Genomic DNA, 57,671 nt, shown 5'->3' with positions numbered 1-57,671 from the left:
TTTCACGTCCAATTGTAAAACACAGTTTTTTAATCAAAGATAGCAAAGATATTCCTGAGACTATCAAAAAAGCGTTTTATATTGCCTCTACAGGTCGGCCTGGTCCTGTTGTTATTGATTTACCTAAAGACATTGTTAATCCTGCCAACAAATATAATTATCATTATCCAAAATCTATTGCTATGCGCTCTTACAACCCAACCATACATGGACATAAAGGGCAAATAAAAAAAGCGCTGACCATTTTATTAACTGCTAAAAAGCCTGTTTTGTGTATCGGTGGTGGAGTAATTGCGGCAAATGCCAGTGATGCAATTAAAACGTTTGCTGAAAAATTAAATTTGCCAGTGACTTCAACATTAATGGGGATTAGTGCCTTTCCAGGTACTAATAAACATTATCTTGGTATGGTTGGTATGCATGGTGTTTATGAAGCCAATATGGCTATGCATAATGCTGATGTTATTTTAGCTATAGGGGCAAGATTTGATGATAGAACAACAAATAATGTTGAAAAATATTGCCCAAAAGCTAATATTATTCATATTGATATCGACCCAACGTCAATATCAAAAACGATTATGGCAAGTATCCCTGTTGTGGGTGATGCTAAAATGGTGGTTGAAACAATGTTATTTCAAATTGATGAGCTAAATGTAGAGCGTGATTTAGATGCATTAGTTGATTGGTGGAAGCAAATAGAACATTGGCGATCTCGTCATTGTCTTGTATATAATCACGAAGGTGATCGTATTAAGCCGCAAGAAGCAATTGAAATTTTATATAAATTGACAAAAGGTGATGCTTTTATCACTACCGATGTTGGTCAGCATCAGATGTTTACTGCACTTTACTATCCTTTTGATAAACCCCGTCAATTTATTACTTCCGGAGGGCTTGGTACCATGGGTTTTGGTTTACCGGCGGCTCTTGGTGTTAAATTAGCTTTTCCTAAAAAGTGTGTAGTATGTGTGACTGGTGACGGTAGTATTCAAATGAATATTCAAGAGCTTTCAACTGCATTGCAATATGATTTGCCTGTTATTGTTTTAAATCTTAATAATCGATTTTTAGGAATGGTAAAACAGTGGCAAGATATGATTTATGCTGGTCGTCACTCCTGTTCCTATATGGAATCATTGCCTGATTTTGCTAAAATTGCAGAAGCTTATGGTCATGTAGGTATGGTTATTGCTAAGCGTGAGGAGCTCGAATTAAAACTTAAACACGCATTGGCAATTAAAGATCGATTAGTTTTTGTTGATGTTATGACCGATGCTACCGAACATGTTTACCCTATGCAAGTTCGAGGTGGAGCAATGAATGAAATGTGGCTTAGTAAAACGGAGAGAACTTAATGCGATATATTTTATCAATTCTTACAGAAAATGAACCAGGTGCATTATCTAGAATTATTGGTTTGTTCTCGCAACGTGGTTTTAATATTGAAACAATTACAACAGCACAGACAGAAGATCCTACCATGCACCGCATGACAATACAAACTAGTGGTGATGAACACGTCCTTGAGCAGATCCAAAAGCAGCTACATAAACTAGTTAATGTTTACCGAGTGCATGATTTAACCGAAGGACCACATGTTGAGCGTGAAATAATGCTTGTTAAAGTTGCAGCGAAAGGAGCTGATGCTCGTGATGAAGTTAAACGTTGCGCTGATATTTTTAGAGGATCAATTGTGGATGTAACGGCAACACATTACATCGTACAATTATCGGGGACTAGCGAAAAACTAGACTCATTTTTAGCCTCAATTCGTGAAACGTGCAATATAGTTGAAATTGTTCGTTCTGGCATTATCGGTTTATCGCGCAGTTAGAAAACAGTAAATCCTTAATTTTCGTGGTTAAGAAATTAAGATTCAATTTTTTCAGTTAGTTATTATACAATAGGGTTTATAAGGAATAAGTTACAATGCAGATGTTGGTGGTCGTCTTAATTCAATTTATTGTTTCATTTATTTTTTATCCAATAAAAAAATATAGAAGCACTAAGTATAAAAAAAAGCTAATGGCAGGTAGTTCGGTTAACAACTTCAAACCTATTAGAATAGTGACTAAAGACGAAATAAATAGTGTAGAAACATATTTAACGATGACTAGTCAGAAATCTTCAGGGGTAAAAAAGTTATCATTAGTTTCTAAAGATGTGATGTTAATATCCGGTAATTGTTTAAAACAAAATGAATTTTCACATCCCGAAGACACTTTTTCCTATAAAATCGATAATATTGATGTTATATTTCCTTTTAAAATGGACCGTTACCTTAGTGATTTTAACGAAGTTGAAATTGTGCTTACCCAAAATTACGCTATCGCCGTTAAGTTAAATGGTCATAAAATAGATTCAGCATTTAAAGCTATCTATTTGGCAGAACAAAAATATGATAAACAAAGTTCAATGTATTGGTTGAGCAGCACTTCAAAATATCCAGAAGGTGAAAACTTAGATGAAAATATTAAACACACTGTAAGTCCAAATCCTAAACTGAGTAAAAAATTTGGTTACGAAATTTTATCAGTTCGAAAAGAAACACTTCAAGAATCAGCTTGCCGTAATAAATCAAATAAAGGGATAGTCACGGTATTTTTTGGTATTTTTGCAATCAGCTATTTTAATGGTTTTTGGCAAACAAAAGAATTGCACGATCTGTTTTGGTTTGGGGTGAATTTTCTGGCTGCTATTTATTTTTATTACCGTAAACCAAAATCTAAAACAAAAGTGCAATTTATTAATCAAATAAGAGGAAAAATAAATCATAAAATTGCCAAATCACAAAAGATTATAGTTGGCCGTAATTTAGAGTTAAGCTATCCTAAAAATTGGCAATCATTTATTCCTGAAAGTAGTGTTTTTAATATTGAAATGGATGTTGATATAAACAATAAAAAAATTGTTCGCTATGGTTATGCTATGTCGGTTGGTAAAGAGGTTGAACAGTTTGGTCCACCAAGATTTTGGGGGCGTAATTTATGGTTTTTTTTGATAGGAACGTTCTTTATTTATGTTGTCTATACTCAAACACATGTGAGTGATAATATCTCATTTGCTTATCATCAATTTAATCATGATTCACAACGTTGGTTTTTTGATGATGCATCAAAATTGTTAGATAGCAATATCAAGCCTGGTGATTTATTGTATTTAAACTTGAACGGGGAGTCATGGTCATGTGATAGGCCTGTTAAAGATGATGCTGATATATGCAAAAAAGCATTAATTCACAGTCTAACAACAGGTACATCTTTTCATTTGGCAATATCTAATGGATATTTTCATCAGACCGATGGCAAAGATGAAGCAAATTTACAATCGAGTAAGGCTGTAGATGCAAAAGCTGACAAAAAGTTTTATGCAGATCTTGGTCTGCTCAAAATTTCGGGATTCGTTTCAAAGGTTGATTATGACAGTAATCACACCATTGCAGCATTAACCATAAATACGCAAAGTTTATATCAAACGAATATAAGCGAAAATCTATTGCCAATGTGTTTAAGCCTACTGTTATTTGGGGTTTTAACTTCCACAACCATTTTTAACGGTTTCATGTTGTTGTTGAAACTAATTCAGAATCGACTTCGTAACAATAAAATTAAAAATTTATACGCTAATCGTATAATTTAGAATGATTTTCACGATTATTGATAATATTTAATCGTGAAAGTTGATTAGCTAAACTCGTTATAAGTTTGGCTAATATGCTTGTTGAAAACATTGGTTAAAAATAATTATTCAATTGTGAGCAAGGATGGATTCTGTTATACTATTTTCCCGTCTGATTCATCGTATATTGCATTGGTTTTTATCATTTAGCTTTAGTGCAATATTATTCTATTAAATAAATAATGGTCTGGTATTAATGGTCACGAATTATATCTTTGTTACAGGCGGTGTCGTTTCTTCTTTGGGTAAAGGCATTGCCGCAGCATCACTTGCTGCAATTTTAGAAGCCCGCAATTTAAAAGTCACCATGCTTAAACTTGATCCTTATATTAATGTTGATCCAGGTACAATGAGCCCGACTCAACATGGTGAGGTTTTCGTGACAGAAGACGGTGCCGAAACCGATCTTGATTTGGGGCATTATGAGCGTTTTATTCGCACTAAAATGACGCGAAAAAACAACTTTACTACTGGTCGCATCTATTCTGATGTGTTACGTAAAGAGCGCCGTGGAGATTATTTAGGGGCAACAGTGCAGGTTATTCCTCATATCACAAATGCAATTAAGTCGCGTGTGATTGATGGTGCTAAAGGTTTTGATGTTGCGATTGTTGAAATCGGCGGCACGGTGGGCGATATTGAGTCACTGCCATTTTTAGAAGCAATTCGCCAATTAGCCGTTGATGTGGGGCGTGAACATACGTTGTTTATGCATTTAACATTGGTTCCTTATTTAGGATCTGCTGGCGAAGTTAAAACCAAGCCGACGCAGCATTCAGTAAAAGAATTATTATCAATTGGTATTCAACCCGATGTGTTAATTTGCCGTTCTGATCGCATCATTCCTGCTAATGAGCGAGCCAAAATCGCCCTATTTTGTAATGTGCCTGAGCGTGCGGTTATTTCGCTTAAAGATGTTGATTCAATTTATAAGATTCCTGCATTATTAAAATCACAAAATTTAGATTCCTTTGTTTGTAAACGTTTCAATCTTGATTGTAAAGAAGCTGACCTTTCTGAGTGGGAGCAAGTTATTTATGAAGAAGCAAATCCAGTTGGCGAAGTGACCATTGGTATGGTGGGTAAATATATTGCCTTACCAGATGCCTATAAATCAGTTAATGAAGCGTTAAAACATGGTGGATTAAAAAATCGTTTAACGGTGCATATCCGTTATATTGATTCAGAAGATCTTGAATCACGCGGTACCGATTTACTACAAGGTTTAGATGCTATTTTAATTCCAGGTGGATTTGGTTATCGTGGTGTTGAAGGCAAAATTATGGCAGCTCGCTATGCACGGGAAAACAAAATTCCATATTTAGGTATTTGCCTTGGTTTACAAGTAGCTATGATCGAATACGCACGTAATGTTGCTGGTATTAAAGATGCCAATTCAACTGAATTCGTTAAAGATTGTGCTAATCCTATTATCGCTTTAATCACTGAATGGAGTGATGAATCAGGTAATGTGGTTCAACGTAATGAGAATAGTGATTTAGGTGGAACTATGCGCTTAGGCTCACAAATTTGTCATCTAGAACCAAACTCATTAGTATATGGTATGTATAAAAACGAATCTATTGCTGAACGCCACCGTCATCGCTATGAAGTAAATAATAATTTATTACCAGAAGTTGTTAAAGCTGGTTTGAAAGTAACAGGGCTTTCAACAGATAGAAAACTTGTTGAAATTATTGAAATTCGAGAACACCCTTGGTTTGTTGCTTGTCAGTTCCACCCGGAATTTACCTCGACACCACGAGATGGACACCCATTATTCAGTAGTTTTATAAAAGCTGCCAAAGTTTATCAAGAGCAGCAACAAAAATAGTTTTGAATTAACATTAGTAAAATATCTGTCATATAGAGGAAAATAACATGGCAAAAATCGTTAAAGTACATGGTCGTGAAGTGATCGACTCTCGTGGTAATCCAACAGTTGAAGCTGAAGTTCATTTAGAAGGTGGTTTTGTTGGTCTTGCAATTGTACCATCTGGTGCATCAACAGGTTCACGTGAGGCGTTAGAACTTCGCGATGGTGACAAATCTCGCTTTTTAGGTAAAGGTGTTCTAAAAGCTGTTGAAAATGTTAATGGTCCAATTGCAAAAGCTGTAGTAGGTAAAGATGCATTGAATCAAGCTACTATCGATCAAATTATGCTTGACTTAGACGGAACTGATTTTAAATCTAATTTAGGTGCTAACTCAATTCTTGCTGTATCTTTAGCAACGGCTAAGGCCGCAGCGGCTGCTAAAGGAGTTCCACTTTATCAACATATTGCTGACCTTAACGGCACTCCAGGTCAATACTCAATGCCATTACCAATGATGAATATCATCAATGGTGGTGAGCATGCTGATAACAACATCGACTTACAAGAATTTATGATTCAACCTGTTGGTGCTAAAACAGTACGTGAGGCAATCCGTATGGGTTCAGAAGTATTTCACAATTTAGCAAAAGTTTTACATGCTAAGGGTATGAATACTGCAGTAGGTGATGAAGGGGGATTTGCGCCTAACTTAGGGTCAAATGCGGAAGCATTAGCATGCATTAAAGAAGCAGTAGAAAAAGCAGGTTATGTTTTAGGTAAAGACATCACTTTAGCAATGGACTGTGCTGCATCTGAATTCTATAACAAAGAAACGGGCAAATATGTATTGAAAGGTGAAGGCAACAAAGAATTCACTGCTCAAGAATTTACTCATTACTTGGAAGGTTTAACTAGTGAATATCCAATCGTATCAATCGAGGACGGTTTAGATGAAAGTGATTGGGAAGGTTGGGCTTATCAAACTAAAGCATTAGGTCACAAAATCCAATTAGTAGGTGACGATCTATTTGTAACTAATACTAAAATCTTCAAACAAGGTATTGAAAAAGGTATTGCCAACTCTATCTTAGTTAAAGTAAATCAAATCGGTACATTAACTGAGTCTATCGCTGCGGTTAAAATGGCGAAAGATGCAGGTTATACAGCGGTTATTTCTCATCGTAGTGGTGAAACCGAAGATTCTACAATCGCTGATTTAGCGGTAGGTTTAGCTGCGGGGCAAATTAAAACTGGTTCAATGAGCCGTTCTGATCGTGTAGCTAAATACAATCAATTAATTCGTATTGAAGAAGCTTTAGGTTCAAAAGCACCATTTAACGGGCTAAAAGAAGTTAAAGGTCAATAATTATTTTGCAGTTTGATCTATCGTTTAATAAAAACGGTGACTTGTTCGCCGTTTTTTATTTTCATCAACTTTTTTAACAATATATAGAAATAGTTGCGCTGATTTATATTGTGTTATACTCTTTGCACCTTGTATTCATGACTTATTTTTAATATATAATTGGTATTTCTTAATTTAGTCATCGCATTAATGTTTTCAATTAACTAGCTCAATTTAAATTTTTTCCTTATGAATAATATTACGAATATGTCTAAGCCAAAAAGTAAATGGCAATTATTTAACTGGCTTTGTACAGGTAAACTACCGTTAAATGAACTGTGGCTTAAAGCGACCTATCGTTATAAGTTTTTTTTAAGAACCTTATTTTTAAAAACAATTACACTTAAATGGCTCGATAAATTAAGGAAGTATCCTTTACTTGGGTATTACTTTTCATGCCAGACTAATTTGCCATGTAAGTTACAACGTCCATATTTGTCATCTTGTCTAACGCAAAAAGAACGTTTTGCTGCATTATCTTACCATTACGATTTTTTATCGCAGCACCCAGATAGTATGACAAAAGCATTTTATAATCCAGATTCACCTTATGTGCTAGCTAATTTAATAGTAAAGAATGATGTTAATATACAAATAGCCATTCAAGCGCGAAATAAATTTGCACGAGAAGGTGAAATAAGTCTTTATTTTTTTGATAATGAAGGTGTTGATTTGGCAACATTAACCTTTTGTATCATTGAATATCAACAAAAAACGACTCTGTTTATTGCAGGCTTACAAGGTAGTGGATATGCCGATGCAAGATCGCGTGTACAAAAAGCAACTAAAAACTGTTATGGATTATTTCCTAAGCGAGTGTTGATTGAAGCTGTATCAGTTATTGTTCATTATTTCCATTTAGAGCAAATTGTAGCCGTTGGAAATCAAACTCATATTTACAATAACTGGCGTTATAACAGTCGTCAGGAACAAATCTTATCTGATTATGATAGTTTTTGGTTAAGCATTGATGGTAAAAAAAATACCAAAGGTTTATTTATTTTACCAAACAAAATAGAACGAAAATCGATAGAAGAAATTGCTAGTAAAAAGCGTTCTGAGTATCGTAATCGTTATGCTTTGCTAGATCAAATGGCAAATGATATAGAAACACAATTAGCCTCTTTAACATAATTTAATATAAAGAGTATAGTAGTATTAAAAAGGAAAAGATAAATTGTAAGTTAGGAGATAAAGCATGTATTTTGGTATCCTTATTGCTCTGATTCCAATGTGTATAGGTTATTTGTTTAAATTCAAAAGCCAGAAATGGATAGATACGATTAACCAAACATTAAGTTGGATGATTTATTTAATGTTATTTATTATGGGCGCCGAACTTGCCCATATGGATAATCTAACTACTAATTTGCAAATTATTTTATGTTATGCCTGTGTTATTTTTGTTTGCTCGTTTGGCGGTAATTTTATTTTTTTAATTATCTTTGACTATTTTTTTACTTCCAAGACCAATAGCTTAACTCAAACTTATACATCACCTTTTAAGATGATTTTTGAATCATTACGTGTTTTTATTGCATTAATTATCGGATTTATTTGTGGATTATTGCCATTATTTATTTGGCAATATGCTGAAAATATAACTCAGGTTATACTGGTTTTTTTATTATTTTTAGTCGGAATTCAATTACGCAGTAATAATATTTCAATTAAGCATATTTTAATTAATAAAATAGGGGTGATAGCGACTATCTTGGTCGTTATGAGTGTTTTTTTAGGAGGAATAATTGCATCATTTATTTTAAACTTGCCTGTTCGCGTTGGTCTTGCAATGTCATCGGGATTTGGTTGGTATTCGTTATCGGGTATTTTAATGACAGAAGCGCATGGTGCTATTATTGGGAGTGCCACATTTTTAAATGATATTCTACGTGAAGTATCTGCAATATTATTAATTCCTATATTGATTAAACGTTATAAATTGACTGCACTTGGTTTGTGTGGGGCTACTTCAATGGATTTTACTTTGCCAATGTTACAAAAAGGAGCTGGTGTTATTATTGTTCCTTCAGCAATGGTTCAGGGTTTTTTGCTAACTTTGTTAATGCCAATTTTTATGGGACTGTTTAACTATGGATAACAAAATATAATTAAAAGTAATTTATTAATAAATCGATAACTATTCCTTTATATTACAATAACATTCTGTTTTCGATTTCTAAAACAGAATCTATAATATCTTAAGCTCTAGTTTATCATTATATAAGCGCTATAAAATTGCTCTTATAATAAAATTTTTAATCACATGAACTTACCGTCATATAACCAGCCTAAAATAGCTTATATTCAAAATTGGCATAGTTATTGCTATATGATACACTGCAGTAATCTAAATAGTTTGAGTGAATTATGATTACTAGAACGATTGATTATTGTGCTATAGGTCAGCGTCTACGTGCGTACCGAATCGCAGCCTCTTTGAAGGCTGAAGATGTCGCAGAAAGTCTTAAAATTTCAAGAGCAGCAGTATATCGGTTAGAAAAAGGTGAGATCGTTAAAATTGACACTCTAGAGCGCTTAGCTTTCTTACTCGACACGTCTTTTGCTAGTTTACTTGGTATTGACACTGAGTACTATTCGAGTGGTGAAGGCTTTTTTGAACGCATGCGCCAACTAGAACAGCAATCAACTCATATTTATTCTCACTTTGATCCTTTTTCATTTTTATTAACCTCTTCTGATTATTTGCCTCATTTAGCAATGATGTTAAATGAGGCAAATAAATCCATAGATCCTCAAAAATATGCAACTACCTTGTCTATTTTAAAAGATCGTAAAGCTCAGTTCCATCAATCAGTCCCAAAAGTTATTAATTTAATCAGTTTACGTAATGTAGAACGTTTTTTACATATTGGTTTGGTAGGTAATTTAGCTATTTCGCCAGGTAAAAAATCGGAAAGAATGTTACTAGCACGTAAAGAAGTTTATCACTTAATTCAGTTAATTGAACAGCAATCCCTTTCGCCAACGATTGCTATTACACAAGAAGCAATTCCGTCAATTACTTTTCAGATTTTTTATCAAGATGAGAATCCTATTTCATTAGCAATTAGCCCGTTTCGATTAGGTGAGTTACCTAATGTTACTACTGGTATTGCTTCGATTACCTCATCTTACGATGCAATTAAACGGTATCGTCATTTATTTGATAAGCTATGTGAAAATAGTGCTAAAAATAAGCAAGCAATTGATTTATTGAAAGCGACGTTAGAAAAATTTTAAAGAAGATTAAAGAGAGCCCTTATGTTATCCTTAACATTACAACCGATAAAAAGATTTAATGGTACAATCAATTTACCTGGTTCAAAAAGTATTTCTAATCGTGCGTTATTACTATCAGCATTGAGTAAAGGTAATACACGGTTAACAAATTTACTTGATAGTGATGATGTGCGTTATATGCTTGATGCTCTTGCGACGTTAGGTGTGAAGTATCAGCTATCACACGATCGTACGATTTGTGATGTGCAAGGTGTAGGCGGTATTTTGCAATCCGACCATGCATTAGAGCTTTTTTTGGGTAATGCAGGCACAGCAATGCGTCCTTTAACTGCTACGTTATGTCTTGGAAATAATAATATTGTGTTAACGGGCGAACCTCGCATGAAAGAACGCCCAATTGGTCATTTGGTCGATGCTTTGCGTCAAGGTGGAGCTAAAATTGATTATCTTGAAAATGAAGGTTATCCACCACTACATATTCAAGGCGGCTTTACAGGTGGTGATATCAAAGTTGACGGTTCGGTCTCTAGCCAATTTTTAACAGCGTTGTTAATGGCTTCGCCATTAGCACAAAATGATACTCAAATTACTATAATTGGTGATTTGGTGTCTAAGCCTTATATTGATATCACTATTAAGATGATGGCTATGTTTGGTGTTTTGGTTACCAACCACAATTATCAAAAATTTACTGTTAAAGCTAATCAGTGTTATCAATCACCGGGAAATTATTTAGTTGAAGGCGATGCGTCTTCTGCTTCTTATTTTTTAGCAGCAGCTGCAATTAAAGGTGGTAGCGTTAAAGTAACTGGCATAGGGAAAAATAGCTTACAAGGTGATACCCAATTTGCTCATGTGCTTGAAAAAATGGGTGCTAAAATCACTTGGGCTGATGATTATATTGAATGTTCACATGGTGAATTAAATGGCATTGATATGGATATGAACCATATTCCCGATGCGGCAATGACTATTGCTACAACGGCATTGTTTGCTAAAGGTCCTACTACGATTCGTAATATTTATAATTGGCGAGTGAAAGAAACTGATCGCTTATATGCAATGGCGACAGAATTAAGAAAGGTTGGTGCAACTGTTGATGAAGGTCACGATTATATTACTATTATTCCACCAGTTAAATTAAATCATGCTAAAATCGAAACCTATAATGATCATCGTATTGCTATGTGTTTTTCGTTAGTTGCATTATCTGATACACCAGTGACGATATTAGATCCTAAATGCACAATGAAAACTTTTCCTGATTATTTTGAACAATTTAAACGATTAAGCGAACAATAAAATGAATAAAATAGTTCCCGTTGTTGCTGTTGATGGACCAAGTGGTGTTGGTAAAGGTACATTATGTCAAGCATTAGCGAATCATTTAAAATGGCACCTTTTAGATTCAGGAGCTATTTATCGCGTACTAGCATTATCTGCTCTTGAAAAAAATATTGCCCTGGATGATGAAAACCAGTTAGCTAATTTAGCATTAAATTTACCTTTGACTTTTGACAGTAATGATATTGAAGTTAAGGTTATGCTAAGTGGTGTTGATGTAACTAAACATATTCGCAACGAAGCAACAGGTGGCGCAGCTTCAAAGGTAGCTGCACTCAATAAAGTTAGAGTTGCCTTATTACAACGTCAACGTGACTTTAGGCAAGCACCTGGGCTTATTGCCGATGGTCGAGACATGGGTAGCGTGGTATTTAGCGATGCACCTGTTAAAATTTTTCTTGATGCAAGTGCACAATCACGTGCTGAAAGACGAATGAAACAGTTGCAACATAAGCAAAAACATGTTAAATTCGCCGGAATTTTGCAGGAGATAACTGAGCGTGATGAACGAGATCGTAATCGGGCTATTGCGCCACTTAAACCTGCAGTTGATGCGCTAATAATTGATACTACATCGCTTTCTATTCAAGATGTTTTTGAACAATCTATTACGTATATAAACAAAAAATTGTGTTGTAAGTCAGTTTACAGCGTGAGTAAACCAAGCTCCATCACAAGGATGAGTGGAGTATCATCAATAACCCCATAAGACATGATGTAATGTGGACGTTAAATTAATTTTAAGTATATAAATATGACTGAATCTTTTGCTCAACTCTTTGAAGAGTCTTTAAATCAACTAGACACTCGTTCTGGTAATATGATCCGTGGTACTGTCGTTGCAATCGACAAAGATGTTGTTCTAGTTGATGCTGGTTTAAAATCTGAATCCGCAATTCCAGTAGAGCAGTTTAAAAATGCCCAAGGTGAATTAGAAGTTCAAGTTGGCGATATTGTTGATGTTGTGCTTGACTCAATTGAAGATGGCTTTGGTGAAACAATTTTATCTCGTGAAAAAGCAAAACGTCATGAAGCATGGATAATACTAGAAAAAGCAGTTGAAGATGCTGCAACAGTTTTAGGTGTTATTAATGGTAAAGTTAAAGGTGGCTTTACGGTTGATCTTAATGGCGTTCGTGCGTTCCTTCCTGGTTCACTTGTTGACGTTCGTCCATTACGCGATACTTCTCATATTGAAAATAGAGAAATCGAATTAAAAGTTATTAAATTAGATCAAAAACGCAACAACGTTGTTGTTTCACGTCGTGCAGTTATCGAATCTGAAAATAGTGCAGAAAGAGAACAACTTCTAGAAAATCTACAAGAAGGTTCTGAAGTTAAAGGTATCATCAAAAATCTTACTGATTACGGTGCATTCGTTGATCTTGGTGGAGTTGATGGTTTACTTCACATTACTGACATGGCTTGGAAACGTGTTAAACACCCAAGTGAAGTGGTTGAAGTTGGTCAAGAATTACTTGTTAAAGTACTTAAATTTGACAAAGATCGTTCACGTGTATCACTTGGCTTAAAACAATTAGGCGAAGATCCATGGGTTTCAATCGCTAAACGTTATCCAGAAGGTACTAAAGTAACTGGTAAAGTAACTAACTTAACTGACTACGGTTGTTTTGTTGAAATTGAAACAGGTGTTGAAGGTTTAGTTCACGTTTCTGAAATGGATTGGACAAACAAAAACATTCACCCATCTAAAGTAGTTAGCTTAGGTGATGAAGTTGAAGTTATTGTGCTTGAAATTGATGAAGAGCGTCGTCGTATTTCTCTTGGTCTGAAACAATGTAAACCAAATCCATGGTTACAATTTGCTGAATCACACAATAAAGGTGATAAAGTTAGTGGTAAGATCAAATCAATCACTGATTTCGGTATCTTTATTGGTTTAGATGGCGGTATTGATGGTTTAGTTCATCTTTCAGACATTTCTTGGAGTATGCCAGGTGAAGAAGCTGTTAAATCATATAAAAAAGGTGATGACATTGAAGCTATTGTTCTGCAAGTTGATGCTGATCGTGAACGTATCTCTTTAGGTATTAAACAATTAGAAGATGATCCATTCAGTAGTTTTGCCTCAAACTTCAAAAAAGGTGCAATAGTTAAAGGTAAAGTACTTGCAGTTGATGCTAAAGGTGCAACTATTGAAATTGCTGATGGTATTGAAGGCTACTTAAAAGTTCAAGATATTGCACGCGAACGTATCGAAGATGCAACCACCGCACTTAAAGTTGGTGACGAAGTTGAAGCTAAGATTATGAATGTAGATCGTAAAACACGTGCAATTTCTTTATCTATACGTGCAAAAGATGAAGCTGAAGAAAAAGAAGCTCTTGCTACTGTAAATAACACTGCTAATCAAGAAGAAGCATCATTTACTAATGCGATGGCTGAAGCATTTAAAGCAGCATCAAAAACTGAGTAAAAATTATTTATTTAAAGAGTAAAGAGGGCTTGCCCTCTTTTTCTTTTGTAGTATAAAATAAAAGAATTATATGCCTGCAAATAAATTAGGAGTGACCATGAACAGATCAGATTTAGCAGAAAGAATCGTCAACTGGCGGGCGCACCTTCCTGTGCAATTAGTTGATGAAGTAGTAAGGGATATTATTGAACAGATCGCTTTAGCAATGGAAAATAATGATCGTGTTGAAATTCGAGGTTTCGGTAGTTTTAGTTTGAACTATCGAGCCCCACGTAAAGCAAGAAATCCTAGAACAGGTACTAAAGTTGTGGTTAAACAGAAGTATATCCCTCATTTTAAACCAGGTAAAGAGTTACGTGAAAGAGTAAATAACGGTGCAAAAGCATAGTTTTCAAATATTCTTCATTGAAAACCTTTGAGTAAAATCAAAGGTTTTTTAGTTTATTAAGATTAGTAAAATTAAGATATTTAAAGTAGTTGCTGCATTCTAATTTTCAAAATTATTAAACTTTTTCATTGATTAAAATCTTAACGTCAAGTTTATTTATGATTAATTTTTAAATATTTATAGGTAAGTTATATGTTTATATCAAATAAATATATAATATTGAGAGTTAGCTCGAAAATTTAAAAATAAAGACCTTATTATAAAGTATAACATGATAGGTTTGCTAAAGTTATTTCTATAAATTGTATTTGAAACAATGAGGCAAATTAATTCACTAGATTTACAAGCAATTATGTTATCTTTAGGTTGTTTACCATTAATGTTTTTGCCTTATTTACCTTCTGATACCCAGTGGTATTTGATTGCAGTAATACTGGTTATCATTTTATTAGTACTACCATCCAAATTTCAAAAGTGTTGGATTTGTGTTGTTATGTTTGGTTTAAGCTTTTTGTGGTCTACAGCTTATTCTAAGCAATATTTATTAAATATCGAGTCTCTTATTGATGAAACATTAGTTGTGAACGCTAAAGTTGAAAGTATCAATACCCGACAGTTTGTCACATTAGTTGAACCTTATTATGTAAAATTTTCCATTTTGAATAATACTTATTATCCTCTTTCCACAAATATGCCAATTTCAATTTATTGGGATATGTCAGAAATTCCAAAATCTGGCCAAATTTGGCAATTAAAATTGAAAACAAAAGTAGTACATAGCTATTTAAATGAGGGGTCATTTGATAGTCAACGTTTTGCAATTGTTAATCGAAATTTATTAACTGCTAAAATAATCCAAGCTAATTTATTAGATGGTAAAATCGATATTCGCCAAAGTATTGTAGATAATGTTTTACCTTATATTAATTTATTTACTTATCGCGGTATATTAATCGCGCTTGCTTTCGGTGATCGATCTCAACTTAATGATGATCATCGTAACATCATGATGAAAACAGGGGTTGCACATTTAATGGCAATATCAGGTATGCACATCTTGATTGTTTTCGGTATTAGTTATTTTTTAGTAAAAGTAAAAATGTTTTTAATACCCCAGCGTTTTATGCATTTTTATATACCAATTATGATAGGTTGGTTATGTGCGGTTTTTTATGCATGGCTTACAGGTTTAAATCCTCCTGCTTTACGTGCAATATTAGCATTAACAATTTGGATTTATCTGCGTTATAAGTATGAGCAAATAAGTAAATGGCAAAAGATTAATAGAATTATTGCATTATTGTTGCTTTTTGATCCATTAATGATTTTATCAGAAAGCTTCTGGTTATCGTGTTATGCCGTAATTAGCTTAATTTTTATTTATGAATGGATACCTTTATCTAAATGCATACAACATAAAAAACGCTGGTATATTATTAGATTATTGCATCTACAATTTAGTTTGACAATTTTGTTGTTACCTATTCAGTTTTTTTTATTTCAAGGTGTAAGTGCAGTTTCATTATTTACTAATCTAATTGCAATTCCTGTAATCTCTCTAATAACGTTTCCTGTTATTTTATTCGCATTAATAACTTGTTTTGTTAACTGTTCTAATCTTACATTCTGGCTTTGGTTGATTGCTGAAAAATCACTAGAATGGTTATTTTATTGTTTAAATTCCTTGAAGTTTTTATGGATAAATACGCCTTCAAACTTTTGTCTACTAAGTTTTGTCGGTATATTTGCAATTATAATTATACGTATTGGATTTTTGTACCGCTTTAATATCACTGTTCTAATTATATTAATGATATTAACCTCTCCGTTACTAAAAAAACAAGATTATTTATGGAGGATTGATATGTTAGATATAGGTCATGGTTTGGCTATTGTTATTCATAATGGTAAATCAGCAGTTTTGTATGATACTGGAGCCAATTGGCAAAAAAGTTCAGCAGCAGAACGCATTATTATTCCGTTTTTACAGCAGCATGATTTAAATGTTATAGGTATTATCATAAGTCATCAACATAATGATCACATTGGCGGATTAAAAGAGCTTCAACGAATATATCCTAATTCATGGCTAATGAGTTCTTCTACACAGCTAAATAACAATTATCAATGTTTGGCTGGTAATAGCATTATCTGGAATGAAATAACATTTAAAGTGCTTTGGCCAAATAAAATGGTTGATTATGCAGAAAATGAAGATTCATGTATTGTACAAGTAACTGATGGTAAATTTTCAATATTATTAACCGGTGATTTGGAACACAATCAGGAATATCAATTAGTATCTTTATATCATAATCAACTAGAATCAACGATATTACAAATACCTCATCATGGTAGCAATACTTCATCAAGTTATGCATTTTTAAATCATGTCAAACCCAAAAGTTCATTGGCTTCCACATCACGTTATAATCCATGGAAATTGCCTTCAAAAAAGATAGCTAAACGCTATAAAGATTTACAACTAGACTACTATACTACAGCAAGAACAGGTCAGATAATTCTATTTTTTTATAAAAATAAATGGGAATTAAAAACCATGCGAGCTCACAATAGACCGAGATGGTATCATAATTGGTTTGGTTATTTGTCAGACAATTATTAAATATAAAAGACTAGATATTAGTGTAAAGTAATTTATAGTTAAAGCGTAAACTATCAATTTTAAGAAAATCTTATTGAAAAAACGTTATCAAAAAATATTATTAATTTAAAATTAAAATTGTTTTTAATAAGTGATTCTTCGTCTAATTCATTTCATATTAACAATCATTTAAATATTTTTTGATAAAAAAGTTTGATTTTTATTTAATTGATAATAGAATGTACATTTATCAAAATATACAAAAAAAAGTGATTAAATTTAATTTTTTATAAAAAATAGAAAATAGTTATATCAAAACTAAATTATAAATAATTTTCTAGTTTAGATTAAGGATGGATAAAGTGAAGTTGAATTCTGTTAAACGATCACTAAGATTAATTTTAGTGATCCTTTTTGTAATAGTTATAGCTTTTGCATATTTTTATGAAGACGTTTTAGAGGCTATTAGTCATAACGTAATAATTAATACTGCTATCGTTTCAATGCAAATTATTGGTGTGATTTATATCTCTTTTTCTACTATCTCATTAATGATAGGTGTGACTAGTTGGAATAAATTCACAAGAATGGCATCCTCGTCATCCTCAAATGATATTGAAAACCTAGATAGATTCCCTTTTCAAGGTGCTGTAAAAAGCTTAAATGGACGAATTTCTGAACTGGTTTATGAAGGACCTGAAATAAGAAACTCAATTTTAGACAAGTTAAAAGATAGTTTTTCTCATCGAGTATCTGGAGCCGATTACTTATCAGGGTTACTTGTTGGATTAGGCTTATTAGGTACGTTTATTGGTCTTATACTTACTATGGGAAGTATAAGGGAATCAATGGATGTTGTTACCTCTGGATCTTCCGATCTTTCAGCTCTATTAGGAGGAATTGCGGCTCCTTTAGGCGGTATGTCAGCTGCGTTTACGGCATCATTTCTAGGGCTGATGGGGTCATTAATAATGGGGTTATTTGCTCATTTATTAAGTTCAACTGTTGATAACATCTACTTTTCGGTGGAGGATTGGGCTAAAACGCATGCTGATGATTTTATCGGTCAAATTCCAGGAAAAAATGGTTCTGTAAGTTCAATAGTAGGAAGAGAGGCTACAGCAGGCGTTTCTATACAGAATAATGGTCTTAATGCTGCGTTGTTAGATTTATTTAATCAGTTTCTTTCTAACCAAAAAACCTTTGAAAATAATCAATTAAAACAAATTGAAGGTACAGATAAATTAGCTGATTTTCTTGATAAACTTATTCAGAAACAAGAGCAGAGTGTGGTATCACAAAATCAATCTTTTAATTCTATGCAATCAATTTTAGGTCAGATTCAAAGTGAATTAATTGGTATTAACTCAGTATTGGGTTCTATTGAAGGTCAGCAACCAATATTGCGTAGTATTCAATTTGAATTAGAGACAGCAAATAATGCATTAAATGCAATTGATGATCACGCTGTTAAAATTTCTGAAATTCAGAACCAAACAATTAATGCTATCGATAATGTTCGCAACTCAACAGAACAAAGCCGTGTTGCTTTAATAGAAGCTATTGGGGGCATGAACGCAGATCGCTTACAGATAGTTACTTCTTTCAATGAAGTTGCTAAAACATTAGTAGAGCTACAATCTGAAATTCAAGGTGTTCGCCAACAGCTATTAACTATTGAATCTATTGCTCGTACTAAAACGAGTGATTCCGAAGCGGTTGTTAAAGCTATACGTCAACAAAATGAAGCACTGATTGAATGTGTTGGTCAAATGACATCTATAAGAGCATCTATTCAGTCTTGAGATGATATTTTATCTTAAGTTAGTTAACTCTATTTTGTGGAAATAAAGTAAAACTAAGCTGTGTTTAATCGTTATTCATTATATGGATTTTTGTTGTGAAAAGTAAAATTATCGTATTAAGTGTATTATCTTCTCTTATGATTGGCTGTGTTGTTAAACATGAACAACCTGATATGAACAAAACTTATGATGCTAATGAAAGTCTGCTATTAGCAAGCAAACAACTACCAACTGCTTTATTACATGGTATTGATATTTCATCAAGCGGTTTAAGTTTACAAGAAGCCATAGAGATTGCTCAATTCTATTCCTTACGAACTGTGTCAGCCAATTCTAAATTAACAGAAGCTGATGCACGAATTCAAGAAATTGAAGCTGGCTATTACCCAAAGGTAAACGTATTAGCGAAAACTCGTGATTACTCATTTGATCGAATGAATTCTATTTCTCGCTCAAATGATGAATACGCCCAAGCTCAAGTTTCTCTTCAATATAATTTACTTGACTTTGGGCGTACTCGTTATGGTGTAGACAGTGCAACTCAGCTTCGCGAATCAGCTAAATATATTGCTGAATATGAAGAAAATAAAGTATCTTTCAATGTGATTAAAGCTTACTTTAATATTCGCCGTTATACTCAACAAAAGAGTTATGCACAAGATTATATAAAAGAAATGTCAGATCTCGTTAAAACTATTGGTGTACGTGTAAACGGCGGTCTTTCTCCTCAATCTGAAGCAATAAGAGCTCAACTAGCGTTAACTAATGCTCAAAATGCTGCTAAATCAATTGAACTTCAGTTGAAGAAATCAACCCAAGAATTAAACACTTTGTTAGGGCGTTCTGTTCCCACTAAAAGTTTAAAATTAAAGGAGGCTTTCATTAGTAGCGAAGAGCTTCAAGAAATTTTAGAAAGTGTTTTAGTTAATAACCCTGATATTAAAGCTTCTGAATCTCAATTAAACAGTGCTCGATCAGAAGTTGAAGTTGCCAAAAGTGCGAGATACCCGACAGTTGATGCGGTAGGTTCTTATACTAAACCTTTCCAACATCCAGATGATAAAGACGGTAACTTTATAGGTGGTAAAGTTTCGCTACAAGTTAGCATGCCAATTTTAGATGGTGGAATTAATACATCTAGAATTGGTCAGGCTACTGCACGTCATACTTATAGCATGGCATCTTATAATCAACTTGTTCGTGATGTTAAAGAAATATCAAATAATTTGGTAGAAGATGCACTTAATGCTGCAGATACTTTCAGAATTCAATATAAAGCTGAACAAGATGCAAGCAAAACAAGAAAATTATATATGGATGAATTTCGTTTAGGACAGCGTAATCTAAATGATTTATTAACAGTAGAAACTGACTATTTTAGTGCTAAAGTGAGTAAATTATCTGCATTATATGATTATTATCTTTCAACATTAGGTCTATATCTTCTTGCTGATCAGTTAGAGGTTGGAATGTCTAGACTAAACTTGAATTAACAGAGAAGGTATTGTCTTATGAAATCAAATTCACATTTCTGGCCAGCATATGTAGATATGATGACAGTATTGTTACTTGTTTATCTTTTAATAACATTACTTTTTCAAATACTAATGATAATTGCTCAGCAAAATGTTGGTATTAAATTGCGTGAGCGTAATCAAGTAGCTACACAATTTTTTGTATATAATGAACCTTTTTACCGCGATGAGTTACGACTTGAATTTCTACGTAACCAAAATTATTTAACTGCTAAAAATAAAGAGGAATTGGTAAATTGGATTAAGCTTCATAAAGATCAAATTGAGGATAAAGGAGCAGTTATATTTGCTACTTCATCAGATGATGCTCAAATGGGAGTTTCTTTATCTCTACAATATGATCGTAGTTTGTCTGTATTTAGTATATTACAGATTGAAGGGGTTTCTATTCAAAAAGTTAAGATAGAAAATTCTTCAGTCAATAAGAGTGATATTGGGTTTGTCTCAATACATATACGGGAAAATAGTACTGATATAAAAACAGAACCGACTACTCAACGTCAAGGACAATCACTAAATCAATCAAGAGTAATAGGACAGTAGTGTAAATTATAAATAACCCTCATAGGAAAATTAGAGAGTAATTGGAAGGAAAATGGAAGATAAATCTTTAGACATTCTAAAAAGGATAACTAACTATATGCCTGATGGTATAGCAGGTAGAACATTAGTTGTTTTCATTTTATTTCTAATCTGGATCTCGCTATTTAAAGTTGATGTGCTTGTAAAAGGAATAGGAGTGATTAGAGTCGAGAGCCGAAACTTGACACTTCAACACCCAGAGGGGGGAGTAATTCAACAACTTTTAGTACATGAAGGGCAACAAGTCACTGAAGGTCAGTTGATTGCTATTGTCGATAATAGTTATGTAAATGAAAGCTATGCTAAAAATGAGGTTGAACGCAAAGCATTGCTTGTAAAAGTTCAGCGATTACATGCAGAACTAAGTGGTGAAAAATTTGAACCACAATTTACTGGAGAAAAATACCTAGATGAAATCATCACTAGTGAATCGAGTTTATTTGAATCGAGATCAGTCGCTTTACAAGCACAAAAACAGGTTAATAGCGCTCAAGTTGAACAGAAAAAAGCTCAAATTTTGGAGTTGGCAACCAAGATTGATGATCTTAGCAAACAAGCAGAATTAGCAAAACAAGAGGTTCAGCTTTATAAAACTATGGTGACTAAAGGTGCAGCGGCTCAAGGAAGTTTACTACAGAAAAAACTTGAATATCAACAAATTCAAACTGCCCTTAATGAAGCTAGACTTAAAATACCAAGACTAAATAGTGAGCTTTCAGAATATGAAGCAAGATATGAACAGATTCAAGCAGATTTTATATCTGATGTACAAAAACAATTAACTCAAGTTAATACTGATTTAAGTCGTGTTGATGCATTAAAAACAGCTAGTGAAGAAAGACGAGAAAACTCTAAAATTGTAAGCCCCGTTGATGGAGTTATTCAGCGCCTTTTTGTTGCTCATAAAGGTGCAGTTATTAGGCAAGGTGGAGAGGTTGTTGAAATCGCACCATCAAAAGTTCCTTTAATTGCTGAAGTGAGAGTAAGACCAGAGGATCGTGATCGCATTTGGGAAAATATGGTCGCAAAATTACATGTAAGTGCTTTTGATGTTTCATATGCTAATACCTTAGAAGGCAAAGTTTCTGTTATCAGCGCTGATGCTTTATCTGATGAAAATATAGGGCGTTATTATCTTGTAAGTATTGAAGTTCCAGCTGAAAAATATAATGTTACAATGTATCCAGGGATGAGCGTTGATGCATACCTGCTTACTGGAAAAAGAACATTACTTGAGTACTTTTTAAAACCTTTATTGTCAAATAGTTCTCTTATTTTTTCTGAACCTTAACTTATTAAATGAATGGATGTAAATAGATGTCATATAATCAATTACCAATACCAGCATCTCCGGAAATAGCCGTCGTTCCTGCAACATATGCAGATAATTATATACCTGTTAACTACAAAGATGTTGAGTTATTAATTAATGGTACTGACCTAATTGTTCAGTCTGGTGATAAAAAATTAGTATTACCTTTAGCTGCTAAATTTGCATCGTTAGATCAAAATATTTTTACGTTCAAGTTTAAAGATGGTGTAACTATAAATTCAGATGAAATAATATCAAAAGCCAGTTTTATCAATACTGTCCCTAAATTTACTGAAAATAATGAATCTCCTATTGATACAAAATCTGAGTTAAAAGGGCAAGATGATATAGAAGTAGTAGAGTCACTAGCAAATGAAGTTGTTGAATTTATCGAAATTGAAAATATTGAAAGTAAATTACAACAACAGGAAGATAGTACTGAAGAACTTGAAAAAATGATATCTAAAAAATCATCTCCATCATTTAAAGAAATTGACATAAATGTATCAGAGAATATCTCTTTAGTTTCAGCATCGGATACAGCTGAATCATTACCAGAAAAATTTATTGCAGAAGCGCCGCTTATGATTGAGAACAATCAAGGCCATGATGATAATATTGATAAAAAACCTGATGCAGTCGAAATTCCGGCAATTAAGCTATTCCAGATTAAATCTGTTGTTGATCAAACAACAAAAACTTGGATGAGTGGAACTGGCAATGATGAAGCAGCATCTTCTGATAATTTTGCATTACAATATAAAAAGGTTCATATTGATCTATCGGAGGAAACGGAAGATTGGTCAATTTATGTAAATAATACTGATATGATTCCTATCGGGAAAATCGGTCGCATTATTGAAGTCGATGGGGCTAGAATTGTTACTTCTGTAACAGGTGAACTTAGTAATATGACAATAATTACAGGTGATTCTGTTCTAGGTAAACAGTACGGTTTAAAATCAAATCAATTTCTAATTTTATATCCTGAAGGAGTAAATTTTACCTTCAACCTTTCATTCAGCTATGTTGATAATGATGGGCAAAATATAACAGAAGAAGCAAATTTCGATGTTTCCAATAATCCTAGTGTTATCGTTGATAGTAAAGGACATTTTCAACTAGCTTCATCTAAAAACCATGTTGATATTACTGCAGGTAGTGGAGACGATACCATCTTTGCTGGTTACCAGAATGGGCATTATGATGGAGGTGAGGGAACAAATACAGTAAATTATAGTCAACTAAAAGAATCATTAATTATTGATTTGAATAAAGGTAAAAGTACTTCAAAAAATACCCATCATACCTTAGAAAATATTCAAAATGTGGTTGGTAGTAATAATGGTGATACTTTAATTGGACATTTAACAAATAGTAATAAATTAGTTGGTGGTGATGGCAACGATGTAATTATTAGTAACGGTGGAAACAATATTGTTGATGGTGGAAAAGGTGAAAATACCATCAATTATGAAGCTGCGGCGAGTGGAGTTTCGGTTGATTTATCTAAAGGCATCGCACTTAATAATGGAAATGGTGGTTCAGATTCTTTGTCTAATGTACAAAATATTATAGGAAGTTTATTTAACGATGTACTGATTGGCGATGATCAAGATAATAAGATAAATGGCGGCAAAGGTGATGATATTTTATCAGGAATGGGGGGGGACAATATTCTTGATGGCGGTGAAGGAAATAATACTGCCAGTTATGCTGACGCAAAGTCAGGAATAAACGTTGACTTAAGAAATTCTGATAAACAAGTTATTGAAAATGGTTTTGGTGGTAAAGACACACTTATCAATATTCAAAATATTCTTGGAAGTAGCCATAATGATATTTTCCATACAGGTGTAGGGACAACTATAATTGATGGTGGTGCAGGAGATGACATTTTCCATATTTCCGGCAATGATGCAAGTATTACATTTTTAAGTGGTAATAGTGGTAATAATATTTATTTTGCTGGTGTGGGATTTAATAATTATTTAGGTGGAATAGGAAACGATACCGTTAATTATTCATCGGCAATTACTGGAGTAATTTTGGATTTTGATCAGGGAGTTGCATTTGAAAATGGTTTTTATGGTATTGATATTTTAAAAAATATTAATAAGGTAGTTGGTTCTAATCATGACGATTATTTTATTTTAGGTAATGGTGATCATTCTATAGATGGTGGTTTAGGAAACAATACTTTTATTGCTGGTTATGGTAATAACGTAATTAATGGTGGAAGTAACGGTGCGGGTTTTACTAATACTGTTAATTATAGTAATGCAATTACTGGTTTAGATATAAATTTGCTAACCGGTAACGTAACGAATAATGGTTTTGGTGGTAAGGACACGTTAACTAATATTCAAAAAATTATTGCATCCGACTATGATGATGTTATTCACGGTGGTATAGACAATGTCACTATCGATGGCGGAGCAGGTGATAATACATTAAGTTATGATAATTTAACTAATGGTGTGAAAGTTAATATCGGTACTGGTGAAGTTAGTAAAAATTCAGGTGTAGATAGCTTCTTAAATTTTAACAATTTTGTTGGCTCAAGTGGTAATGATACTTTTTTTGCATCAACTGGTTTTCAAAAAATAGATGGTGGTGCCGGTCATGATACCATTGATTACAGTAACATTTCAGGAAAAGTTTTAGCATCTCTTAATAAAAAAGAGATTGATTATTGGAATAAAGATACACTATATCAACATAAAATAAATAATATTGATGAAGTGAGATTTTCAAATATTAACGGCAATGTAGGTTACACTAAAACAACTGGAGTAACCAAGTTTGTTGGAGGGGCTTCAAACGACACTTTCTATATTATGGGGGGAAGTAATTACATAATTGGTGGGGGTGGTTCCGATCTCATATCTTATATGGAATCAAAAACAGGTCAAGGTCTAGTAATTTCGCTTGATGAAACAGGGACGGGTATGGCAACACAAAATAGCTATGGTGGTGTTGATACAATCGAGAATATCAACAGAATTATAGGGACTAATTATGATGATTACATCAAAGCGAGTGGAAAAATTGAAACGTTATCTGGCAATGATACAATCGACGGTATAGGTAATGCGATAGTTGATTATTATCATGCGGAATTTGTTGATATCAATTTAACAACTGGGACAGCTATCAAAAAAGGTAATAGAGCAAAAGGAATCGATACGCTGATTAACATTAATAATGTTACAGCTAGTTCAAATCATAGCGTTATTCGTGGTAACGCAAATGATAATATCATAACAGGACGTTTTGGAAATGATATGTTTTATGGTAGCGAGGGTAACGACAAATATGACGGTAGTAATGGCAATGACACTTTAAATTATAGTGAATTAAGTAATACGAAAGTTGAAGTGGATATTCAAGCTGGCACAGTTTTTAAAGGTAATAACGGTAGCAATGGTAAAGATACTTTTAAAAATATCGAAAATATTATTGGTACTAATGAAAACGATGTATTTAAAATATCTTCATCAAAAGACTTAAATAATTACAAAATAATTGATGGTGGATTAGGTCAAGACATAGTTAAAAAATCAGGCGAATCAAGCAACTTCTTTTTTGGATCGCATGCTCAAACTATTTTCAAAAACATTGAACGTTTTGAATTTAATGATAGTAAAACGGATAATATTTCTATTGATTTATCAACCCTTTTCAATAATATGGATCAGAACAAAGTAGAATTTGTCTTAGATAGTAATGACAATTTAGCCGTAATTAATTCTTCCTCTTGGAGTCATACAACAAGTGGTTCTACAGAAACGTGGACTGACGGCACAAATGAATTAGTAGTTAATCGCGTTTAAATAACAATAAAGTAAGAAATGAGATAAGTTTATGAGCAATACAAATACAGCATTGACACCGTCAGACTCAGCTTTTTCAGTGATCCCATTTACATTTAAAGATAATAATATTAACGCATCATGGGAAAAGGATAATATAGCTTTATCAATTAATGGTCCTGATTTAATTATTACAACAGGTGATGGGCGTAAATTAATCTTAACAATGGGGGCAGAATTAGCCTCTTTTCATGGTGGAGTTCTTTCTCTTGCATTTAATGATGGGAAAAAGCTAACTTCTTATGATATTTTAAGCTTAGCACATGTGGAAGAAACTTCTCCAAATATTATTGAGACAAATGTTCCCGATCATAATGTTACTAAAGATGATGAGCAAAACGCACATAGCACTGAGGATAAAACTGTCGATGTCACAACTAATATGACTGATAATTTTGTGGTTATTGATAGTAGTGGTGGTGCTGACATGTCGACTGCTGATGTTGAGTCATCGCTGGATGAAATGATGAATATTGATATGGAGATAACACTTAACAAACTCAAATCGCCGAATTCTACAATAATGCTTAAGAAAAGTTCAACATTATCTTCGAGTTCCGATTCATCTAATAACGAATCTAATATCGATGGTATAGCGCCAATGGTTGAAACAAAACCACCATCAAAGGAGAATTTGGCACCAGAAATGCCGAAAGTCAAGCTTTATCAATGGGAGGGGCTAATTGATGCTGCTCAGCATGTTGTAAATGTAGGTAGTGGTAATTTAGTTGCTAGGACAACCGATGGTGCTAGTGAACAATATTCAAATACTGTTGTTGATCTTTCGACAGAAAATGCTAACTGGACTATCGATGTCACAAATAGAAACTATATTCAAGAGGGTAAAATTCTTCGTATTATTTCTTTTGATGATGCGCAAACTATTGATAGCATAACTGGGCTTCCTCAGGGATATGAAATTATCAAAGGAGGTACTCCTCAAGGTGATAAGTATGGCTTATTACCAAATGAAGCTATCCTTTTATATCCTGAAAATCAGATTAATAAATTTGGTGTGAATGTTACCTATACCGATAAAAATGGTGTAACAAAAACAGAAAATTTTAATTTTTCTATTGTCGAATCTCCTTCATCGATTGTTGATATGGATGGAAACCTTCTCTTATCAAGTAAGCCTAATAATGTACATGTCATTGGTGGTGCGGGTGATGATGTAATTATTGCCAGTAATTCCAAGGATATTTATGATGGTGGTGCAGGTGTAAATACTGTTGATTACTCTAAAGTAAAAGGGGATTTAATTTTTGATTTAAATGCTAATATGGTTTCAGGTGCTGCGAATCAAGAACTCAAGAATATTCAAAATATTGTTGGTAATGATGGTAATAATACTTTCATTGGAGATTTAAATACTGATAATAAACTCATTGGCGGCGCTGGCAACGATGTTTTCATCGTTGGAGGTGGGAATGCTAATTATATTGATGGTAAAGAGGGTATTAACACCTTAAGTTATGAAACAACAGCCAAGGGTATTAATGTTGATTTAACTAAAGGATCTGTTACTGATAGTATGGGACGTAATGATACCGTTAAAAATATTAATAATATTACTGGTACGCATTTTGATGACATATTAAAAGGTGATGATAAAGATAACATTATTATTGGTAATGGTGGAAATGACACTTTAATTGGAATGGGTGGAAATAATACCTTAATTGGTGGTAATGGGGGTAATGTAACAGCAAGCTATGAATATGCAACCAATGGAATTGTCGTTAATTTAGCGAATAGTGTAGAGCAAGTCGAAGCTAATGGCTTCGGTGGAAAAGATACTCTTAAAAATATTCAAACAATTATAGGAAGTAATTACGATGATTTATTTGTAACAGCAAATGGTAGTATGACTATTTATGGCGGAGCAGGTAATGATATATTCAAAATTAATGGTGATACAACAAGCCGTGCTGTAATTCATGGCGAATCAGGAAATAATATTTATATTGCAGGTAAAGGTTATAACACTTATATAGGTGGGATGGATAATGATACCGTTGATTATAGTTTGGCAACTTCTGCAATTAATATAAATTTAAAAACACAGAGAGCTTACTCAAATGGCTTTGGTGGTACAGACCAATTGGTCGGTATTAATGGCATTATTGCTACAAATTTTGATGACCATCTTACCTTAAACGATAATACTGACTATAAGATAAGCACTGGTAATGGTAATGATTATATTATAGTGGGTAAAGGTAGTATGAATAATCATTACGATGGTGGCGTAGGTATAGATACATTAGATTATAGTAATGTTAGTAGTAATATTGATGTTAGCTTACAAAATAATATCGCTAATAAAAATGGCTCAGAACAGAATGGTAAATATGGACAAGACATTATAGAAAATATCGAAAATATTGTTGGTTCAGCATTTGATGATGTTATTGAAGGTAATGCAGAAAATAACAAAATAACACTAGGTGGTGGTTTTAATAATATCATTTATGGATCATTAGGTAATGATGAGATTATTGCAAAAGCAGGTGGAACAAACACATTAGATTATAGTCGTTATTCAAATAACGTTGGCCAAGGTGATGGAATAAAAGTAGATGCTGTCAACGGTAAAGTAATCAAAGTTATAAATGGTCAACAGTATGAGGATACTTTCACCAATAATGCCTTTACAAAGTTTGTTGGTACGGCTAACAATGATATATTTTTATTGGATAAAAGTACAACTTTAATAAATGGGAATGGTGGAAAGGATACTATCATATTGTCAAATACCATGACTGGTCGTTATATGATAGATCTTGAAAACCAAATCATTACAGGCAGTAGTAAGGTAAGCATGAACAGTATTACTAACGTTATGTTAATGACAAGTGGTAGTGCAGAAATTAACGGTAATAAATCAATAGGTAATAGAATTATTGGTGGCTCTCAACATGATCATATTCGTGCAAATGGCGGCGATAATATTATTGATGGTGGTGGTGGTGATGATTGGATTTTTTATGATTCAGGTAACCAAGGTGTTATAGTTACTTTAGATGAAAATGGTAATGGTACTGCAACTAATGGTTTTGGTGGACATGATAAAATCTCTAGAATCAACCACATTAGAGGCTCACAATACGATGATGCTCTAACTGGAAAGGGACTTTTAGTTGGAGGTGCAGGAAATAATAAATTAACTGGTGTAGGTTCAGATGCTGTTGTAGATTACTCTTCGGTCAGAACAGGGCAAGGTGTCGTAGCTAACCTAGAAACAGGTAAGGTTTCTAACAATGGATATAATGGAGTAGATTCGCTTAACAATATTTATTCAATAATTGGTACTGATAACAGCGATATCATTTATGGAAGTCATTTAGATGACCAAATTTATACTCGAGATGGTAATGATATTGTTTATGGAAGTGCAGGTAATGATAAAATCGTTAATGGTCATAATGCAGCTTCTGGTACGACAACTTTGGATTATCACTTAATAAGTGAAGCTATTAAAGTTGATATGTCAGCAGGTAAAGTTCATAAAGGTAATTTGGGCGATGATCAAATTTATTTTATCACTAATATTATAGGAACTAACCAAAATGATGATTTCCAATTCAAATCACTTTCTGATTTAACTAAATACAAATTGATTGATGGTGGCTTAGGCAATGATGCAGTATCAAAAGCAAAGGGTGTAGGTTCAGGAATCTTTGATTTTACCACACTTGATAATAGCTTATTTAGACATATAGATGTGTTCAATTTTAAAGATAATGTTAATGGCGATTTTATTATTGTTAATATTGATGATCTATTTAAAAATATGGATAATAATAATATCCAATTTGATACAGATAGCGCTGATTCGCTTCAAATCCTTGATAGCATGGGGACATGGGTTCATACTGAAGTTGCTGCAGGAATTGATCAGTGGACTGACGGTACCCATACATTAACTTGGAATCATGTATAGGTATTAAATATCTTTATGAATAGTGAATTATCTTCAAATACTTTAAATAATTCGAGTATTTCACAATTAAAGTCGGTCTTATCTGGGGCTGCAAAAAAACTATCCTTACCTATTGGTCAATGGGAGTGGCAGGAGCAAGTCGATAAGCTAGATGAAAATATAACTCAAGAAACATTGTTTGAATTAGCTAAAAAATACCTTGGTATTGAGTTGTTTCCTTGTTCAAAAGATCATAATGCAGTTAATAAAGGTTTATATGTCGCTTTTGAAGAAAATACAGGATGGCTTTTACTTTCCGTTCGATTTAATAAAATTAAAAATGAAAAGAATGTAAAGTTAAAGCAATTGCCAGAAAATACTTGGCGTGTTTTACCAACAGAAAGGCAAAATAGGTTAACTTGGCGTTCTTTATTAGTGCTTGGCCAAAAAGAAAATAAAATTATTTCACGTCTTTTTTGGACAACATTAATTATAAATTTATTTATTATGATTATTCCTTTGTATCTAAATGCTATTTATGATCGTGTTATTCCTGGGCAGGCAGATGCATCACTTTGGACACTTTCTTTAGGTGTAATACTTGCAATTTTTGTAGAGTATTATTTCCGAATGGATCGAATAAAATTAGGTTGCGAATATTCATCGCTTGTTCAATATCGACTAGAACCAAAAATTATTTTAGAACTTATTCAAGTCATGCCTAGCGTTACAACGCAATGGGGACGTAAAGTTATTGAAGCAATGAATAGCTGGAATCAATTTAGAATGCAATTTTTGGCATTTTTTTCTAGTACAGTCTTAGATTTAGTATTTAGTATTCTATATTTTATTGTTATTGCGATAGTTGCTGGTTGGTTGATTATTGTACCTATTGTTATATTTATCTGTGCAATAGTTCGTATTACACTTTTTTATTACGAAAATAAAGCTATACAAACTATTAATGCGCAGGTTCCTTTCTCTTCAACAACTCTTGAATATTATCAATCTTCAGTTGCTTACAAAGAAGCAGCATACACATTTTTAGCTGGTAACGAAAAAGCACAACAAAATGAACAAAAAAGATTTATTATTCATAATCGTTGTAGCTCATTTTTAATGGGACTAATGAGCTTACAGACTGTGCTAGCTGTTATTGTTGCCTTTTATCTTATTCAAACAGGCAATATGTCACCAGCGGGTTTATTTGCAACAATTATCATTGGTGGGCGTTTAAGTCAACCTCTCTTCTCGTTAATGCATATGTTACCAAACCTCCAACGTATGACTAGCTCAATGAATCAAATAAATGTTCTTCTAGATAAGGAACAAAGTGAAAATGGATTATTAAGTGGATTTAATGGTCCAGAAAATGGTTGGAGTGCATCAAAAGTTAGTTTTAAATATCATCCCTCATTACCATGTTTAAATGATATTAGTTTGCAAATTAAGCAAGGCGAGCGTATTGCTATAGTTGGTGGTCCTGGGGCTGGCAAAAGTACATTACTAAAACTATTACTAGGTATTTTAGGTGCAAATGAAGGTAATATAACTTGGAATGGCTTTATGTTAACCAAATCAATTGCAGATTCGTTACGTAGTGAAACCCACTATCTATGGCAATATAGTGGTATTATCGGTGAAACAGTTTATGAATATCTTACTTTAAATAATGAGCCTAACCAAATTACGCATGAGCGAGCTCTTGAAGTATTAAAACAAGTTAATTTACATAGTTTACTCCCGTTTTTAAACAATGGGCTTGATACTCATTGGCGTCAATTGCCTGTTCCTTTAACAATATTACAGCGTCAAAAGTTAGCTTTAGCACGATTTATATTATCTCCGCATACAATATCACTCCTTGATAATCCAACAGCTGAGTTAGATCCCAATTCCGAAAAATTGCTATTAGCTCAGTTAGAATTACGTGCAAAAGAAGGACAAACAATGATTATCGCAACAGATAGAACTAATCTACTTAATTTTGTCGATCGTGTAATCATGTTAAATAGCGGTAATATCGTTTTTGATGGTAATAAACAAGATTTCCAAGCTTACTTACAAAAAGCACAATCTAAATAGATTGAAAATTCTTTAACATATTACGAATCTATATATCATTTATCAATGATATATAGATTTTTGAATATTGAAAAATATCATATAAAATAAATGGTTAGATTTGTTTTCTCTTTTATATTATTATGTTGAAATTTTCCAAATTTATAGATTAATTATTTTGAGTTTATCATTTAGTAAGCCTTAATAATTGTTTTATCAAATCACTATTGCATCAATTTCTATTAATAGAAAGAATTTTTCAAATATAATATTAAAAAATTTCAGTAAAATACTATTAAACTATTCATAAATTGATTTAGTATTTTTTTTAATTATAAGATAAGATAATTCCCTTTTAAGGCTTTACTTAAAATATCCAGTTATTAATAAGTTTTATAAAATTAATAGATTAAAAATAGAATAATGGGATATATATAAAAATATATCAACTAATTGAATTTTATTAAGAAGCAAAATTAAATGGTGATTAAATAATGATTGAAAAACTGTGGTATGGTAAAAATCGTTTATTTTGGTTACTAATACCATTTTCTTTATTATATGGTTTGATTGCTCTTGTTCGTCGCTTTTTATATCGATTAGGTATTTTAAAACCTTGGCGTTCACCCGTACCTATTATTATTATTGGCAATTTATCTGTTGGTGGTAATGGCAAAACTCCACTAGTTGTTGGTTTAATTGAATCGCTAAAACAAAAAGGATTACAAGTTGGAGTAGTTTCACGAGGCTATGGTGGTAAGTCTGATTGTTATCCTCTTATTTTAAATAAAACAACAACAACCGAACAAGCAGGTGATGAACCTGTACTTATTTATCAACGTACTAATGTGCCTATTGCTGTATCTCCACACCGTTCTGACGCTGTTCAAGCACTATTAAAGCGGTATCAATTAGACGTTATTTTGACTGACGATGGTTTGCAACATTATGCGCTATCGCGTGATATTGAAGTTGTAGTTGTTGATGGAAAACGTTTATTTGGTAATGGTTGGTGGATGCCTGCAGGACCAATGCGAGAACGAGAAAGTCGATTAAAGTCGGTTGATTTAATCATTATAAATGGTGATAGTGTAAATAACCTAGCTCAAAAGTACCCTAATAAAGTCTACACAATGCAATTAGCACCACGATACGCGGTAAATTTGCTTACTCAAGAAAAAAAACCATTATCTTCATTACAAAATATTTGTGCTATTGCAGGTATTAGCCATCCTAACCGTTTTTTTGATATGTTGATTAAAATGCAAATGAATGTAATTAAAACCATTCCTTTTGCAGATCATCAACAATTTACGTTGTTATTGTTAAACGATATTGCAAATTTTGACCAAACTCTTTTAATGACTGAAAAAGATGCGGTTAAATGCAGACAATTTGCTCAAGCAAATTGGTGGTATTTACCAGTTGATGCGGTAATCCCCGTGCAAGTAATTGAGCAGATCTGTTCCTTATTAGATAAAATAAATTCCAAAAGAGAATAAAATATGAAAGAAATACTTTTAAGCGCACTTGCTTGTCCAAAATGCCATGAGCAACTACAGTATGATGCGAATAATCAACAGCTAATTTGTTTAGCTGATAATTTAGTCTATACTGTAAAAGATAATATTCCTGTTTTACTTGAATGTGAAGCAAAGTCACTTAATAAGCCATTATCTACTCAAGAATAAAAAGGCAGGATATTAGTTATGAATTTTTCAGTTATTATTCCTGCTAGATATGGCTCAAGCCGTTTACCTGCTAAGCCATTAGCGGATATTCATGGAAAACCTATGATTGTGCGTGTAATGGAACAAGCGCAAAAATCCTTAGCCAGTCGAGTGATTATTGCAACCGATCATCAACAAGTTTTTGATGTAGTCAAAACGCATGGAGGAGAAGTCATTCTGACAAGTGATAAGCATAATTCAGGTACCGAAAGGTTAGCAGAGGTCATTAATGCTTATCAATTTTCAGATGATGAAATTATTGTTAATGTACAAGGGGATGAACCTTTAATACCACCTATGATTATTAATCAAGTGGCAGAAAATTTGGTGCAATATAAAACAGGAATGGCAACGTTAGCCGTACCAATTAATTCTGTTGACGAAGCATTTAATACTGATACGGTTAAGGTTGTGACTGACAAAGAAGGCTATGCACTTTATTTTTCTCGTGCTACGATTCCTTGGGAACGAGATCGTTTTGCTAAATCGACTGATCTATTAAAACTGCCTAGCATTGGTGATTTTTATCTTCGTCATATTGGTATTTATGCCTATCGTGCAGGTTTTATTCGTCAGTATATTAATTGGGCTCCATCTTTACTTGAGCAAATTGAAATGTTAGAGCAACTCAGAGTACTTTGGTATGGTCAAAAAATTCATGTCGCTGTGGCAAAACAGCCTCCAGCAATTGGTGTTGATACTTTAGAAGATTTAGAAAAAGTAAGAGCGTTATTTAAGGAGTAAGCAATGGCAAACTTTACTGGGTTTACGCAAGATGGGCTTAATTTTTTACAAGATGCTTGGATAAATAACAGCAAACCATGGTTTGAAGAACATCGCGTTATTTATGATAACGATTTAGTTAAACCATTTAGGCTTTTGGTTGAACAATTAGCGCCGGAAATGCTTAAAATTGACGAATGGTTTGAAACTCGCCCAGCTATTGGTAAAACAATTTCACGTATACATCGAGATACCCGTTTTTCAAATGATAAATCACTTTATCGTAGCCGATTATGGTTGACATTTAAGCGCCCCAATAAAGATTGGAAAGAGGCTCCCGCTTACTTTTTTGAAATTAGTCCAAATAGTTATCAATATGGACTTGGCTATTATTGTTCATCAAAACAAACGATGGATATTTTTCGAGATGAGATTCTTAATGATACTAAGAAGTTTTTAGCTATGGCACGTTGTGTCAAAAAACCATTTGAGCTTGTTGGGGAAAGTTATAAACGTCCATTGATCAAAGAACAAGAAGAAAAAGTTGCAACCTGGTATAACCGAAAAAATCTTGCGGTTATGGTGACAAGTAATCATATTGAAGACGTGTTAAATAGTGATTTACCCAAAAAATTAGTTAAAGGGTTTAAACAACTAATTCCACTCTATGATTATTTAATGCGAGTAGAAATGATTAAAAGCATAACAACGCTTTAGTTTTATTAAGTTTATTTTTATATTAGATGTTGGTAAAATTTAATACTAATTCTTTTACACCATTGATTATAAACTGTATTCCAACACAAGCTAATAAAGAGTCCATAATTTTTGAAATAGCTTCAATGCCACTTTTTCTACACAGCGCATTATACTGCTAGCACTTCGTATACAAAGCTAAAGAATAATACATAACAATAAAAGCACTAAAATTAAAGCGGTGTAAACAACTCAAGTTGAAACATCATAGTGACCATTTTTTTCAATTGATTGACTGCAGATAAATAATTATAAATAAAAGAAATATGGGCGTACTTTGACACCCAGTTATTGCGAAAATTAAAATGGAATATCATCATCAAAATCCATTGGGGGTTCAGGGGCTTTAGTATGAGAAGTTGGTATGCTTTGTGTTGAAGAGCGCGCCGCAGTAGGTGCAGAAGAAACATTATTAGCACTTTGTCCCCATTTTTGTGATCCATCTTCAAATGCTTCATTACTATTTCGAGAACCCAAAATTTGCAATGTACCTCCAATTGGATTCACAACAACTTCAGTAGTGTAACGATCATTGCCGGTTTGATCTTGCCATTTGCGAGTTTGTAATTGTCCCTCAAGATAAACCTGAGTTCCTTTTTTAATATATTCTCCTGCAATTTCGGCTAATTTACCAAAGACGACTACTCTATGCCATTCTGTACGATCACGTGTTTCACCAGTTTGCTTATCTTTCCATGATTCTGACGTTGCAATACTAAAATTAGCGACAGCATTACCATTTGGCATATAGCGAACTTCTGGATCTTGACCTAAATTACCCACTAAAATGACTTTATTTATTCCTCGATTTGCCATTATAAACTCCTAAAAAGTGCACATATATTTAAGTGTATTATTGTAGCATGAGACAGCTGTAACATCACCGAATTTAATTCAATAATGGAATGAAATTCACAATTTCCTGTAATACAGAAAAATCAGCTTAACCATAGGAATTTATAGATAGAACGAGTATAATGCCCCACATTTGTTAATAGCGTGTTCTAAAACATTTCCCCTAAAGGAGGAGGCCTTATGATTAATGCGTTTGGACTAAAAAACAAACAATTAGTGAAGATTAATGAAGGCGACATAAATAATGCGACCTGGATTGATTTAATTGAACCAGAAGAAGTCGATCGCGAATTTGTTTTAGCAAATTTAGGACAAAACTTAGCAACAAGTATAGAATTAGATGATATTGAAGCATCAGCTCGTTTTTTTGAAGACAACGAAGGCCTGCATGTTCACTCTTTCTTTTTTTATGAAGATGCTGAAGATCGAGCTGGTAACTCGACAGTTGCCTTCACAGTTCATAACGGGCGTTTATTTACATTACGTGAACGAGACTTACCTGCATTCCGTTTATATCGAATGCGCTCACGTTATCAAACTATGGGTGATGGAAATCCATATGAAGTTTTACTTGATTTATTTGAAGTTAAAGTTGAACAATTAGCAGATCAGATTGAAAATATTTACAGTGAGCTTGAAGAGCTAAGTTTAATTATTATGGATCGTTCTGCACAAGAACACTATGATGAAGCTATTACCTCATTAGCAGAACTTGAAGATACTGCTTGGAAAGTGCGCCTTTGTTTAATGGATAGCCAACGTGCAGTTAATTATTTAGTTCGTCGTGCTAAAATGCCAGCGGAGCAGTTAGAACAAGCTCGTGAAGTTATTCGAGATATTGAATCGCTTGTGCCGCATAATGAATCATTATTTCAAAAAGTAAACTTTTTAATGCAGGCAGCAACAAGTTTTATTAATATTGAACAAAGTCGAATCATTAAAATATTTTCAGTTGTTTCAGTAGTATTTTTACCACCTACAGTGGTTGCCTCAGCATATGGTATGAATTTTGAAAATATGCCTGAGCTTAAATGGGAATATGGATATCCGTTTTCATTACTCTTAATGTTACTAGCTGGCGTAGCACCTTATATATATTTTAAACTTAAAAAGTGGCTATAGGCTTTGGTTATTTTAAATATTTAAGACTTTATCTGCTAAACTTTATTTAGCGGGGTCCAATATAAGTAATACCAATAAAGTTAACCTAGTTAAATTGTTATAAATAATTGATGATATTACTTTCTACAACTGACAAATAAAGTAGCTTGTTATTTAAATTAAAAAATTAATTTATTATAAAAGGGAACTAAATGAGTCAATATGCACTAGTCACCGATATTGGTGGAACTAATGCCCGTTTTGCGCTATACAATTTAGCAACCAACGAGCTATCAGCCATTAAAAAAATTCTTATTTCAAAAAATGATATATTGTTAACGTTAATTAAGAATTATCTGCAAGCACAATCAGTCAATATTGAGATGGCTTGTATTGCTATTGCTTGTCCGATTGATGATGAAGATATAGTAAATATGACCAATAATAATTTGTCATTTTCTCGTTATGAATTAATGCAAGAATTGAAACTAACAAAGCTTGAAGTAATTAATGATTTTATAGCAATATCAACGTCGATTCCCAAATTACTTAAACATGATCTAGTTAAAATAGGTGGAAATGAACCGGATTTAGATTACCCAATTGCAATTTATGGCGCCGGCACTGGGCTTGGGGTATCACACTTAATTAAAGTGAATCAAAACTGGATGAGCTTGCCAGGGGAAGGTGGTCATACTGAATTACCTATGATAAATGACGATGAGGATCGAATCTTAGCAAAATTACGCAAAAGATTTGGACGTGTATCAACAGAGCGTTTTTTATCAGGTAATGGGATTGTGAATATCTATCAAGCATTATTACAAATTAATAACCAACCAATTGAAGATGTAACACCTGAAATTATAGTTAAGAAAGCTTTAGCTAAAAGTTGCTCATTAAGCTTGCAGACATTAACCTATTTCTGCACATTTATGGGACGTTTTGGCGGTAATTTAGCATTAACGCTTAATACACAAGGTGGAGTTTATATTGCTGGTGGTATTGTGCCTCGTTTCATTGAGTTTTTTAAAGCATCCCCATTCCGAGAAGCATTCGAAAACAAAGGAAGAATGTCATACTTAGTAAAAAAAATTCCTGTTTATGTCATAATACATGATAACCCAGGGTTATTTGGTGCAGGCGTTTATTTAAAAAATAGCCTCAAAAAAAATTATTAAGGATTACCTTATGATGTGGTGTTATATCTATCGAAGTTCTAAAAAAGAAAACTGTTATCTATATATTGAAAAAGAAAATAATTTTTCCACTATCCCTGATAAAATATTGTCTATTTTTGGTAAACCAGTGTTTGTAATGAAAGTTTTACTTGATGGTAAACGACGTTTTGTGGTAGGTGCTTCAGATGAGATTGAGAAAAAAATTAAAATGGATGGTTTTTTTTTACAAATGCTAAAAGAAGATGATTTTAAAGTATGATAGAGCCATTTTGGGAATCTAAAACATTAGCTCAAATGAGCGATGAAGAATGGGAACAACTTTGTGATGGTTGTGGTCAATGCTGTTTAAATAAATTAATGGACGAAGATACAAACGAAATCTTATATACTAATGTTGCTTGTAACCTGCTTGATTCTCATACTTGTCAGTGTAGACATTATCATAAACGATTTGATTATGAGCCGGATTGTATTAAGTTGACTCGTGAAAATCTTTTAACTATTGAATGGTTACCATTGACCTGTTCATATCGCTACTTTTCTAAAAATGGAAGATTACCAGAATGGCATCCGCTTATTATTGGTAATAAAAAACTTATGCATAAACTAAAAATATCAGTTAGAAACCGTATTGTTTATGAAAAAGATGTAATTTGTTGGGAAGATCATATAATCTAAAAAATAAAAAAGGAGCAGTTGCTCCATTTTTACCTAATGTTTTCATAAACCGCTTTACAGAATAATCCACAAATAACCAAAAAGATCGAATGCAAACATATTTAATAGCATAAGAATAAAAACAATGATCATAAAAGAAATGTCAATCATACCTATCGGCGGAACTATCCGACGAATTGGGGCGATTAAAGGTTCTGTTAGTTGAGAAAGTAGATCATCAGCATCTGAATGCCCTCGACTAACCCAACTTAGAATTGCTCGAAATAGTAACAGCCAAAATAAAAGGTGCCCAACTGCATGTAATATTGCCGGAAAAGCAAATAGCAAATAACTTATATCCCAAAATGGAAAACTTATTAAACTATAGCTGCAAACAAATATTACTTTTAATAATGCAAATAGATACAAAAGTCCCCATGTTGCAGTATCTAATCGTCCAATTGATGGAATAATTTTTCGTAGTGGACCTAAAATAGGTTGAGTGATTTTAACAATAAATTGAGTAAAAGGATTGTAAAAGTTGACTCTAGTTTGCTGCATCCATAAACGCAAAATTAAAATATAAAGGCAAACGGTTAAAACTGTTTTTCCCAGAAAGAAAAGCGATGTCATTTAAAATTCCTCAAAATAAGATATTTAAGTAATATATTATAAATATTGCCTTTCGCCAAATATAGCCCTACCAATGCGAACCATCGTACTACCAGCAACAATAGCTGCTTTAATGTCATTGCTCATTCCCATTGACAAGGTATCCATAAATGGATAATTAACCTGTAATACTTTTAAAAGCTGTTTCATTTGAGTAAAAACACTTAATTGTTTCTTAAAATCATTTTCGATTTCCGGAATAGCCATTAAGCCGCGTAATTTTAGATTTGGAAGGGTAATTATTTGATTTACTAAATCAGCAGCTTCTTCAGGTGTAACTCCTGATTTGCTTGATTCTTGACTGATATTGATTTGAATCAATACATTTAATTTAGGCATATCTGGTGGGCGTTGCTCGCTTAAGCGCTGAGCGATTTTAAAACGATCAATTGTATGCATCCAATCAAAGTATTGAGCAACTAGTTTACTTTTATTCGATTGTAATGGACCAATAAAATGCCAAGTTAATGGTATTTCAGGCATGTTCTGCTTAAAATGCTTAATTTTTTCAATACCTTCTTGAACATAATTTTCACCAAATGAAACTTGCCCCGCTTTTATTGCTTCTGTAATTTGTGCTACTGATTTAGTTTTACTGACTGCAATAAGCTCAATATCCTTGGGATCTCTATCACATAGCGAGGCAATTTTTTTTATTTCATTTTTAATGGCAATTAAATTGTCATATACGGTATTCATATTAATTTCCAAATGATGATTAATAGGTAAAATATAATGCTAAACTCATTATTAGCACTTAGTGTAACTCAAAATGCTTCAGATTTGCATCTTTCAAGTGGCGAAAAGCCATGTATTCGCATTAATGGACAATTGCACTTTTTATCTCATGAAAAATTAGTATCCTCGGTATTAAAAAATGAGTTGCTTAGTTTACTTGACGAGTCTCAAAAAAAAGGATTACAACAGCATGGGCAAATTGATATAGCTTATCAAACTAACGAAATAGGGCGGTTCAGAGCAAATATTTTTTATCAGCAGCGTGGTATTTCTGCCGTATTCCGTATTATTAATCAGCGGATACCCAGTTTATCTGAGCTTGCTGCACCTGATATTTTACCTCAATTAACAAAAACAGAAAATGGTATTATCTTGATAACAGGTGCAACAGGAAGTGGTAAATCCACTACATTGGCAGCATTAGTTCAACATATTAACGCAACCGATGCTAAACATATTATTACACTAGAAGATCCTATAGAATTTATTTATCAAAATGATAAATCACTAATTCAACAACGAGAACTTACTCATTTCAATGTTGTAATAGAAAGTATTTTAAAGCAAGATCCAGATATTATATTGCTTGGTGAACTACGCAATAGACAAGCAATACATGCAGCTCTAACACTAGCAGAAACAGGCCATTTAGTTTTTGCTACCTTACATACACAATCTGCCATAAAAAGTATTAATCGTATTATTGGTGTGTTTGATAAAGACTCACGTGATTTTATTCGAGCAAGGTTATCCAATAGTTTAAAAGCGATTATCAGTCAAAAATTAGTTTTAGAGAATAGTAATCGTAAAGCATTGTTTGAAATACTAATTAATACACCTGCTGTAAGTCATCTTATTTACGAAGGAAAGATTAATCAGATATTCTCGTTGATGCAGACTGGTCAACAATATGGGATGCAAATCATGAAAGAGAATTGAGAATGACGCTTAACATAATAAAGTAAAAAATTAAGACAGATAAAGAAAACAATAAAGAATTAACACCAAAATCATTAACAAAATAACTTTTAAAGTTCTTATAAAAAAATACGTTATACTATTACACAGGTACATATAAAACTTAAAGAGGCCATAAAAATGGAACAACGCATTGGATTTATTGGATTAGGTAATATGGGAAATGCAATATTACAAGGTATCTTAGCTAGTGGTATTGTACATGGAAAACAACTTTACGTTTATGATACACATCCAGAAAAAGGGGATAACCTTAATCGCTCTTATATGATTAATAATTTATATTCTGCTAAAAGTGTAGCAAGGGAGTCCGATATTGTTATTGTTGCGGTGAAGCCAAATGTCATAATGGATGTATTAAATGATATTCAAAAAGAATTGAAAAAAAATACGATTATTATTTCTGTGGCTGCTGGCGTTAGTATTAAAGCTATCGCTAAAAGTGTTGGCTATGAACAAAAAATTATCCGAGTGATGCCAAATACACCAGCATTAGTCAATGCCGCAATGTGTTCTATTACACCTAATACTGAAGTATCAGAAGATGAATTAGCCATTGTTCAAAATTTATTTAATTGTATTGGCGAAACAGAGATCGTACCTGAATATTTAATTGACGCCATTGTAGGAGCAAGCGGCTCATCTCCAGCTTTTGTATTTATGTTTATTGAAGCGTTGGCAGATGGGGCTGTAAAGGGCGGGCTGTCTAGAAAACAAGCCTACAAATTTGCGGCTCAAACGGTTATGGGATCAGCAAAAATGTTACTTGAAACAAAAAAACATCCCGGTGAGCTAAAAGATATGGTATGTTCGCCTGCTGGTACAACTATTGAAGGTGTGCAAATGCTTGAAAAAAAAGGATTTCGTTCTGCTGTGATCGATGCAGTAGAAATAACTATTAATAAATCCAAATTTCTTAGTAAAGAATAAAAATTCTAAACTTTATATTATTCTCTCACTATGGAAAATCTTATCCCGGAGAATAATGTAAAGTTTTTGTCTATTGTACCAATAAAGAAAAACTATATAAACATTTCTTGCATTAACCCGCAATATATGAGTTAATAGTTAACAGCATATAACGTGCAGATTTATTTAGTAACATCTTGATATAAGCAGTTTGTAGTTTACTTTCTATTTACATTAGTAACATTAGTATTAGTTCTCTTCAGTTTCGCTTTTCAGTGTTTATAAGCAGTCCGAGTTTTATGTTTTTTTAAGTTAGCCTTAATCGGCTTAAATTTTATTTTTAATAGGAAGATTATTATGTCTAAGAAAACTGGTCAAGTAAAATGGTTCAATGAAAGTAAAGGTTATGGTTTTATTTCCCCAGCAGACGGCAGTAAAGATGTATTTGTGCATTTTTCTGCAATCGCAGGTGAAGGATTTAAAACTTTAGGTGAAGGCCAACAAGTTGAATTCTCTATCCAAGATAGTGAACGAGGTCCATCTGCAGCAGACGTTAGAGTAATGTAATTACTTGCCCCCTCTTTTATCTTATCAGCATGTGAATATGCTGATAAGATGCCTTCTAAAATTGTTTTTGAATTGTATTATTTCCATCTTTTAATTCGTTTATTTTGCCAATATTGTTGTATTTGAAAAATTGCTATTATAATTTCAAATTTCAATATTTAACTAATTCTTAATATTATCAAAATAATAATCTAAATTCCTGTAATGAAAAATAACGTAAGAAAAAATTATTATTGTCAGTCATTTTATTAGATTTATCTTCAGTTGCTATGGCTGAATTATCATAAGCAGTAAAGTATCTTTCGATAAAGTGGATAAAGTTGCTAAAGCTATTCCAGTGAAGTGAGGCAGCTACAAAACAGAAAACAGATATGATGAAAAAAGGCTTAAAAGATACAAAAAGTAACTTTCTCAAATGCCAAAAGATAATCAAGAGTTTGGTTGCAAACAAGGTTTAAATGCTCTAAAACAGCTTGAAGCAATGTCTCCTCGATTAAAAAATAATATGTTATTACAACACTTAAATCAATATTAGTTTAGGCTTCTAAAATTCCATGGAGCTATAGGGTTTTTATCTTTCCAAAGTCCTATCTTGTTTTTTCTAGCTTTATATTCTAATTCGACCATTTTTTTGTTATTAGCAATGCCTTTATATCGGTAAGCCCATGCATACCCGTTTTTAACCATTTTCATATTAATGTTAGTGCCATTATAAAAAATAGTTCCTAACGTTCTTTTATAGATATCTTTTTTATTTTCTTTAACAAAAACAGTTTTGCCAGAAATAAGCGAAGCTAGATATTTTTTCGAAATATTTCCATAAGCTTGTTGACGTTCTGGAGCGTCAATATCAAGTAATCGCACTCGAACTGTTCTTTTTTTGGGGACTAAAATCTCAATGGTATCACCATCAATAACTTTGATGACTCTACCTTTAAAATCTGCAAATGCTAAAGAAGTTAATGAGCTGACGAGAATTAAAAAAATAAGAAATTGTTTTAATAAAAACATTATTATCACATATTGGATCAATAATTAAAGAATTTAGTTATCATATTGTCTTAACTATAACTAAAAATGAAAACACAGAAATCATTAAAAATTAACACGATAAAAATAATTATAAATTGAAAGATTGTTATCAACAATAAAATTTATTTTTATAACTATTTAGAAAAGCACCTAATTTCAGTCTCACTATAAACAAATAGTAAGACTGATTATAAAACACAAAGTTAAATTAAAATTCACTCGTATCTTTGAAAAGACCAACTTTAAGATCGGTTGCTTCGTAAATCAATTTATCATCAACATAAACTTCGCCGTCACCGATCCCCATAATTAATTTACGATTAATAACACGTTTGAAATGAATTTTATAGATTACTTTTTTATTTTTTGGAAGAATTTGACCTTTTAATTTCAATTCTCCAACGCCAAGCGCACGGCCTTTACCTTTTCCACCTAACCATCCTAAATAAAACCCGACTAATTGCCACAAAGCATCAAGTCCTAAACAACCTGGCATAACAGGATCATTCTTAAAATGGCACTTAAAAAACCATAAGTCGGGGTTAATATCAAATTCTGCTTCAATATAGCCTTTGCCAAAATTACCACCTTCTTCATTCATTTCAATAATACGATCCATCATAAGCATTAAATCAGATGGCAATGGTGGACCATCATGACCAAATAATTCACTATTTCCTGATTTAATCAAGTCTGATTTATCATATGAAGATTTACGTTCAAATATCATAAAAAAACCTTTTATCTGTTGTTATTACTACATGATTATCAAATTAATAATCATCAAGAGTCGGTAAAAACTCTAAGGCTAAATAAATTTTCCCATTAGACAATTAACAAAATACGGCTAAAGTTTATTGGGTATTAAGATTTTTTGCAATATCTTTGCCATTTACTTAGCCAACCATCCTTTTTTTTATCCTGCATTAGCATAGATTGCATACGAGCATGAATAAGTTTATACAGATTAATATTATTATCATCTTTATAAGCAATACCTGTAATTAATTGGAGAGTTTCGGCGACATGATCAACGGTATGAATTGAAAATTTATTTTGCTCAATAGCCTCAACTATTTCATCACTTAAGCATAAGTGACGTTGATTATTTGCAGGTATAATGACTCCTTGCTGCCCGTTTAAACCTTGATGTTTACAAACTGTAAAAAAACCTTCTATTTTTTCATTAACGCCACCAACCGATTGTACATTACCGAATTGATCAACTGAACCTGTAACGGCTAATTGTTGATCGATAGGCATGCCAGATAATGCGCTCATAATTGCACAGAGTGCTGCAAGTGATGCGCTATCTCCATCAACCTCACCATAAGACTGCTCAAACACTAACGATATTGAAAAAGGTAATTGATGATTAATTGCAAATTCAGACATAATAAATGCTTGTATAATCATCATGCCTTTTGTATGAATATTCCCAGCAAGATCAGTTTTACGCTCAATATCAATTAATTCACCATCTCCATAATGAATCAAACAACTTAATCGATTTGGTTCACCAATTGCTATTGGATATCCAGGATATTCAATAACTGATAAGCCATTTATTTGCCCTACTACATACCCTTTAGTTTTAATCATTATTTGATTGCTAAAGATTTCTTCATAGATTCGCTCCTTTAAATAATCCTCACGCCAAGATTTTTCTTTAACTGATTGATTAATAGAATATTCATTAATCATGTTATCTTGACCAAAATACGAGGCATTAACTAGCATTGAATGAATCCAATCGACAGAAAATGGTAAATAATATTGATCTCCCGTATGTCGTATAGCCTCTCGATAAATTTTACTAAAAGCAGATGAATCAATTATTGGTAAATTTTGTTTATTGGCGATGAATTTTACATAATCCAACCACGATTCAACTTGTGTTGATGATTTTATATGTAGTTCATTTTCAAATTCAGTATAAATTACAGAAGTATAAAACTCAGGTTCAAACTCCTGCAATTCAGCCATACTTAACCTATCGCCAACTAAAATAATACGTAAATCAAGTGGCATTGGCGGAATAGATAATGGTAACGGATGAGCTTCATCTGTTGAAACCCATTCAAACTTTTGTTTTATAACCATTTGCTTTAATTGTGACCATAGATTGGGTTGGCTAAGTAGGGAACGCATACCTAAAATTAAACCCCCGCCATTGGCTTGATGAACAAGTCCTGATTGTAATCTCATTGTGCTATTTTCAGGTTGTCTAACACAGCCAAACAGCTTTTCTACATCAGCATAAATTGCTGATAAACAGCTATCTTGGGAGGCAAAATTATCTTGCTTACTTTTAGCTTTTGACAATGTAATTTTATTGTCACCAAAAAAATAACTATAACCAAGAGTAGTAGGTGATAAATTTAGCTTAACTGCTTGCTTGAGCAAGTCAAAAAACAGCTCGCTTTCAGGAGCTTTAAGCAGCATAAATCTTGGAGTATAATTAGTTTTCTTATTTGGACATAACATTGATAATGCAGATGCAACACGTGGTTGCCAAGCCAGCAAATTATTTAATTCAACTATTGCTGATTCTTCTGTTACATTGTTTTTATTAGTAAGCTCAATAACATGAGCTAAATCAGGTTGGGTCTGATGCGCTTTAAGTTGTGTAATGGCCAAAATTATAGCCTTATTAGTTAGCTAAATTAATCGGCAAATTATAGCAAGTATCACCATTAACGCCAACAAATTACCCCAACATTTATGCTAACAAATAAAAAAATTACAGAAAGATTTTCCAAAATCAGGTAAACTATAGAACAAAATATAGTATTTATTTCTTTATTATCAACGATTAAATATGCTTAAACTCAAAAATAATCATCTTAAAGATGACCATTCCTCACAAATTGTTAGTTGGGGGCACTGGTTCACATTGTTTAATGTTTTTGTTGCTATTGCTCTGGGAAGTCAATATTTAATCATCGCAGATTGGCCACGAACTTTTATGGGGAGGCTATATGCCATTATTAGCGCAATTGGGCATTTTAGTTTTTTAACATTTATTACTTATTTAATTGTGCTTTTCCCATTAAGTTTTTTTATACATTCTTCTCGCTGGCAACGAATAATAGCAACGACCATAGCGACATTAGGCATCTCATTATTATTAATTGATATTGAGATCTTTTCACACTTTAGAATGCATCTTAATTTATCAATTTGGCAATTATTTACTTCACAAAAAGCGACCTTTTTAAGTCCTGCTTTTATCATTATTCCATTTATTTTATTGGTTGAAATATTATTCGCATTATGGAGTTGGAAAAAACTAAGAAGCCTAAGTAAACGCAAACGTTATGCCAAACCAGTGGTAATTATATTTATTCTCTGTTTTGTTTCCTCACATTTTATTCACATTTGGGCAGATGCAAATTTTTATCGACCAATAACCATGCAACGATCAAGTTTACCATTATCATATCCATTGACGGCTCGCCATTTTCTTGAACGCTATGGTTTTATGGAAGAAAATGACTACCGTACGCGTGTTAGTCAAGTTGGCAATCCTTTCGCCATCGCAATAGAATATCCACTTGAACGTATAACGTATGATGACAAACAAAACAAAAAAAATATATTGATTATTATTATTGATGGTTGGAATAATTACTTACTTACTCATAATATGCCATGGTTAAAACAATTTGCTAGTGAGAATATCGAGTTTGTAAATCATTATGATGCAAGTAACCAATCTAATATTAATAAGTTCTCGCTTTTTTATGGCTTAGATCCAAACTATTATAATAGTATTTTAGCAAGTCATAGAACTTCAATTTTATTTGATACAGTAATCAATCAACATTATAGTTTAGGATTATTTTCGTATGATGGGTTTGCTGAACCTTTATATCGTTCGGCTTTACTATCTAATTTTTCGATACCTGAACCGAAAAAACAATCCAATAAACAAATCACCGATCATTGGCTGGTATGGTATGATGAGCAAAACAGAATTCATAATCATGCACCATTATTTTCGGTTATACAGTACTCTCTTGGTGTAAAAAACAAAAATTTATCTGTTAGTATGCTAGAATCAGAAGCGAAAAAATTGGATCAATATCTAGAATCACTCATTGTTTACCTAAAATCGACTAATACCTTTGACAATACGGTGATTATTATTACTGGTACAAACGATATTAAAATAGATACCGCTCAGAAATTAGTATTGCGTAATGACGATAAAGACTACAGCCGAGCATCTTTAAAAGTGCCATTAATCATGTCATGGCCAAATAAAAACAGTACAAACATAAGCAATATTACATCACAAACAGATATAATGCGTACATTAATGCAAGATGCTCTTCATGTTACCACATCACCACCACAATATAGCCAAGGTAACAATTTATTTAATAACAAGAAACGAGAATGGATTATTGCCGGTAATGATAATGAAATTGCTGCACTTTATAGTGATAAAACCATTATTCTTGATGCATTTGGTCGCTCTAAAATTTATAACCTTAATGGAAAAGTACAAAAAGGCGAAAAAATTAGCTTACCTATATTTTTACAAATTGTGACTGAAAATCGTCGATTCATGGTGGTTGATAACTAAATAATTAATTGAAAAAATAAATGATGATTTTTTCATAGTTTTTAATTTTCATCAGTGCTATTAGTGACATTAGGCTGTATTTAGTTATATAAGGAAAAATAATTAAAAGTTACCTAAAATAATGCATAAAAAATTTATTATATTTAGTGCACTGTTTTAATTATATACTATTTTAAAAAGATAAAGCATAGATAAAATTAAAAGCTAATATTATCTATGCCAATGGTTTAAAGCTATTATTATGGTAAATGATAATAGCTAATGTCTGTTGTAAATAAATGCTACTTTACCTCTTTACCCATTGCTTGTAAGTCCGCATGATAAGAGGAACGAACAAAAGGTCCACAAGCAGCATGTGTAAATCCCATCTCTAATGCTATCTGTTTTAATTCATCAAATTCTTGCGGTGAAACATAACGTTCAACAGGTAAATGATATTTACTTGGTTGTAGATACTGCCCAAGGGTAAGCATAGTAACACCATGGCTACGTAAATCTTTTAAAACCTGAATTAATTCTTCATTGGTTTCGCCAAGTCCAACCATTAATCCTGATTTTGTAGGAATTTCAGGATGTCGTTCTTTAAATGCTGCCAGTAATTTAAGTGATCCTTCATAGTTAGCGCCAGGGCGGATTCTCTTATATAATCGAGGTATATTTTCTAAATTATGATTAAAAACATCAGGTGGATTATCACTTAAGACATCAATTGCTTCATCAATACAACCACGGAAATCAGGTGTTAACGTTTCGACTTTGATACTAGGGTTTAAAGCACGGATTTTTTGTGTACAAGAAGAAAAATGACTAGCGCCACCATCTTTTAAATCATCCCTATCTACAGAAGTAATAACAACATAGCGCAACTTCATTTCTTGGATAGTTTTAGCTAGTTTTATTGGCTCATCTTGATCTGGTGGTAATGGACGACCATGTGCAACATCACAAAATGGACAACGGCGAGTACAGATATCTCCCAAAATCATAAAAGTGGCTGTACCATGGTTAAAGCATTCTGCTAAATTAGGGCAAGAGGCTTCTTCGCAAACTGAATGCAACCCATGTTTACGCATGGTATTTTTGATATGTGCAATATTATCAGAGTGAGCAGATAATTTAATTCGCATCCATTCAGGTTTTTTTAGAGGTGCAGAATCTTCTAATGTTATTGTTGGAATTAAGCGTGTTTTATCAGCATCGCGATATTTCGAGCTTCTGATTATTGTTTCATTATTTTGCATAATTGGTATCTTAATACTTAGGTAGATAATTAATAAAATTATCGGTTAATAGTTGTTTTATTTCATTATAATCAATGTTTGAAACATAGTCTTTTAATTGTGTCATTTGTAACCCAGCATAACCACAAGGATTAATGTTATTAAAGGGAGCAAGATCCATATCAATATTTAATGCCAGCCCGTGTAGAGTACAACCCCGGTTTATATGCAAACCAAGGGAACAAATTTTTTTATGATTAATGTACACACCAGGGGCATCTGTTTTGGTGTAAGCTATAATACCATAATGCGCTAAAGTTTGAATGACACTATTTTCTAAAAAGCTTACCATATTGCGAATGCCAATCTTACGTCTTTTTAAATCAATTAGAGTATACATGATCTGTTGACCGGGTGCATGATAAGTAATTTGACCACCGCGATCAGTTTGAATAACTGGAATATTTGTATGATTTAGTAAATGTTCAGCTTTACCCACTTTACCTTGGGTAAATACAGGCTTATGTTCTACTAACCAAATTTCATCAAGTGTTTTTTCATTACGATTTTGTGTAAATTCATGCATAGCTTGATAAGTTTGCATATAAGGAACAATATGTAAATCTTTAATGATAACATTATTAATGCTCATGGTATTGCTTATTGATATTAACAAAAAATTTATAAATATATATCAGATTTTACTACAATTTGACAACTTGTAGATGATTTCGATATAGACATTGTATCTTTTTTTTTGTATTTATTCATTAGTAAAATTTGGTTTTTATCAAATAACTAACACTGTATTAAATATTATCATTGAAATGGTTGATTAATTTGATAGGAATTAACATTCTTTTCTAAACCTTGGTTTGCTTTACTTTTTTCTTGAAAATGGCAGACTGATATTAATAAAGTTCCGTAATGCAGGCTTCTAGCTTATAAAGTTTCATAGCTTTAGTCATAGCTAAGGATAGCAAATACTGCATTTTTATAAACAAAAAAGAGGTTTTTATATGTCGGACATGCAAATGAATGATATCGATCCCGTCGAAACACGAGATTGGCTACAAAGTGTTGAGTCAATTATCCGTGAAGAAGGAATCGAACGTGCGCAGTATATTATTGAACAAATAGTCAATAAGGCGAGAGATGGAGGTGTACCGTTACTTTTTGGTTCTTCAACAAGTAATTATATAAATACTATTCCAGTAGAAGAACAACCTGCTTATCCTGGCGATTGGGAAATAGAAAGACGCATTCGTTCAATTGTTCGTTGGAATGCCATTATGATGGTACTAAGGGCATCAAAGAAAGATCTGGAACTTGGTGGTCATATGGCATCATTCCAATCAGCGGCTACATTTTATGAAGTTTGTTTTAATCATTTTTTCCGAGCACGCAATGAAAAAGATGGCGGCGATTTAATTTATTTCCAAGGGCATATTTCACCTGGGGTTTATTCGAGAGCATTTATTGAAGGTCGTTTAACTGAAGAACAATTAGATAATTTCCGCCAAGAAGTACATGGTAAAGGGTTACCTTCTTACCCACATCCTAAACTACTCCCAGAATTCTGGCAATTCCCAACAGTATCAATGGGGCTTGGTCCTATTAGTGCAATTTACCAAGCACGTTTTTTAAAATATTTAGAAAATCGTGGACTAAAAGATACCTCTGAACAAACTGTTTATGCTTTCTTAGGTGATGGTGAAATGGATGAACCAGAATCAAAAGGGGCAATCACCGTTGCAACGCGTGAAAAACTCGATAATTTAGTGTTTGTTATCAACTGTAATTTACAACGTTTAGATGGTCCAGTAACGGGTAATGGTAAAATCATCAATGAATTAGAAGGTGTTTTTGGTGGTGCCGGTTGGAATGTTATTAAAGTTCTTTGGGGTGATCGTTGGGATAAATTATTACAAAAGGATAAATCAGGTAAATTAATTCGCTTAATGAATGAAACGCTAGATGGTGATTATCAAACATTAAAATCTAAAGATGGCGCTTATGTTCGTGAGCATTTCTTTGGCAAATATCCTGAAACTGCAGAATTAGTTAAAGATATGTCTGATGAAGAAATCTTTAGATTAAACCGTGGTGGTCAAGATCCAGCTAAAATGTTCGCTGCATTCCAACGAGCAAAAGAAACGAAAGATCGTCCAACAGTTATTCTTGCTCACACCATTAAAGGTTATGGAATGGGAGCTGCAGCTGAAGCAAAAAATATTGCACACCAAGTGAAAAAAATGAATATGGATGGCGTGCGTCATGTTCGTGATTTCTTCAATATTCCAGTAACAGATGAAGCACTTGAAAAATTACCATACATCAAATTTGAAGAACATACTCCAGAATACAAGTATATCCATGAGCGTCGTAATGCATTACATGGTTACGTTCCATCGCGATTAACTAAGTTCTCTGGTACTGTTTCTATTCCACCACTAAGTGAATTCTCTTCATTACTTGAAGCACAATCAAAAGAAATATCAACCACAATTGCGTTTGTCCGAGCACTTAACATTATGCTGAAGGATAAAGAATTAGCACCACGATTAGTACCAATTCTAGCTGACGAAGCTCGTACTTTTGGTATGGAAGGCTTATTCCGTCAAATTGGTATTTATAATCCACATGGTCAAAAATACACGCCACAAGATAGAGAGCAAGTAGCTTATTATCGTGAAGATGAAAAAGGGCAAATCCTACAGGAAGGAATTAACGAATGTGGTGCAACGGCATCATGGTTAGCTGCTGCAACATCATATAGCACTAATGATTTCCCAATGATTCCTTTCTACATTTACTATTCAATGTTTGGATTCCAACGTATTGGCGATTTAATGTGGGCAGCAGGTGATCAACAAGCACGTGGATTTATGATTGGTGGCACATCAGGTCGTACAACATTAAATGGTGAAGGCTTACAACATCAAGATGGTCATAGCCATATTCAATCATTAACCATCCCTAATTGTATCTCATATGATCCAGCTTATGCTTATGAAGTTGCGGTAATCATGCAAGATGGTTTACGTCGTATGTATGGTGAACAAGAAAATGTTTATTACTACATTACAACACTTAATGAAAATTATGCACAACCTGCAATGCCCGAAGGTGCAGAAGAAGGCATTCGTCGTGGTATTTATAAACTAGATACCGTTGAAGGTCAAAAAGGCAAACCAACAGTACAGTTATTAGGTTCTGGTTCAATTTTACGTCATGTACGTGAAGCAGCTGATATTTTAGCGAAAAACTATGGTATTAGCTCTGAAGTTTATAGTGTAACATCCTTTACAGAGCTTGCTCGTGATGGACAAGATTGTGAACGTTACAATATGTTACACCCAAGCGAAGCACCTAAAGTTCCTTATGTTGCTCAAATTATGAATAATAATCCAGCAGTGGTTTCAACTGATTACATGAAAATCTTTGCTGAGCAAATTCGTGGATTTGTTCCTGCTGAAAGTTACCGAGTACTTGGCACAGATGGTTTTGGTCGAAGTGACAGCCGTGAAAATTTACGTCATCATTTTGAAGTTGATGCATCTTATGTTGTTGTTGCTGCATTGGGTGAACTTGCTAAACGCGGTGATATTGACGCAAGTGTTGTTGAAGACGCGATCAAAAAGTTCGAGATCAATGCTGATAAACTTAACCCACGAATTGCATAAGAGGTTGTCATAATGAGTATTCAAATTAAATTACCTGATATCGGCGGTGATGAAGTCGAAGTAACCGAAATTCTGGTTAACGTTGGTGATAAAGTTGAGGCAGAACAGTCAATTATGACTGTTGAAGGCGACAAAGCCTCAATGGAAATCCCTGCTCCACAAGCGGGTATTGTCAAATCCATTTCAGTAAAAATTGGTGATAAAGTCAAAACTGGCGTGGATATTATGGTTTTTGATGAACAGGGTAGCGCAGCATCGGCAGCGCCTGCTCCAGTACAAGAAGCGCCAAAATCTGAAGTAGCAGCAGTGACAGCTGCAGCTAGTCAAATTGTTGATGTTAATGTACCTGATATCGGCGGCGACGAAGTTGAAGTGACCGAAATCTTGGTAAAAGTGGGTGACACAATATCTGTTGACGATTCATTAATTACTGTTGAGGGTGATAAAGCGTCAATGGAAGTACCAGCAACCATTGCAGGTACAGTTAAAAGCATCACGGTAAAAGTAGGCGATAAAGTAAAAACTGGTTCCAAAATTATGGAATTTGAAACCACAACCAATGCAGCGCCAGCTACCCAAACAACGCTAGCAGCTTCAACACCTGTTGCTGAAAAAGCCGCACCTGCACCTACACCAGTACCTGCAGCAGTAAAATCAGCGCCTGTATCATCGAGCAATGAATTTATTGAAAATGATGCTTATGCGCACGCAACACCTTCAGTACGCCGTTTAGCGCGTGAATTTGGTGTAAACCTAGCTAAAGTTACCGCAACAGGACCTAAAAACCGTATTTTACGTGAAGACATTCAAACTTACGTTAAAAATGCAGTTAAGCAAGTTGAAAGTGGTGCAGCTGGTGGCGCATTGCCAGGTTTATTACCATGGCCGAAAGTTGATTTTAGTAAATTTGGTGAAATTGAAAGCTTACCATTAACTAAAATTCAAAAAGTCTCAGGAGCCAATTTACACCGTAACTGGGTAATGATTCCGCATGTGACAGAATTTGATGAAACGGATATTACTGATTTAGAAGCATTCCGTAAGCAACAAAATGCAGAAGCAGATAAGAAAAAACTTGATCTTAAGATCACGCCACTTGTGTTTATCATGAAAGCGGTGGCCAGTGCATTAACAGCGTATCCACGCTTTAATAGCTCATTATCTGAAGATGCCCAAACCTTAATTATCAAAAAATACATTAATATTGGTGTTGCTGTTGATACACCAAATGGTCTTGTTGTACCAGTGTTTAAAGATGTTGATAAAAAGGGTATTGTTGAACTTTCTCGTGAGCTTGCAGCAATTTCTAAAAAAGCGCGAGAAGGTAAATTGACAGGTAGCGATATGCAAGGTGGGTGTTTCACTATTTCTAGCCTTGGCGGCATCGGTACGACCTCGTTTACACCAATTGTTAATGCACCAGAAGTGGGTATTTTAGGTGTATCTCGCTCTAGCATGAAACCAGTTTGGAATGGCAAAGAGTTTACACCGCGTCTAATGTTACCTTTATCATTATCATTCGATCACCGAGTGATTGATGGGGCGGATGGTGCCCGTTTCTTAAGCCATATTGTTAACGTCTTATCCGACTTACGTCGTTTAGTGATGTAATTAAGGAGATCAAATTATGAGTCAAGATGTTAAAACACAAGTTGTGGTTTTAGGGGCTGGACCAGCGGGTTATTCCGCTGCGTTCCGTGCAGCCGACCTTGGACTAGAAGTAACCCTTGTTGAACGTTATTCAACGCTTGGTGGTGTTTGTTTAAATGTAGGCTGTATTCCATCAAAAGCATTACTTCATGTTGCTAAAGTAATGGATGAAGCAAAATCATTAACCGAACATGGTATCCATTTTGGTACACCTAGACTTGAATTAGACAAAGTGCGCGGTTGGAAAGAAAAAGTCATTAGTCAACTGACTAATGGACTAGCTGGTATGGCCAAAATGCGCAAAGTTAATGTTATTCAAGGTGAAGCACAGTTTACCGGTAGTCATACAATGGAGGTGACTTCATCAAAAGGAATCACTAAGATCACCTTTGATAATGCGATTATTGCAGCGGGCTCTCGTCCAATCAAGTTGCCTTTTATTCCACATGATGATCCGCGTATTTGGGATTCTACAGATGCCTTAGCGCTAACCACCATTCCTAAAAAATTATTATTAATGGGTGGCGGAATTATAGGTCTTGAAATGGGAACTGTATACCATGCACTTGGTTCAGAAGTTGATGTTGTTGAAATGTTTGACCAAGTGATCCCGGCTGCAGATAAAGATGTAATTAAAGTCTTTACTAAACAGATCCAAAAGAAATTCACGTTACGATTGGAAACTAAAGTTACTACCGTTGAAGCAAAACATGATGCAATTTATGTCACCATGGAAAAGAAAGACGGAACTACCGAAACCCATACTTATGATGCGGTATTAGTAGCAATTGGCCGTACACCAAATGGTAAATTAATTAGTGCCGAAAAAGCAGGCGTTAATGTTACTGACCGTGGATTTATCGAAGTGGATAAACAAATGCGCACCAACGTACCACACATTTATGCCATTGGTGATATTGTGGGGCAACCAATGCTTGCGCACAAAGGCGTACATGAAGGGCATGTAGCAGCAGAAGTTATTGCTGGTAAAAAACACTTCTTTGATCCAAAAACCATTCCTTCTATCGCTTACACAGAACCGGAAGTTGCCTGGGTAGGTTTAACTGAAAAAGAAGCGAAAGAAAAAGGTATTGATTATGAAGTATCAATTTTCCCATGGGCAGCCTCAGGACGAGCCATCGCTTCTGATTGTTCTGAAGGAATGACAAAACTGATCTTCAATAAAGCAGATAATCGCTTATTAGGTGGTGCAGTTGTTGGGGTCAATGGTGGTGAATTGCTTGGCGAAATCACTTTAGCCGTTGAAATGGGCTGTGATGCAGAAGATATTGCCTTAACCATTCATGCTCACCCAACTTTGCATGAATCGATCGGCTTAGCTTCTGAAATTTATGAAGGTTCAGTTACCGATTTACCTAATGCTAAAGCGATAAAGAAATAAAAAATTAATATTAGTTATTCTTTTTTTATTCATGTTTAAATACCGTTAGCTATACTAACGGTATTTTTATTTTTAAAATTCTATTTAGTCATTATAGTTTTATTATTAATAATTCTACATACAGAATATATAGTGTTTTTTTAAAATATAATTCATTGCATTAAAAGGCGTTAATAAAAATTAACCGATTAAAAATAGACTTCTTTGTGAATTTCATAATTAATTTTGTAAATTTTGTTAATAAAATTTTGTTTTTTTGACCATTAATCTATATCATTTCAGAGCATAATTATAATGTAATAACAATTAATTGATTTATCTAAGTAATGATAGTTTATGAACAGACTGCCGTTTTAAAAAAATCAGAATGGTAAAATATGGACTTATTTTATGTGTGATGGTAAATCACAATTGAAATAGACATTAAAAGCAGTTCGACTAATGCAATAATTAGATAGAATGGAATAAAAAGGATAAAAAATGGCAAAAGATTTAAATCCAATCATCCATCAAGTGGGTAAAACGTTAATCAGCGGATTATCAAACACCGAAAACCACAACCGTTACACACTAACCATTGATGAACTCAGCGCTCCTATATCGGTGTTAAACGTCAAAGGCGAAGAGGCCTTAAACCAGCTGTGGCATTACACCATTACTTTTACCAGTGCCAATAAAACCCTATCTACCGATGCTTTTTTAAACCAACCGGCTACTTTCTCTTTTAATTCTGTTGTAAGCGATGCGCTCAGTTCTGCAATCCGTGCCTTGGGTGATTTTACCAATGATAAAAGCACCCGCAAGGTTTATGGCATTATCACCGAGTTTAGCCAACTATCGGTGAATAAAGAAGAAGCGCATTATCAAGTGGCCTTATCGCCACGACTGGCTAGACTAACGTTAAACCGCAACTGTGCCATATTCCAGAACCAAAGCGTAGTAAGCGTGGTTGAACAAATACTTAGAAGCCACGGACTTAATGGCATAGACTACCGCCTTGAACTTAAAGAGCACTACCCAGCCAGGGAATTTATTACCCAATGGCAAGAAAGCGATTTTGAATTTATCCAACGCTTAATGGCGGATGTGGGTATCTGGTTTCGCTTTGAAAGCCATGCCGAGCACGACTGCGACGTAATGGTGATAAGCGATTACGAACAAGGTTATGACCAAGTTGCTCATATTAATTACAAATTACCCAG

Annotated in this window: 45 protein-coding genes and 1 pseudogene (1 of these 46 running past the window's edge); 37 read left to right on the top strand and 9 right to left on the bottom strand. The window is 33.4% G+C overall.

Going from position 1 to position 57,671, the window contains the following annotated elements:
- From A9G48_RS03950 to A9G48_RS03835, 24 genes are all read left to right on the top strand, one after another.
- Nucleotides 1-1,358: the 3' portion of an acetolactate synthase 3 large subunit gene (locus tag A9G48_RS03950; protein ID WP_034943185.1), read on the top strand. It extends 361 nt beyond the left edge of the window; 1,358 of the gene's 1,719 nt are visible here — the last part of the coding sequence; its start codon lies off the left edge, out of view; the stop codon is at nucleotides 1,356-1,358.
- Nucleotides 1,358-1,837: an acetolactate synthase small subunit gene (gene ilvN / locus A9G48_RS03945; protein WP_034943182.1), complete on the top strand. Its 480-nt coding sequence runs from the start codon at nucleotides 1,358-1,360 to the stop codon at nucleotides 1,835-1,837. The genes A9G48_RS03950 and ilvN overlap by 1 nt, the downstream gene beginning before the upstream one ends.
- Nucleotides 1,838-1,932: 95 nt before the next feature.
- Entirely contained in the window at nucleotides 1,933-3,642 is a 1,710-nt protein-coding gene (locus A9G48_RS03940) for an IgaA/UmoB family intracellular growth attenuator (RefSeq protein WP_034943180.1), read from the top strand.
- A gap of 235 nt (nucleotides 3,643-3,877) precedes the next feature.
- Nucleotides 3,878-5,515 carry a glutamine hydrolyzing CTP synthase gene (pyrG, locus tag A9G48_RS03935; protein WP_034943177.1) on the top strand — a complete coding sequence of 546 codons (1,638 nt, stop codon included), beginning with the start codon at nucleotides 3,878-3,880 and terminating at the stop codon, nucleotides 5,513-5,515.
- Nucleotides 5,516-5,562: 47 nt separating this feature from the next.
- Nucleotides 5,563-6,864, top strand: a complete 1,302-nt coding sequence (gene eno / locus A9G48_RS03930) for a phosphopyruvate hydratase (protein WP_034943174.1) — start codon at nucleotides 5,563-5,565, stop codon at nucleotides 6,862-6,864.
- A gap of 246 nt (nucleotides 6,865-7,110) precedes the next feature.
- A complete protein-coding gene (locus A9G48_RS03925; RefSeq protein ID WP_162174510.1) occupies nucleotides 7,111-8,037 on the top strand; it encodes a VirK/YbjX family protein in 927 nt (308 codons plus the stop codon).
- Nucleotides 8,038-8,101: 64 nt separating this feature from the next.
- A complete protein-coding gene (locus A9G48_RS03920) occupies nucleotides 8,102-9,004 on the top strand; it encodes a lysine exporter LysO family protein (RefSeq protein ID WP_065575810.1) in 903 nt (300 codons plus the stop codon).
- Nucleotides 9,005-9,273: 269 nt separating this feature from the next.
- Nucleotides 9,274-10,146 carry a helix-turn-helix domain-containing protein gene (locus A9G48_RS03915; protein WP_034943167.1) on the top strand — a complete coding sequence of 291 codons (873 nt, stop codon included), beginning with the start codon at nucleotides 9,274-9,276 and terminating at the stop codon, nucleotides 10,144-10,146.
- A 21-nt stretch (nucleotides 10,147-10,167) separates the two neighbouring features.
- On the top strand, nucleotides 10,168-11,448 hold the full coding sequence (gene aroA / locus A9G48_RS03910) for a 3-phosphoshikimate 1-carboxyvinyltransferase (RefSeq protein WP_034943165.1): 1,281 nt from the start codon (nucleotides 10,168-10,170) through the stop codon (nucleotides 11,446-11,448).
- Between the two features lies 1 nt (nucleotide 11,449).
- Nucleotides 11,450-12,199, top strand: a complete 750-nt coding sequence (cmk, locus tag A9G48_RS03905) for a (d)CMP kinase (RefSeq protein WP_065575809.1) — start codon at nucleotides 11,450-11,452, stop codon at nucleotides 12,197-12,199.
- Between the two features lie 45 nt (nucleotides 12,200-12,244).
- Entirely contained in the window at nucleotides 12,245-13,927 is a 1,683-nt protein-coding gene (gene rpsA, locus A9G48_RS03900) for a 30S ribosomal protein S1 (protein ID WP_034943163.1), read from the top strand.
- A 70-nt stretch (nucleotides 13,928-13,997) separates the two neighbouring features.
- Entirely contained in the window at nucleotides 13,998-14,315 is a 318-nt protein-coding gene (gene ihfB, locus A9G48_RS03895; protein WP_162174509.1) for an integration host factor subunit beta, read from the top strand.
- Nucleotides 14,316-14,631: 316 nt separating this feature from the next.
- Nucleotides 14,632-16,941, top strand: a complete 2,310-nt coding sequence (locus A9G48_RS03890) for a DNA internalization-related competence protein ComEC/Rec2 (RefSeq protein WP_065575808.1) — start codon at nucleotides 14,632-14,634, stop codon at nucleotides 16,939-16,941.
- A 341-nt stretch (nucleotides 16,942-17,282) separates the two neighbouring features.
- Complete coding sequence (locus A9G48_RS03885) at nucleotides 17,283-18,725, top strand: MotA/TolQ/ExbB proton channel family protein (RefSeq protein ID WP_065575807.1); 1,443 nt, start codon at nucleotides 17,283-17,285, stop codon at nucleotides 18,723-18,725.
- Between the two features lie 95 nt (nucleotides 18,726-18,820).
- Nucleotides 18,821-20,218, top strand: a complete 1,398-nt coding sequence (locus tag A9G48_RS03880) for a TolC family protein (RefSeq protein ID WP_034943158.1) — start codon at nucleotides 18,821-18,823, stop codon at nucleotides 20,216-20,218.
- Between the two features lie 18 nt (nucleotides 20,219-20,236).
- Nucleotides 20,237-20,803, top strand: a complete 567-nt coding sequence (locus A9G48_RS03875) for a hypothetical protein (protein WP_034943157.1) — start codon at nucleotides 20,237-20,239, stop codon at nucleotides 20,801-20,803.
- Nucleotides 20,804-20,855: 52 nt separating this feature from the next.
- Nucleotides 20,856-22,133, top strand: a complete 1,278-nt coding sequence (locus tag A9G48_RS03870; protein ID WP_080715837.1) for an HlyD family type I secretion periplasmic adaptor subunit — start codon at nucleotides 20,856-20,858, stop codon at nucleotides 22,131-22,133.
- A gap of 26 nt (nucleotides 22,134-22,159) precedes the next feature.
- Nucleotides 22,160-25,990 (top strand): beta strand repeat-containing protein, encoded by a 3,831-nt coding sequence (locus A9G48_RS03865; protein WP_065575806.1) that lies wholly within the window; start codon nucleotides 22,160-22,162, stop codon nucleotides 25,988-25,990.
- Nucleotides 25,991-26,021: 31 nt separating this feature from the next.
- Nucleotides 26,022-29,975 carry a calcium-binding protein gene (locus tag A9G48_RS03860; protein WP_034943151.1) on the top strand — a complete coding sequence of 1,318 codons (3,954 nt, stop codon included), beginning with the start codon at nucleotides 26,022-26,024 and terminating at the stop codon, nucleotides 29,973-29,975.
- A 15-nt stretch (nucleotides 29,976-29,990) separates the two neighbouring features.
- The gene (locus A9G48_RS03855) at nucleotides 29,991-32,039 is read left to right on the top strand and encodes an ATP-binding cassette domain-containing protein (RefSeq protein WP_034943149.1); all 2,049 of its coding nucleotides are present in this window, start codon (nucleotides 29,991-29,993) and stop codon (nucleotides 32,037-32,039) included.
- Between the two features lie 473 nt (nucleotides 32,040-32,512).
- A complete protein-coding gene (gene lpxK, locus A9G48_RS03850; protein ID WP_034943147.1) occupies nucleotides 32,513-33,520 on the top strand; it encodes a tetraacyldisaccharide 4'-kinase in 1,008 nt (335 codons plus the stop codon).
- 3 nt (nucleotides 33,521-33,523) lie between these two features.
- On the top strand, nucleotides 33,524-33,709 hold the full coding sequence (locus tag A9G48_RS03845) for a Trm112 family protein (RefSeq protein ID WP_034943144.1): 186 nt from the start codon (nucleotides 33,524-33,526) through the stop codon (nucleotides 33,707-33,709).
- 18 nt (nucleotides 33,710-33,727) lie between these two features.
- Nucleotides 33,728-34,492, top strand: coding sequence for a 3-deoxy-manno-octulosonate cytidylyltransferase (gene kdsB, locus A9G48_RS03840; RefSeq protein ID WP_034943141.1), 765 nt, complete (start codon nucleotides 33,728-33,730; stop codon nucleotides 34,490-34,492).
- A 3-nt stretch (nucleotides 34,493-34,495) separates the two neighbouring features.
- Nucleotides 34,496-35,188: a DUF2461 domain-containing protein gene (locus A9G48_RS03835; protein ID WP_065575805.1), complete on the top strand. Its 693-nt coding sequence runs from the start codon at nucleotides 34,496-34,498 to the stop codon at nucleotides 35,186-35,188.
- A 22-nt stretch (nucleotides 35,189-35,210) separates the two neighbouring features.
- Here the strand turns inward: A9G48_RS03835 and A9G48_RS12135 are convergent.
- Nucleotides 35,211-35,324, bottom strand: a pseudogene (locus A9G48_RS12135) (MarC family protein); the annotation flags it as partial.
- A 203-nt stretch (nucleotides 35,325-35,527) separates the two neighbouring features.
- Nucleotides 35,528-36,043 carry a single-stranded DNA-binding protein gene (locus tag A9G48_RS03830; protein WP_034943137.1) on the bottom strand — a complete coding sequence of 172 codons (516 nt, stop codon included), beginning with the start codon at nucleotides 36,041-36,043 and terminating at the stop codon, nucleotides 35,528-35,530.
- Between the two features lie 219 nt (nucleotides 36,044-36,262).
- On the opposite strand from A9G48_RS03830, the gene corA reads away from it, so the two are divergent.
- The 4 genes from corA to A9G48_RS03810 all read left to right on the top strand — a co-directional run bounded on the left by corA (nucleotide 36,263) and on the right by A9G48_RS03810 (nucleotide 39,042).
- Nucleotides 36,263-37,204, top strand: coding sequence for a magnesium/cobalt transporter CorA (gene corA / locus A9G48_RS03825; protein WP_034943135.1), 942 nt, complete (start codon nucleotides 36,263-36,265; stop codon nucleotides 37,202-37,204).
- A gap of 191 nt (nucleotides 37,205-37,395) precedes the next feature.
- A complete protein-coding gene (gene glk, locus A9G48_RS03820; RefSeq protein WP_034943133.1) occupies nucleotides 37,396-38,364 on the top strand; it encodes a glucokinase in 969 nt (322 codons plus the stop codon).
- Between the two features lie 13 nt (nucleotides 38,365-38,377).
- The gene (locus A9G48_RS03815) at nucleotides 38,378-38,623 is read left to right on the top strand and encodes a YcgL domain-containing protein (protein ID WP_034944539.1); all 246 of its coding nucleotides are present in this window, start codon (nucleotides 38,378-38,380) and stop codon (nucleotides 38,621-38,623) included.
- Nucleotides 38,620-39,042 (top strand): YcgN family cysteine cluster protein, encoded by a 423-nt coding sequence (locus A9G48_RS03810; RefSeq protein ID WP_034943131.1) that lies wholly within the window; start codon nucleotides 38,620-38,622, stop codon nucleotides 39,040-39,042. Before A9G48_RS03815 ends, A9G48_RS03810 begins: the two co-directional genes overlap by 4 nt.
- Nucleotides 39,043-39,096: 54 nt before the next feature.
- Here A9G48_RS03810 and A9G48_RS03805 read toward each other — a convergent pair whose 3' ends face one another.
- Nucleotides 39,097-39,654, bottom strand: coding sequence for a YggT family protein (locus A9G48_RS03805; RefSeq protein WP_034943130.1), 558 nt, complete (start codon nucleotides 39,652-39,654; stop codon nucleotides 39,097-39,099).
- A gap of 36 nt (nucleotides 39,655-39,690) precedes the next feature.
- Nucleotides 39,691-40,392, bottom strand: coding sequence for a YggS family pyridoxal phosphate-dependent enzyme (locus A9G48_RS03800; RefSeq protein WP_034943129.1), 702 nt, complete (start codon nucleotides 40,390-40,392; stop codon nucleotides 39,691-39,693).
- A gap of 36 nt (nucleotides 40,393-40,428) precedes the next feature.
- Here A9G48_RS03800 and A9G48_RS03795 point away from each other — a divergent pair, with 36 nt between their 5' ends.
- The 4 genes from A9G48_RS03795 to A9G48_RS12015 all read left to right on the top strand — a co-directional run bounded on the left by A9G48_RS03795 (nucleotide 40,429) and on the right by A9G48_RS12015 (nucleotide 43,420).
- Complete coding sequence (locus A9G48_RS03795) at nucleotides 40,429-41,370, top strand: type IV pilus twitching motility protein PilT (RefSeq protein ID WP_081299235.1); 942 nt, start codon at nucleotides 40,429-40,431, stop codon at nucleotides 41,368-41,370.
- A gap of 159 nt (nucleotides 41,371-41,529) precedes the next feature.
- On the top strand, nucleotides 41,530-42,339 hold the full coding sequence (proC, locus tag A9G48_RS03790) for a pyrroline-5-carboxylate reductase (RefSeq protein WP_034943127.1): 810 nt from the start codon (nucleotides 41,530-41,532) through the stop codon (nucleotides 42,337-42,339).
- A gap of 336 nt (nucleotides 42,340-42,675) precedes the next feature.
- Nucleotides 42,676-42,885 carry a transcription antiterminator/RNA stability regulator CspE gene (gene cspE / locus A9G48_RS03785; RefSeq protein WP_034943126.1) on the top strand — a complete coding sequence of 70 codons (210 nt, stop codon included), beginning with the start codon at nucleotides 42,676-42,678 and terminating at the stop codon, nucleotides 42,883-42,885.
- A gap of 415 nt (nucleotides 42,886-43,300) precedes the next feature.
- Nucleotides 43,301-43,420: a DUF5339 domain-containing protein gene (locus A9G48_RS12015; RefSeq protein WP_162174508.1), complete on the top strand. Its 120-nt coding sequence runs from the start codon at nucleotides 43,301-43,303 to the stop codon at nucleotides 43,418-43,420.
- Here A9G48_RS12015 and A9G48_RS03780 read toward each other — a convergent pair.
- The 3 genes from A9G48_RS03780 to A9G48_RS03770 all read right to left on the bottom strand — a co-directional run bounded on the left by A9G48_RS03780 (nucleotide 43,417) and on the right by A9G48_RS03770 (nucleotide 46,557).
- Nucleotides 43,417-43,896 (bottom strand): thermonuclease family protein, encoded by a 480-nt coding sequence (locus A9G48_RS03780; protein ID WP_034943125.1) that lies wholly within the window; start codon nucleotides 43,894-43,896, stop codon nucleotides 43,417-43,419. The genes A9G48_RS12015 and A9G48_RS03780 overlap by 4 nt on opposite strands.
- 229 nt (nucleotides 43,897-44,125) lie before the next feature.
- Nucleotides 44,126-44,647, bottom strand: coding sequence for a bifunctional 3-hydroxydecanoyl-ACP dehydratase/trans-2-decenoyl-ACP isomerase (fabA, locus tag A9G48_RS03775; RefSeq protein WP_218055655.1), 522 nt, complete (start codon nucleotides 44,645-44,647; stop codon nucleotides 44,126-44,128).
- A 134-nt stretch (nucleotides 44,648-44,781) separates the two neighbouring features.
- A complete protein-coding gene (locus tag A9G48_RS03770) occupies nucleotides 44,782-46,557 on the bottom strand; it encodes an AAA family ATPase (protein WP_081299234.1) in 1,776 nt (591 codons plus the stop codon).
- A 181-nt stretch (nucleotides 46,558-46,738) separates the two neighbouring features.
- On the opposite strand from A9G48_RS03770, the gene A9G48_RS03765 reads away from it, so the two are divergent.
- Nucleotides 46,739-48,511 carry a DUF3413 domain-containing protein gene (locus A9G48_RS03765; RefSeq protein ID WP_065575804.1) on the top strand — a complete coding sequence of 591 codons (1,773 nt, stop codon included), beginning with the start codon at nucleotides 46,739-46,741 and terminating at the stop codon, nucleotides 48,509-48,511.
- Between the two features lie 281 nt (nucleotides 48,512-48,792).
- Here the strand turns inward: A9G48_RS03765 and lipA are convergent, their stop codons facing one another.
- Nucleotides 48,793-49,752 (bottom strand): lipoyl synthase, encoded by a 960-nt coding sequence (gene lipA, locus A9G48_RS03760; protein WP_034943124.1) that lies wholly within the window; start codon nucleotides 49,750-49,752, stop codon nucleotides 48,793-48,795.
- A gap of 10 nt (nucleotides 49,753-49,762) precedes the next feature.
- Entirely contained in the window at nucleotides 49,763-50,383 is a 621-nt protein-coding gene (lipB, locus tag A9G48_RS03755; RefSeq protein WP_034943123.1) for a lipoyl(octanoyl) transferase LipB, read from the bottom strand.
- Nucleotides 50,384-50,750: 367 nt separating this feature from the next.
- Between lipB and aceE the strand changes: the two genes are divergently transcribed.
- The 4 genes from aceE to A9G48_RS03735 all read left to right on the top strand — a co-directional run.
- On the top strand, nucleotides 50,751-53,417 hold the full coding sequence (gene aceE / locus A9G48_RS03750) for a pyruvate dehydrogenase (acetyl-transferring), homodimeric type (protein ID WP_034943122.1): 2,667 nt from the start codon (nucleotides 50,751-50,753) through the stop codon (nucleotides 53,415-53,417).
- 12 nt (nucleotides 53,418-53,429) lie between these two features.
- Complete coding sequence (gene aceF, locus A9G48_RS03745; RefSeq protein ID WP_034943121.1) at nucleotides 53,430-55,028, top strand: pyruvate dehydrogenase complex dihydrolipoyllysine-residue acetyltransferase; 1,599 nt, start codon at nucleotides 53,430-53,432, stop codon at nucleotides 55,026-55,028.
- Between the two features lie 16 nt (nucleotides 55,029-55,044).
- Nucleotides 55,045-56,469, top strand: a complete 1,425-nt coding sequence (gene lpdA / locus A9G48_RS03740) for a dihydrolipoyl dehydrogenase (RefSeq protein ID WP_065568725.1) — start codon at nucleotides 55,045-55,047, stop codon at nucleotides 56,467-56,469.
- Between the two features lie 480 nt (nucleotides 56,470-56,949).
- The coding region (locus A9G48_RS03735; RefSeq protein ID WP_141672954.1) for a type VI secretion system Vgr family protein at nucleotides 56,950-57,671 on the top strand (722 nt) is incomplete at its 3' end.

It is taken from the genome of Gilliamella sp. wkB18, from assembly GCF_001690875.1.
Lineage (GTDB): Bacteria > Pseudomonadota > Gammaproteobacteria > Enterobacterales > Orbaceae > Gilliamella > Gilliamella apicola_A.
Note: the sequence above shows the minus strand (reverse complement) of the source record. Positions and strands in the feature narration are given on the sequence as shown.

What these genes read in the sequence shown, in the direction of transcription:
- A9G48_RS03845 (WP_034943144.1), top strand. Translation starts at nt 33,524, where the DNA reads ATGAAAGAAATACTTTTAAGCGCACTTGCTTGTCCAAAATGCCATGAG.
- A9G48_RS03810 (WP_034943131.1), top strand. Translation starts at nt 38,620, where the DNA reads ATGATAGAGCCATTTTGGGAATCTAAAACATTAGCTCAAATGAGCGAT.
- A9G48_RS03890 (WP_065575808.1), top strand. Translation starts at nt 14,632, where the DNA reads ATGAGGCAAATTAATTCACTAGATTTACAAGCAATTATGTTATCTTTA.
- A9G48_RS03940 (WP_034943180.1), top strand. Translation starts at nt 1,933, where the DNA reads ATGCAGATGTTGGTGGTCGTCTTAATTCAATTTATTGTTTCATTTATT.
- kdsB (WP_034943141.1), top strand. Translation starts at nt 33,728, where the DNA reads ATGAATTTTTCAGTTATTATTCCTGCTAGATATGGCTCAAGCCGTTTA.
- cmk (WP_065575809.1), top strand. Translation starts at nt 11,450, where the DNA reads ATGAATAAAATAGTTCCCGTTGTTGCTGTTGATGGACCAAGTGGTGTT.
- proC (WP_034943127.1), top strand. Translation starts at nt 41,530, where the DNA reads ATGGAACAACGCATTGGATTTATTGGATTAGGTAATATGGGAAATGCA.
- pyrG (WP_034943177.1), top strand. Translation starts at nt 3,878, where the DNA reads ATGGTCACGAATTATATCTTTGTTACAGGCGGTGTCGTTTCTTCTTTG.
- A9G48_RS03765 (WP_065575804.1), top strand. Translation starts at nt 46,739, where the DNA reads ATGCTTAAACTCAAAAATAATCATCTTAAAGATGACCATTCCTCACAA.
- aceF (WP_034943121.1), top strand. Translation starts at nt 53,430, where the DNA reads ATGAGTATTCAAATTAAATTACCTGATATCGGCGGTGATGAAGTCGAA.
- A9G48_RS03800 (WP_034943129.1), bottom strand. Translation starts at nt 40,392, where the DNA reads ATGAATACCGTATATGACAATTTAATTGCCATTAAAAATGAAATAAAA.
- cspE (WP_034943126.1), top strand. Translation starts at nt 42,676, where the DNA reads ATGTCTAAGAAAACTGGTCAAGTAAAATGGTTCAATGAAAGTAAAGGT.
- A9G48_RS03920 (WP_065575810.1), top strand. Translation starts at nt 8,102, where the DNA reads ATGTATTTTGGTATCCTTATTGCTCTGATTCCAATGTGTATAGGTTAT.
- A9G48_RS03875 (WP_034943157.1), top strand. Translation starts at nt 20,237, where the DNA reads ATGAAATCAAATTCACATTTCTGGCCAGCATATGTAGATATGATGACA.
- A9G48_RS03780 (WP_034943125.1), bottom strand. Translation starts at nt 43,896, where the DNA reads ATGTTTTTATTAAAACAATTTCTTATTTTTTTAATTCTCGTCAGCTCA.
- A9G48_RS03830 (WP_034943137.1), bottom strand. Translation starts at nt 36,043, where the DNA reads ATGGCAAATCGAGGAATAAATAAAGTCATTTTAGTGGGTAATTTAGGT.
- A9G48_RS03925 (WP_162174510.1), top strand. Translation starts at nt 7,111, where the DNA reads ATGTCTAAGCCAAAAAGTAAATGGCAATTATTTAACTGGCTTTGTACA.
- ihfB (WP_162174509.1), top strand. Translation starts at nt 13,998, where the DNA reads ATGCCTGCAAATAAATTAGGAGTGACCATGAACAGATCAGATTTAGCA.
- A9G48_RS03860 (WP_034943151.1), top strand. Translation starts at nt 26,022, where the DNA reads ATGAGCAATACAAATACAGCATTGACACCGTCAGACTCAGCTTTTTCA.
- A9G48_RS03870 (WP_080715837.1), top strand. Translation starts at nt 20,856, where the DNA reads ATGGAAGATAAATCTTTAGACATTCTAAAAAGGATAACTAACTATATG.
- lipB (WP_034943123.1), bottom strand. Translation starts at nt 50,383, where the DNA reads ATGAGCATTAATAATGTTATCATTAAAGATTTACATATTGTTCCTTAT.
- lpxK (WP_034943147.1), top strand. Translation starts at nt 32,513, where the DNA reads ATGATTGAAAAACTGTGGTATGGTAAAAATCGTTTATTTTGGTTACTA.
- A9G48_RS03865 (WP_065575806.1), top strand. Translation starts at nt 22,160, where the DNA reads ATGTCATATAATCAATTACCAATACCAGCATCTCCGGAAATAGCCGTC.
- A9G48_RS12015 (WP_162174508.1), top strand. Translation starts at nt 43,301, where the DNA reads ATGCCAAAAGATAATCAAGAGTTTGGTTGCAAACAAGGTTTAAATGCT.
- A9G48_RS03805 (WP_034943130.1), bottom strand. Translation starts at nt 39,654, where the DNA reads ATGACATCGCTTTTCTTTCTGGGAAAAACAGTTTTAACCGTTTGCCTT.
- A9G48_RS03915 (WP_034943167.1), top strand. Translation starts at nt 9,274, where the DNA reads ATGATTACTAGAACGATTGATTATTGTGCTATAGGTCAGCGTCTACGT.
- rpsA (WP_034943163.1), top strand. Translation starts at nt 12,245, where the DNA reads ATGACTGAATCTTTTGCTCAACTCTTTGAAGAGTCTTTAAATCAACTA.
- A9G48_RS03795 (WP_081299235.1), top strand. Translation starts at nt 40,429, where the DNA reads ATGCTAAACTCATTATTAGCACTTAGTGTAACTCAAAATGCTTCAGAT.
- aceE (WP_034943122.1), top strand. Translation starts at nt 50,751, where the DNA reads ATGTCGGACATGCAAATGAATGATATCGATCCCGTCGAAACACGAGAT.
- ilvN (WP_034943182.1), top strand. Translation starts at nt 1,358, where the DNA reads ATGCGATATATTTTATCAATTCTTACAGAAAATGAACCAGGTGCATTA.
- A9G48_RS03855 (WP_034943149.1), top strand. Translation starts at nt 29,991, where the DNA reads ATGAATAGTGAATTATCTTCAAATACTTTAAATAATTCGAGTATTTCA.
- lipA (WP_034943124.1), bottom strand. Translation starts at nt 49,752, where the DNA reads ATGCAAAATAATGAAACAATAATCAGAAGCTCGAAATATCGCGATGCT.
- glk (WP_034943133.1), top strand. Translation starts at nt 37,396, where the DNA reads ATGAGTCAATATGCACTAGTCACCGATATTGGTGGAACTAATGCCCGT.
- corA (WP_034943135.1), top strand. Translation starts at nt 36,263, where the DNA reads ATGATTAATGCGTTTGGACTAAAAAACAAACAATTAGTGAAGATTAAT.
- lpdA (WP_065568725.1), top strand. Translation starts at nt 55,045, where the DNA reads ATGAGTCAAGATGTTAAAACACAAGTTGTGGTTTTAGGGGCTGGACCA.
- aroA (WP_034943165.1), top strand. Translation starts at nt 10,168, where the DNA reads ATGTTATCCTTAACATTACAACCGATAAAAAGATTTAATGGTACAATC.
- fabA (WP_218055655.1), bottom strand. Translation starts at nt 44,647, where the DNA reads ATGATATTTGAACGTAAATCTTCATATGATAAATCAGACTTGATTAAA.
- A9G48_RS03835 (WP_065575805.1), top strand. Translation starts at nt 34,496, where the DNA reads ATGGCAAACTTTACTGGGTTTACGCAAGATGGGCTTAATTTTTTACAA.
- A9G48_RS03815 (WP_034944539.1), top strand. Translation starts at nt 38,378, where the DNA reads ATGTGGTGTTATATCTATCGAAGTTCTAAAAAAGAAAACTGTTATCTA.
- eno (WP_034943174.1), top strand. Translation starts at nt 5,563, where the DNA reads ATGGCAAAAATCGTTAAAGTACATGGTCGTGAAGTGATCGACTCTCGT.